Annotated in this window: 51 protein-coding genes and 1 riboswitch; of the genes, 17 read left to right on the top strand and 34 right to left on the bottom strand. The window is 43.5% G+C overall.

Annotated elements, in window-relative coordinates; genetic code table 11:
* Window positions 1-392: 392 nt before the first annotated feature.
* Window positions 393-845: an RNA recognition motif domain-containing protein gene (locus tag A1QO_RS05960; RefSeq protein ID WP_017036881.1), complete on the top strand. Its 453-nt coding sequence runs from the start codon at window positions 393-395 to the stop codon at window positions 843-845.
* Here the strand turns inward: A1QO_RS05960 and murI are convergent.
* From murI to A1QO_RS05975, 3 genes are read right to left on the bottom strand one after another with little or no spacing between them, the layout of a single operon-like run.
* Window positions 808-1,608 (bottom strand): glutamate racemase, encoded by an 801-nt coding sequence (murI, locus tag A1QO_RS05965; RefSeq protein ID WP_017036880.1) that lies wholly within the window; start codon window positions 1,606-1,608, stop codon window positions 808-810. The genes A1QO_RS05960 and murI overlap by 38 nt on opposite strands.
* Window positions 1,609-1,638: 30 nt before the next feature.
* Window positions 1,639-2,325 (bottom strand): hypothetical protein, encoded by a 687-nt coding sequence (locus A1QO_RS05970; protein WP_017041706.1) that lies wholly within the window; start codon window positions 2,323-2,325, stop codon window positions 1,639-1,641.
* 47 nt (window positions 2,326-2,372) lie between these two features.
* Window positions 2,373-4,190, bottom strand: coding sequence for a TonB-dependent receptor domain-containing protein (locus A1QO_RS05975; protein ID WP_017036878.1), 1,818 nt, complete (start codon window positions 4,188-4,190; stop codon window positions 2,373-2,375).
* Window positions 4,191-4,245: 55 nt separating this feature from the next.
* Window positions 4,246-4,446, bottom strand: a riboswitch (cobalamin riboswitch).
* Window positions 4,447-4,603: 157 nt separating this feature from the next.
* On the opposite strand from A1QO_RS05975, the gene trmA reads away from it, so the two are divergent.
* Window positions 4,604-5,713 carry a tRNA (uridine(54)-C5)-methyltransferase TrmA gene (trmA, locus tag A1QO_RS05980; RefSeq protein WP_026027091.1) on the top strand — a complete coding sequence of 370 codons (1,110 nt, stop codon included), beginning with the start codon at window positions 4,604-4,606 and terminating at the stop codon, window positions 5,711-5,713.
* 108 nt (window positions 5,714-5,821) lie between these two features.
* Here the strand turns inward: trmA and A1QO_RS05985 are convergent, their stop codons facing one another.
* A complete protein-coding gene (locus A1QO_RS05985) occupies window positions 5,822-6,211 on the bottom strand; it encodes a YijD family membrane protein (protein WP_017036876.1) in 390 nt (129 codons plus the stop codon).
* Window positions 6,211-6,852 carry an HTH-type transcriptional repressor FabR gene (gene fabR, locus A1QO_RS05990; protein WP_017036875.1) on the bottom strand — a complete coding sequence of 214 codons (642 nt, stop codon included), beginning with the start codon at window positions 6,850-6,852 and terminating at the stop codon, window positions 6,211-6,213. Before fabR ends, A1QO_RS05985 begins: the two co-directional genes overlap by 1 nt.
* A 309-nt stretch (window positions 6,853-7,161) precedes the next feature.
* Here fabR and sthA point away from each other — a divergent pair, with 309 nt between their 5' ends.
* Complete coding sequence (gene sthA, locus A1QO_RS05995; protein ID WP_017041707.1) at window positions 7,162-8,562, top strand: Si-specific NAD(P)(+) transhydrogenase; 1,401 nt, start codon at window positions 7,162-7,164, stop codon at window positions 8,560-8,562.
* Between the two features lie 99 nt (window positions 8,563-8,661).
* Here sthA and dinF read toward each other — a convergent pair whose 3' ends face one another.
* The 3 genes from dinF to lexA form a co-directional block, all read right to left on the bottom strand.
* Complete coding sequence (gene dinF, locus A1QO_RS06000; protein WP_017041708.1) at window positions 8,662-10,041, bottom strand: MATE family efflux transporter DinF; 1,380 nt, start codon at window positions 10,039-10,041, stop codon at window positions 8,662-8,664.
* 36 nt (window positions 10,042-10,077) lie between these two features.
* Window positions 10,078-10,890, bottom strand: a complete 813-nt coding sequence (locus tag A1QO_RS06005; protein WP_017036872.1) for a class I SAM-dependent methyltransferase — start codon at window positions 10,888-10,890, stop codon at window positions 10,078-10,080.
* Window positions 10,891-11,011: 121 nt separating this feature from the next.
* Window positions 11,012-11,629, bottom strand: coding sequence for a transcriptional repressor LexA (gene lexA / locus A1QO_RS06010; RefSeq protein ID WP_026026694.1), 618 nt, complete (start codon window positions 11,627-11,629; stop codon window positions 11,012-11,014).
* 337 nt (window positions 11,630-11,966) lie between these two features.
* Between lexA and plsB the strand changes: the two genes are divergently transcribed.
* On the top strand, window positions 11,967-14,393 hold the full coding sequence (plsB, locus tag A1QO_RS06015) for a glycerol-3-phosphate 1-O-acyltransferase PlsB (protein ID WP_017036871.1): 2,427 nt from the start codon (window positions 11,967-11,969) through the stop codon (window positions 14,391-14,393).
* Window positions 14,394-14,540: 147 nt separating this feature from the next.
* Here the strand turns inward: plsB and ubiA are convergent, their stop codons facing one another.
* Window positions 14,541-15,407 (bottom strand): 4-hydroxybenzoate octaprenyltransferase, encoded by an 867-nt coding sequence (gene ubiA / locus A1QO_RS06020; protein WP_017036870.1) that lies wholly within the window; start codon window positions 15,405-15,407, stop codon window positions 14,541-14,543.
* Window positions 15,404-15,946, bottom strand: a complete 543-nt coding sequence (locus tag A1QO_RS06025) for a chorismate lyase (protein ID WP_017036869.1) — start codon at window positions 15,944-15,946, stop codon at window positions 15,404-15,406. The genes ubiA and A1QO_RS06025 overlap by 4 nt, the downstream gene beginning before the upstream one ends.
* A gap of 162 nt (window positions 15,947-16,108) precedes the next feature.
* Here A1QO_RS06025 and A1QO_RS06030 point away from each other — a divergent pair, with 162 nt between their 5' ends.
* Entirely contained in the window at window positions 16,109-16,516 is a 408-nt protein-coding gene (locus A1QO_RS06030; RefSeq protein WP_017036868.1) for a flagellar basal body-associated protein FliL, read from the top strand.
* A gap of 97 nt (window positions 16,517-16,613) precedes the next feature.
* Here A1QO_RS06030 and glpG read toward each other — a convergent pair whose 3' ends face one another.
* The 6 genes from glpG to ftsY all read right to left on the bottom strand — a co-directional run bounded on the left by glpG (window position 16,614) and on the right by ftsY (window position 22,310).
* On the bottom strand, window positions 16,614-17,456 hold the full coding sequence (gene glpG / locus A1QO_RS06035; RefSeq protein ID WP_026027092.1) for a rhomboid family intramembrane serine protease GlpG: 843 nt from the start codon (window positions 17,454-17,456) through the stop codon (window positions 16,614-16,616).
* A gap of 135 nt (window positions 17,457-17,591) precedes the next feature.
* Window positions 17,592-17,909: a thiosulfate sulfurtransferase GlpE gene (glpE, locus tag A1QO_RS06040; protein ID WP_017036866.1), complete on the bottom strand. Its 318-nt coding sequence runs from the start codon at window positions 17,907-17,909 to the stop codon at window positions 17,592-17,594.
* Between the two features lie 414 nt (window positions 17,910-18,323).
* Window positions 18,324-19,181, bottom strand: a complete 858-nt coding sequence (gene rpoH, locus A1QO_RS06045) for an RNA polymerase sigma factor RpoH (RefSeq protein WP_017036865.1) — start codon at window positions 19,179-19,181, stop codon at window positions 18,324-18,326.
* 167 nt (window positions 19,182-19,348) lie between these two features.
* Window positions 19,349-20,317 (bottom strand): permease-like cell division protein FtsX, encoded by a 969-nt coding sequence (ftsX, locus tag A1QO_RS06050; protein WP_017036864.1) that lies wholly within the window; start codon window positions 20,315-20,317, stop codon window positions 19,349-19,351.
* A complete protein-coding gene (gene ftsE, locus A1QO_RS06055; RefSeq protein WP_017036863.1) occupies window positions 20,307-20,981 on the bottom strand; it encodes a cell division ATP-binding protein FtsE in 675 nt (224 codons plus the stop codon). The genes ftsX and ftsE overlap by 11 nt, the downstream gene beginning before the upstream one ends.
* A gap of 48 nt (window positions 20,982-21,029) precedes the next feature.
* The gene (gene ftsY, locus A1QO_RS06060) at window positions 21,030-22,310 is read right to left on the bottom strand and encodes a signal recognition particle-docking protein FtsY (protein WP_017041709.1); all 1,281 of its coding nucleotides are present in this window, start codon (window positions 22,308-22,310) and stop codon (window positions 21,030-21,032) included.
* Between the two features lie 200 nt (window positions 22,311-22,510).
* On the opposite strand from ftsY, the gene rsmD reads away from it, so the two are divergent.
* Window positions 22,511-23,110, top strand: coding sequence for a 16S rRNA (guanine(966)-N(2))-methyltransferase RsmD (gene rsmD, locus A1QO_RS06065; protein ID WP_017038500.1), 600 nt, complete (start codon window positions 22,511-22,513; stop codon window positions 23,108-23,110).
* Between the two features lie 59 nt (window positions 23,111-23,169).
* Window positions 23,170-23,460, top strand: a complete 291-nt coding sequence (locus A1QO_RS06070; protein ID WP_017036860.1) for a DUF1145 domain-containing protein — start codon at window positions 23,170-23,172, stop codon at window positions 23,458-23,460.
* A 163-nt stretch (window positions 23,461-23,623) separates the two neighbouring features.
* On the opposite strand, the gene A1QO_RS06075 is transcribed toward A1QO_RS06070, so the two are convergent.
* The 4 genes from A1QO_RS06075 to A1QO_RS06090 all read right to left on the bottom strand — a co-directional run bounded on the left by A1QO_RS06075 (window position 23,624) and on the right by A1QO_RS06090 (window position 26,508).
* Complete coding sequence (locus A1QO_RS06075) at window positions 23,624-24,217, bottom strand: YhgN family NAAT transporter (RefSeq protein ID WP_017036859.1); 594 nt, start codon at window positions 24,215-24,217, stop codon at window positions 23,624-23,626.
* Between the two features lie 103 nt (window positions 24,218-24,320).
* On the bottom strand, window positions 24,321-24,557 hold the full coding sequence (locus tag A1QO_RS06080) for a YecH family metal-binding protein (protein ID WP_017038501.1): 237 nt from the start codon (window positions 24,555-24,557) through the stop codon (window positions 24,321-24,323).
* Between the two features lie 36 nt (window positions 24,558-24,593).
* Window positions 24,594-25,217, bottom strand: a complete 624-nt coding sequence (locus tag A1QO_RS06085; protein WP_017036857.1) for a lysoplasmalogenase — start codon at window positions 25,215-25,217, stop codon at window positions 24,594-24,596.
* 925 nt (window positions 25,218-26,142) lie between these two features.
* Window positions 26,143-26,508 (bottom strand): hypothetical protein, encoded by a 366-nt coding sequence (locus A1QO_RS06090; protein WP_017036856.1) that lies wholly within the window; start codon window positions 26,506-26,508, stop codon window positions 26,143-26,145.
* A 238-nt stretch (window positions 26,509-26,746) separates the two neighbouring features.
* Here A1QO_RS06090 and A1QO_RS06095 point away from each other — a divergent pair, with 238 nt between their 5' ends.
* Complete coding sequence (locus A1QO_RS06095) at window positions 26,747-27,073, top strand: DUF2500 domain-containing protein (RefSeq protein ID WP_017036855.1); 327 nt, start codon at window positions 26,747-26,749, stop codon at window positions 27,071-27,073.
* Between the two features lie 27 nt (window positions 27,074-27,100).
* On the opposite strand, the gene A1QO_RS06100 is transcribed toward A1QO_RS06095, so the two are convergent.
* From A1QO_RS06100 to rhtB, 7 genes are all read right to left on the bottom strand, one after another.
* The gene (locus A1QO_RS06100) at window positions 27,101-28,114 is read right to left on the bottom strand and encodes an acyltransferase (protein ID WP_017040835.1); all 1,014 of its coding nucleotides are present in this window, start codon (window positions 28,112-28,114) and stop codon (window positions 27,101-27,103) included.
* Window positions 28,115-28,236: 122 nt separating this feature from the next.
* Complete coding sequence (gene arsJ / locus A1QO_RS06105; protein WP_017036853.1) at window positions 28,237-29,454, bottom strand: organoarsenical effux MFS transporter ArsJ; 1,218 nt, start codon at window positions 29,452-29,454, stop codon at window positions 28,237-28,239.
* 102 nt (window positions 29,455-29,556) lie between these two features.
* Window positions 29,557-30,060, bottom strand: coding sequence for a cyclin-dependent kinase inhibitor 3 family protein (locus tag A1QO_RS06110; RefSeq protein WP_017040836.1), 504 nt, complete (start codon window positions 30,058-30,060; stop codon window positions 29,557-29,559).
* A gap of 12 nt (window positions 30,061-30,072) precedes the next feature.
* The gene (locus A1QO_RS06115; RefSeq protein ID WP_017040837.1) at window positions 30,073-31,074 is read right to left on the bottom strand and encodes an ArsJ-associated glyceraldehyde-3-phosphate dehydrogenase; all 1,002 of its coding nucleotides are present in this window, start codon (window positions 31,072-31,074) and stop codon (window positions 30,073-30,075) included.
* A 21-nt stretch (window positions 31,075-31,095) separates the two neighbouring features.
* Window positions 31,096-31,431 carry a metalloregulator ArsR/SmtB family transcription factor gene (locus A1QO_RS06120; protein WP_017036850.1) on the bottom strand — a complete coding sequence of 112 codons (336 nt, stop codon included), beginning with the start codon at window positions 31,429-31,431 and terminating at the stop codon, window positions 31,096-31,098.
* 159 nt (window positions 31,432-31,590) lie between these two features.
* Complete coding sequence (locus A1QO_RS06125; protein WP_017038505.1) at window positions 31,591-32,817, bottom strand: EAL and HDOD domain-containing protein; 1,227 nt, start codon at window positions 32,815-32,817, stop codon at window positions 31,591-31,593.
* A gap of 34 nt (window positions 32,818-32,851) precedes the next feature.
* Window positions 32,852-33,469, bottom strand: a complete 618-nt coding sequence (rhtB, locus tag A1QO_RS06130; RefSeq protein ID WP_017040838.1) for a homoserine/homoserine lactone efflux protein — start codon at window positions 33,467-33,469, stop codon at window positions 32,852-32,854.
* A 78-nt stretch (window positions 33,470-33,547) separates the two neighbouring features.
* On the opposite strand from rhtB, the gene A1QO_RS06135 reads away from it, so the two are divergent.
* From A1QO_RS06135 to A1QO_RS06150, 4 genes are all read left to right on the top strand, one after another.
* Window positions 33,548-34,534, top strand: coding sequence for an alpha/beta fold hydrolase (locus A1QO_RS06135; RefSeq protein WP_017040839.1), 987 nt, complete (start codon window positions 33,548-33,550; stop codon window positions 34,532-34,534).
* A gap of 173 nt (window positions 34,535-34,707) precedes the next feature.
* Entirely contained in the window at window positions 34,708-35,535 is an 828-nt protein-coding gene (locus A1QO_RS06140; protein WP_017036846.1) for a Cof-type HAD-IIB family hydrolase, read from the top strand.
* A gap of 158 nt (window positions 35,536-35,693) precedes the next feature.
* Window positions 35,694-36,725, top strand: coding sequence for a COG3650 family protein (locus tag A1QO_RS06145; protein WP_017036845.1), 1,032 nt, complete (start codon window positions 35,694-35,696; stop codon window positions 36,723-36,725).
* Window positions 36,726-36,753: 28 nt separating this feature from the next.
* Window positions 36,754-37,371, top strand: a complete 618-nt coding sequence (locus A1QO_RS06150; RefSeq protein WP_017040840.1) for a tRNA-uridine aminocarboxypropyltransferase — start codon at window positions 36,754-36,756, stop codon at window positions 37,369-37,371.
* Window positions 37,372-37,388: 17 nt separating this feature from the next.
* Here the strand turns inward: A1QO_RS06150 and yigB are convergent, their stop codons facing one another.
* The 6 genes from yigB to lptM form a co-directional block, all read right to left on the bottom strand.
* Window positions 37,389-38,102 (bottom strand): 5-amino-6-(5-phospho-D-ribitylamino)uracil phosphatase YigB, encoded by a 714-nt coding sequence (gene yigB / locus A1QO_RS06155; RefSeq protein ID WP_017040841.1) that lies wholly within the window; start codon window positions 38,100-38,102, stop codon window positions 37,389-37,391.
* Window positions 38,103-39,035 carry a tyrosine recombinase XerC gene (xerC, locus tag A1QO_RS06160; protein ID WP_017036842.1) on the bottom strand — a complete coding sequence of 311 codons (933 nt, stop codon included), beginning with the start codon at window positions 39,033-39,035 and terminating at the stop codon, window positions 38,103-38,105.
* Window positions 39,004-39,711: a DUF484 family protein gene (locus A1QO_RS06165; protein ID WP_017040842.1), complete on the bottom strand. Its 708-nt coding sequence runs from the start codon at window positions 39,709-39,711 to the stop codon at window positions 39,004-39,006. Before A1QO_RS06165 ends, xerC begins: the two co-directional genes overlap by 32 nt.
* 78 nt (window positions 39,712-39,789) lie before the next feature.
* Window positions 39,790-40,620 (bottom strand): diaminopimelate epimerase, encoded by an 831-nt coding sequence (gene dapF, locus A1QO_RS06170; protein ID WP_017038508.1) that lies wholly within the window; start codon window positions 40,618-40,620, stop codon window positions 39,790-39,792.
* A gap of 10 nt (window positions 40,621-40,630) precedes the next feature.
* Window positions 40,631-41,884, bottom strand: coding sequence for a diaminopimelate decarboxylase (gene lysA, locus A1QO_RS06175; RefSeq protein WP_017036839.1), 1,254 nt, complete (start codon window positions 41,882-41,884; stop codon window positions 40,631-40,633).
* Window positions 41,885-41,940: 56 nt separating this feature from the next.
* A complete protein-coding gene (gene lptM / locus A1QO_RS20765) occupies window positions 41,941-42,057 on the bottom strand; it encodes an LPS translocon maturation chaperone LptM (protein ID WP_017036838.1) in 117 nt (38 codons plus the stop codon).
* Window positions 42,058-42,132: 75 nt separating this feature from the next.
* Here lptM and cyaY point away from each other — a divergent pair, with 75 nt between their 5' ends.
* Entirely contained in the window at window positions 42,133-42,447 is a 315-nt protein-coding gene (cyaY, locus tag A1QO_RS06185) for an iron donor protein CyaY (protein ID WP_017036837.1), read from the top strand.
* Between the two features lie 57 nt (window positions 42,448-42,504).
* Here the strand turns inward: cyaY and A1QO_RS06190 are convergent, their stop codons facing one another.
* A complete protein-coding gene (locus A1QO_RS06190) occupies window positions 42,505-45,033 on the bottom strand; it encodes a class I adenylate cyclase (protein ID WP_017036836.1) in 2,529 nt (842 codons plus the stop codon).
* Window positions 45,034-45,377: 344 nt separating this feature from the next.
* On the opposite strand from A1QO_RS06190, the gene hemC reads away from it, so the two are divergent.
* Genes hemC through A1QO_RS06210 form a run of 4 tightly spaced genes read left to right on the top strand, consistent with a single transcriptional unit; the run spans window position 45,378 to window position 49,504 of the window.
* On the top strand, window positions 45,378-46,316 hold the full coding sequence (gene hemC, locus A1QO_RS06195) for a hydroxymethylbilane synthase (RefSeq protein ID WP_017036835.1): 939 nt from the start codon (window positions 45,378-45,380) through the stop codon (window positions 46,314-46,316).
* A gap of 3 nt (window positions 46,317-46,319) precedes the next feature.
* Entirely contained in the window at window positions 46,320-47,063 is a 744-nt protein-coding gene (locus tag A1QO_RS06200) for a uroporphyrinogen-III synthase (protein ID WP_017040843.1), read from the top strand.
* A 3-nt stretch (window positions 47,064-47,066) separates the two neighbouring features.
* The gene (locus A1QO_RS06205; RefSeq protein ID WP_017040844.1) at window positions 47,067-48,323 is read left to right on the top strand and encodes a uroporphyrinogen-III C-methyltransferase; all 1,257 of its coding nucleotides are present in this window, start codon (window positions 47,067-47,069) and stop codon (window positions 48,321-48,323) included.
* Window positions 48,323-49,504: a heme biosynthesis protein HemY gene (locus A1QO_RS06210; protein ID WP_017040845.1), complete on the top strand. Its 1,182-nt coding sequence runs from the start codon at window positions 48,323-48,325 to the stop codon at window positions 49,502-49,504. The genes A1QO_RS06205 and A1QO_RS06210 overlap by 1 nt, the downstream gene beginning before the upstream one ends.
* The last annotated feature ends 496 nt before the right edge of the window (window positions 49,505-50,000 follow it).

Genomic DNA, 50,000 nt, shown 5'->3' on the forward strand with positions numbered 1-50,000 from the left:
GATTGATAGGTTTAAATTGTTAAAGAGCGTCTAGCTTTCGTTCGTTTCCGTCAGTAGCTAGGGGTGCGTATAATACGCTTTGAATCTTTGGAGTCAAGAGTTAATTTCAAACTCTTTTCCTCTACTGAGCACTCGATGTGATGTTTCTCTCATTCCGTGTCAGTGAGGCGGCATTATAGAGAGGATTAATTTTATGACAAGGTTTTTTTATAAAATAAAATTCGTTCGCTTAAAAAGCCACCAGCCTCACTAATATTGAATAAAATTTCAACATTTGAGTCATGTCACATCATTATATTGGTAAAATTCAACACATGTACGTAAGATTCATGTGTCTATTTTGTTAACGATAGACGTAACTCTCTCTTATTAATTGAAATGTAGTATTCAATATGAACTCTAATAAATCGATCTTAATGGTAGTCGCCGTTGCAGTTATTGGCTCTGTCATCCTTTATCTAGTAGATATTCCATCTATATTCGCCTTCCTTATCGGTGTTTGTGCTTCTGCTCTTATCTTTAAACCTTCTAACACTGACACGGAAATTTCTGAAACTTCTTCTCCTTCAACACAAACTCTTTATGTAGGCAACTTACCTTATAAAGCAAATGAAGCACATGTTAGGGAACTTTTTTCTAAGCATGGTGAGGTTTTTGCCGTACGCCTAATGAAAGACAAGCGCACGGGTAAACGCCGAGGGTTTGGTTTTGTGGTTGTGGCATCAAGCGATGTTAATTCAACTATCGACGCACTCAACGACCAAGATTACATGCAACGTACTTTGAAAGTCAGAGTAGCAAACGATCCTAAACACCCTGAAAACGAAGACATTGGACAGGACTAAACCCAAGTTCTTTTAATGCAGTATTTAGTGCGCTTTCATCTAATGGCGGCGCACTACTCCAAACCTCTTGCTGACCTTCATAGCTATTTCCAGTTTCTACATTCAACAGTGACTTCAACCTTCTAGCAATAGCTTCTCCTGAATCCACTAAGATAACGCTATTACCTAGCACTTGGGCTATTTCCTGCTTAATCAGAGGAAAATGGGTGCAGCCTAGAACAGCCACATCGATATGCCCAATGAGTGGGGCAATGATTTGCGCCAACGCCTCCAAATTGACTTCTTTTCCTCTGAGTTTTGTTTCTGCCATTTCCACCAGTAACGTGGAACCTAACATCTCAACACGAGTGTCACTTGAAAAGCTTCGAACAAGATCCTTTGTATATTCGCGAGTAATGGTTGCAGGTGTAGCAATAAGCCCTACTGCTTTTTTCGCCAATAAGGAAGCTGGTTTAATGGCCGGAACGACGCCAACGACGGGAATTACTAATTTTTTTCTTAATGCGGGTAGGACGATGGTGCTTGCTGTGTTGCAAGCGATAACAACCGCATCGACATGGTGGTTTTCTACAAAGTTCGATATCAGCGTGTCGACTCTCTCAATGAGTACCTCTTGAGTGAGCTCCCCATAGGGATAAGCCTCATTGTCAAAAAGATACGTACAATTTACTTGTGGCAAGAGAGTTTTGATTTCTTGATAGACAGATAGCCCGCCAACACCGGAATCAAAAATAAGGACTGCAGGATGGTTTTGATTCAACACACGATAGATTCCTAAATTCGAACCCGATGATCATACCTGCTCTTTCCGATTTGGCAATGCGATTGCGTTATACCTTTGATAGCTGAATCGCTCATCGTGATCAATGTGTTGCAATTCGAGCTCAATTCTTCCGCTAAAGCAGGGCGCCTCTGTGACTAATGTATGGAACTCCCCATTTTCACCACAAGGATCGATGCTTTGAGGTAAATCTTCCAAAAACGTTTCGTTATAGATTCGCCCGCAAAAATCTCTAGAAAGACGCTCGCCATCAATCGTGATTAACGACGTTACTATGTTTCTTTGAATAATTTCTTGAGCCAGTAATTGAGATGAATCCCCCATTAATGGGAAAACACATTGCCATCCTTGTGGTTCTATATAACTTCTGCGGTATTCCGCAATACCATTACAGAACATATCACCAAAGGCGACTGCCTCGATCGACAGTTTGGATTCTTTTAGGCCATTAATCACCGTACTTTGGTAAATGTCGTTGCTAGGAAATACGCAAGGCAGCTCGATAGTAATTAATGGCAAACCGATTAAATCTGCCTGCATTTGGACAACATCTAGAGGTGTTGCCTGAAACGGAACGTCGTTATTTACATGAGTTGTATATAAGGCAACAACTTGATACTTAGGATTTTCTAGAAGGCGTAATAAAGTCAGTGTTGAATCCTTTCCGCTCGACCAGCTTATGACTACGTTCTTTTTCATATGAAGTTACCCAGCAATAAAAAACCGCCCGAAGGCGGCTTAAGCATTTAGAATTGATACGTTAGGTTTGCGAAGTATCTGCGTTCTGGGGCATTGTAACCCAAACTAGTTTGGTACTTCTCATTCGTTAAGTTATCAATACGGCCACGGATCACTAGCTCAGATGAAATCCAATACCCTAGTGATACATCCCATAGACTGACGGACGGTAAAATATTTTCTGGGCTGTACGTTTCATTAGGGTTGCCCAACCTATCCCCTGTATAGGTATAAATTAAATTCACATCGAAATCTTGGTAAGAAGCATCCATTAACCACTTGTAATTTTGATCTGCGCGCTTTGCTAACTTATTACCTTTTGAATCTTTATGATCTTTAAATTCCGCGGTTACAGTATGATTAACGATCCATGTTTGAAAACGACCGGTAATCTCTAGGCCTTGTAATTCAGCATCCACATTTTGTGGGTACCACCAAGGGCTACCTTGATACCAAATAATAAGATTATCGACTTCATTATCATATGCTGTAACGTCTAGACTGAAGATATCGAAATCGCCTGTGTATCCAATTTCTCGATTATTCGCTTCTTCCGGTTTCAAATCAGGGTTCGTTGTCAAATCAGAGTAACTCGGGGCTTTGAATGATGTACCAGCCGTCGCCCTAACTGAATGAGCAGACGTTAAATGGTAACGCGCTCCGATTGACCAAGTGGTGTGATTATCATAGGTGTCATGTTTATCATTACGAACGCTACCTGCTAGGTGGAGATCACCAAAATTCATATCAGTAGAAGCATACGCGCCCGTTGTATCCCTAGATTCTCCCGCTAGTTTATCTGGTGAACCGTAGGATAAAGCATCATCATTTAACTTTTCTCTTCGCCAATCAGCACCAGCGCCTATTGAAACATTTTCAGAAATATCGTATTGATTTAAGAATTGTAGATTAGTGAGATCTATTGTCTTTTTACTACTCGCATTATCTTTCCCATCAGCTTGGGAATAATCAAGACTTTCAATGGATTGCTGATTTGCTCTTAGTATTGAATTTAAGCTGTTGCCTACATACGCTAACTCACCAGTAATGCTCAAATTTTCAGTGTAGCCATACTTTTTACCGAATGAGTCATACTCAGCTAAGCTGTCGTACCAACGCACTGATGCTGTGCCGGTCAATTGTTCATTAATATCTTGAGAATAAGCAGCGAATAAATTTTGACTTTCATAGCCATAATTCAAATCGGTTGCTGGATCCTTAATGTCATAACCATCCGTTTCTTCAAAGCCACCCGCTAACTTTAATGTACCGCCATGAGCAAACGTTCTAGTTGTAGCAAAGTTCGCTTCTTTTTGAGCATCACTGCCTGCACCAACAGAAACTGTTGTCGATTCCGAAGTGTCACCCGAAGCCGTAATAACGTTAATCACACCAGCAATAGCGTCTGACCCATAAAGCGCTCCACCAGAACCGCGAATAACTTCAACCCTTTCGATAATTCCTACAGGGATATGATTAAAACTAATGCCACCAGCAGCAGAATCGATTCGAATCCCATCGATGAGAAAAAGAACCTGGTCACTGTTGTAACCTCTCATAAAGACTGAGGCATTGTGGCCACGCCCACCATTTTGAGAAACCTCAATCCCTGGAACTCTTTTAAGAACATCGACTAAGGATTTGGCTTGAGTGACTTCAATTTCTTGTTTCGAAATCACGGTTGTCGATGCGATAACATCGCTTAGTGGCTGCTCAAAACGGTTTGCCGTCACAACCATGGTCTCATCGACTTGTTGTTCTGCATAAGAAAGAGAGGCGTGCGTGGTTAGCGATGCTACAGCGATCGCTAGAATAGATTTGTTCATTATGTTGTTTGTCCTAAATCGCGAAAATCCTTCCGAGCATTGATATCATTATCAAATGTGTTTCTCGGCTACTGGCAGGTATTCGGACTTAAGAGCATGGTTTTCACCGCCTAGTACTCGACTTCCCATACTTTCTAGTACAGTGTCTGATGAGCCTTCGTTCTCTTTTACCGCTGCGCGTCAGTTCTGGATTTACACCAGATTCCCTTTTCAGCCATCTATACATCTAAATGGCACCAGTTCGGTGAGGATATTATTCGTCTCTCTGAGTTTTGTCTAGATAAAGATAACCATAAGCTATAGTTTTATGGACTATAAACACCACAAGGCTCATTCATCACTGGACATGTGGTTTAGATTGAATAAAATCTGCGCTCTTTCTTAGAATGCACCGTACCGATAAAGGCAATACCATGGCGAGTCTTGATGTAAACCCTGAACACTATCAACAACAATTGGCCGAAAAGACAGAACGCCTTACCCAAATGTTTGCACCGTATAACGTGCCTGATCTGGAAGTCTTTGAGTCACCGGATCAACACTACCGTATGCGCGCAGAGTTTCGTGTTTGGCACCAAGGCGAAGACATGTACTACGTGATGTTCAATCAAGAAACCAAGGAAAAATATCGCGTTGATCAATTTCCCGCAGCCAGTCGCTTAATCAATGATTTAATGCCTTTGCTGATTGATGCTATGAAAGGAAATGAAGCGCTGCGTCATAAGTTATTTCAGGTGGACTTTCTTTCAACACTCAGCGGTGAAATTTTGGTTTCACTGCTCTACCACCGTCAACTCGATGATGCTTGGACAGAACAAGCCAAAGCACTCAAGCAACGTTTGAATGATGAAGGGTTTAATCTCAACCTTATCGGCCGAGCTCGTAAGATGAAAATCGTATTAGATCGCGATTATGTTATCGAGAAGCTCGATGTAAACGGCCAAAGTTATATTTACCAACAGGTTGAAAACAGTTTCACTCAGCCTAACGGAAAGGTCGCTGAGAAAATGTTGGAATGGGCGACAGACTGCACCCAAGACAGTCACGGCGATCTTCTCGAACTTTATTGTGGTAACGGTAACTTCTCACTGGCTCTTGCTAAAAACTTTGAACGTGTTCTTGCAACCGAGCTTGCTATGCCTTCGGTTGTCTCTGCTCAATACAACATTGCCGCAAATGACATCGATAATGTGCAAATCATTCGCATGTCAGCCGAAGATTTTACAGAAGCTATGCAAGGTAAACGCGAGTTTCGTCGTTTAAAACAAGCCAACGTCGATCTCAGTAGCTATAACTGCAATACCATCTTCGTTGATCCCCCTCGTTCAGGGATGGATGTTGATACGTGTAAAATGGTGCAAGGCTATGAGCGTATCCTTTATATCTCATGTAACCCAGAAACCTTAAAAGAGAATCTCGATATTCTTAGCCAAACACATAACGTGACGCGTTTTGCTCTGTTCGATCAGTTTCCTTACACCCACCACATGGAAGCGGGTGTGTTACTGGAACGCAAAGCATAGATTCCGTTCATGGATCCGGCGGGTTTTCGCCTGATATAAAAAAACGAGCCGTTTGGCTCGTTTTTTTATAACTCTCAAATATAAGTCTAAAAACTTCTGTCTAAAAATCTAAGTTGGCTTACCAATAAAGCCCAGTTTTTTACCTATCCAAAGCATGAGTAACATCACCACGACAATGGCAAACAAGTTAGAACCGGCATCTGGGTGTTGTGCTTTCACAAAGGCAGAGTGACCAAACCCACCCACAAAGAAACACGCTAAACCGACCAATGGGATATCTTCTGAGACTGGGTGGCGCAGATATTCTTGATAGAGTGCCTGTACCGATAATACGAGCGCAATGATCGGGAAAATAGAAAAGCTCACTTCGCTCATCGTCATCCAAGACAACAATGCATCACCGCACATGCCTGCAACCAGCGCTAATACTAACGTTTTTCGTTCTGAGCCGCGGTCTAAGTGAACACCCGGCTCCATTCCATTTTCTGAATTTGACATTAATCCTCCCTGCTTTTTGTTCGCTTTCTCTCTCGCTCTTTGCGATACCAGAATGCCCCTTTTGCAATCATTCTTAGCTGCATAATCAAACGTTCAGCAAGCTCATCTCGTTCACGTGCCGACAAATCCAGCACTTCAGCACCGGAGCTAAAGACCAACGTCACCGATGCTTGCGCTTGAGTCTGTGCTTCTTCTTTGCTCATTCCAGTACTGGTTAAATATTCGGTTAGCTCTGCCGCGAAATGTTCAATTTCTCTGGCAACGGCAGTACGAAAATCAAAAGATGTTCCCGAACGCTCTCTTAATAATAAACGAAAAACATTGGGGCTACTTTCAATAAATTCCATAAATGTTTCAACCGAAGTGCGAATCACGCTTCCTTCGGTTGCAATCCGCTGACGAGCTTGTCGCATCAACTGACGGAGCAACAAGCCGCCCTCATCGACCATGGTTAAGCCTAACTCATCCATATCTTTAAAATGACGATAAAAGGACGTAGGCGCGATACCGGCTTCTCGAGCAACTTCTCTTAAACTTAAATTAGAAAAACTTCTATCAGCACTCAACTGACTGAATGCCGCGTCAATCAGTGATCGGCGAGTTTTCTCTTTTTGCTGTGCGCGAATTCCTAGCGATTTCATGATTGGACTACTTTGGTCATTATCTTATCCACCTTACTATAACGCGAAGCGACGTTACTCATAAACCCAATATTCAACTAAAATCTTACGTCGCCAGGAAAGGTATCCTTACTCATAAACCTCTGAGTATCAATAACCTCGTAGGGCATCTTATAAAATAAAGTGTATAAGCGACGCCATTCTCATGCTGTTTTTAGATCTACGTCCGTGATCTCTTCGACCCTCTAGTATCGAATATATTTACCTATCTGTAATATGCGTTAAAATCTCGCTACAGCAATGTAAAAAAATATAACAAGGAAGAGATCTATGACGCAGAGCAACCACTTTGATGTAATTGTTATCGGTAGTGGCCCTGGTGGTGAAGGTGCAGCTATGGGATTAACTAAAGCGGGGCTCAATGTCGCTATCATAGAAAAAGAGAGCAGTGTCGGTGGGGGTTGTACACACTGGGGAACCATCCCATCTAAAGCCCTTCGACATGCCGTAAGTCGCATTATTGAGTTCAATAGTAATCCCCTCTTTTGCCACAACAACAGCAGCATTCATTCGACCTTCTCTAATATTTTAAACCATGCTAAGTCTGTGATCGATAAGCAAACTCGGCTTAGACAAGGCTTCTACGACAGAAATGATTGTACCTTAATTTTTGGTACGGCAGAGTTCTCAGGTGAGCATTCCGTCAATGTGACTCAAGCTGATGGTACCGTCGAAACATACACCGCCGATAAATTTGTCATCGCGACTGGCTCGCGCCCATACCAACCGAGTGATGTCGACTTTACCCATCAACGTATTTATGACAGCGATTCAATTTTAAGCCTAGAGCACGACCCTCGCCATATCATCATTTACGGTGCTGGCGTTATTGGTTGTGAATATGCTTCCATCTTTAGAGGGCTTGGCGTTAAAACCGATCTGATAAACACCCGTGACCGCCTGTTGTCTTTTCTGGACAATGAAACGTCTGATGCCCTCTCATATCACTTCTGGAATAGCGGTGTTGTGATCCGAAATGACGAGACATTCGAGAAAATTGAACCTACCGACGATGGTGTCATTGTTCATCTTGAGTCTGGAAAGAAAATGCGCGCCGATTGTTTACTGTATGCCAATGGCCGAACGGGCAATACGGATAAATTGAATTTAGACGCAGTTGGCTTAGCGGCGGATTCTCGTGGCCAAGTTTCGGTAAACAGCAATTACCAAACCAGTATTAACCATGTCTATGCGGTCGGGGATGTTATTGGTTATCCAAGCCTAGCGAGCGCGGCCTATGATCAAGGCCGATTTGTGGCCCAAGCGATTACGCAAGGACAAGCTTCTGGATATTTAATTGAAGATATTCCAACAGGCATTTATACCATTCCAGAAATCAGTTCTGTGGGTAAAACCGAGCAAGAGCTTACCGCAGCGAAAGTGCCGTATGAAGTCGGTAGAGCCTCGTTCAAGCATCTCGCTCGAGCTCAAATTGCAGGAAAAGATATCGGTAGCTTAAAAATACTCTTCCACCGAGAGACAAAAGCCATTTTGGGTATTCATTGTTTTGGTGAGCGTGCTGCTGAAATTATCCACATTGGACAGGCAATTATGGAACAGAAGGGGCCTGCCAATACCATTGAATACTTCGTCAATACGACATTCAATTACCCGACAATGGCTGAAGCATACCGTGTGGCTGCGCTTAACGGGTTGAATCGATTGTTTTAGCCTTATGTGTAAATCTCTCAAAACATGTCACGTCACTAAAGCCAATGACGGTTGCGAATAGCAGAGACTAGAAACAGAAACAAAGTAAAACCGCAGATCTTATTCTGCGGTTTTTTGATTTAAGAACACACCTTGACGCCATTGAACGATAAACACAATCCCTAAACCCAGCCCCCTCATCGCCATAAAACTCAACATGGATAACCACAGTGCATGGTTACCCAACTCTTTGGTTAAATAAAACACCGCAAAGAAAAAACACGTCGCGACGAACATGCTGTTACGCATTTCCTTCCCTTTTGTCGCACCAATAAAAATGCCATCAAACAAGAAGCACCACATAGCAATGAATGGCATCGCAATTAACCAGGGTAAGTAGATATGAGCGTTATCTTTGACGCTTGGGATATCGGTGATCAAACGGATCAGAGCCGATCCAAAGAGAGAAAAAACAAGGGTCAACGCTATGCAAATGATCAAACTCCAAAAAAAGGTCCCGATCAGTGACTGATTGAGTTCTTCTTTATTTTTGGCACCAATCGCTTTCCCCACCATGGCTTCCATGGCGTAAGCAAAGCCATCCATCCCGTAAGAGATCATCATCAAGAAGCTCATGAGCACCGCATTAGCAGCTACAACATCATCACCAAAACTTGCGCCTTGAAAAGTCATAAAACTGAATGTCGCTTGAAGACACAGCGAACGTAGAAAAATATCTCGATTTAACTTAACAAAGCGGCCAATGTTATTGCCACTCTTTGACAGGATGGATCGAGGAGACGGTAAATGACGAGCACACCAAGTTCGATAAACACACCATAGACCGAAAGCCAATCCCATGTAGTCCGCAATAACAGAAGCGAGAGCCGCGCCTTCGACTTTCCAATCAAAAACGATGACAAATAAGACATCGAGTAAGATGTTCGTCAAGTTAGCAATGATCACCATCCACATTGGCGCCTTGGCATTTTGAGTACCCAGTAGCCAACCTAAAATCACAAAGTTAGCTAAAGCGGCCGGGGCACTCCAAGCTCGAATAGAAAAGTACTTCTGGCCATAGTGTTTCACCTCGTCACTGGCACTGCTTAATGAAAAAATCAAGTCCGCCAAACTGCCGTGCACGAGTAAAAAGACGGCGGAAAGCCCAAAGGCCATCATGACGCCTTGAATAAGCACCAACGCCAGTTGTTGCTTATCATCCGCGCCATAAGATTGTGCGGTAAGCCCAGTGGTCGACATTCGTAAAAAACCGAGCAACCAAAACGTCACACTGATCATGGTGCCGCCCAATGCCACACCACCTAGATACCAAGCATGCTCTAAGTGGCCAATAACGGCGGCGTCGACTAATCCAAGAAGAGGAACGGTAATATTAGAAAGCACCATGGGAATGGCGAGTAATAACACTCTCTTGTGAAGAGACAGGTTATTTAGGCTTTTATAAAGAGTACTTAACGTTTGAATCGATTGGGAAATCACAGTCACCTCACTTATAGAGAGTGAAGTGTAACTGGATCACCAACGAAGCTGAACGACTACCGGGGTTAATCTCTGCTTAAGTGACGGGAATTTCGTGATACAGCGCTGCCAAAACTTCCAGCGACTGCAGTTTTTGTCTAATGGCGACAAGATATTTACCGACTGTGCCCACGGTAAATAATTCAGTATCGATTCACCTGGATGATCATACCCATGCGCATACGTGCCAGACCCGAGTTTTCTTCCTAAATGCGTTGACGTTTTATCCCCAGCTATCACCAAGCACGCGGTTGCACTATCAAAATGACGCCCTAACGCTTGAACAAACTTGGCAACATGGGAATGGCTAAGATCAAGTAAAGCGTGCTCACAGACAATCATCACATTAGCGTGGTTAGGAATCGGCAGTTGATCAAGCCACTGCACATCGTCGACACTGCCACAATGATGCAAATAGCGTTCGCTCTTATGAAAAAGCTTCTCACGCCACAGCAAGTTCTCGGTAATATCGAGCTCTACCCAATGACAAAGTCCATCATCAACGCGATAAAATCGAGTATCTAAGCCTGCTCCAACATTAATGATCCAAGCATCTGGGCTACGCTTAATGAATGCGTTAACTTGTAGGTCACAAAGTTGAGTGAGAGTCGCATGAAGCAGCTGCTTTTGATCGATATCACCAGATAAACACTCAGGAGATAATTGGCAGTAACGACAAGCATTAGCCGCAATTGGATCATAAACAAGGCCATCATCAACAAAGCTTTCACGGCTACGCAGCCATAATGGTTGGAGCAAATCGGTGGGGATTTGATAGCGTCGTTTTGAAGAGGGGGATGTAAGAGGCATTATCATCTTCCTTATGAACCCAGAAAGAAGATGATAATGAATATCATTTAAACTTACAAGCTATTGAGAGTATCGCCAGGCAATTTCTCAAATCGGATACAGGAACCGGCTCAGTAAGAGGTTACATCCAGTCGGTATTTCGAATGATTCCGACGGCAATACCCTCAATGGCTAAGTGCTGCACGGTCAAATCCACTTCAATCGGAGAAAATTCTTCATTTTCAGCATGAAGCAGTACCGTTGCGCCTTTGCGCTCTAAACGCTTAACCGTGACATCATCATCCACTCGCGCAACGACAACTTGGCCATCTCGTACATCTTGAGTTTTGTGCACCGCTAATAAATCGCCATCCATGATACCAATATCTTTCATACTTTCGCCGTTAACACGAAGCAGAAAATCAGCTTGTGGTTTAAACATGCTGGCATCGACTTTATAGTGCGTTTCGACATGTTCCTGAGCCAGAATCGGTTCGCCAGCCGCTACCTGGCCGATAAGTGGCAAACCTTCTTCCTCATTCGCAGCGTCTAATAAAATGCGTATACCACGCGAAGCTCCGGGGATAATTTCTATCGCTTGCTTGCGAGCGAGCGCTTTTAAATGTTCTTCTGCGGCATTAGCAGAACGGAACCCCAATTCACGCGCAATTTCAGCGCGAGTCGGTGGCATTCCATGATCGTCAATTTTACGTTTGATGAGATCAAATACTTCTTGTTGGCGTGCAGTCAACGGCTTCATAAGTCACCTGTCTTTTTATACAGTTAACTGTGAGTATATCCAGTAAGTCATAAAATGAAAAGATAATTGACTGTTTTTTAAATCTTTCATGTTTGCATCTCAATCCATAGCAGCTTTATCTTGTACTTCCGTTCACTTTTTAAAGCATTCATCCATCAAAATTTCGCAATAATATGACCAAGAGACCTACAATATAATTAAAAGGTTAGACCAGTTTCTGTTATCCTTGCCGCTCTTTTAAGTAACCTGCTTAGGCGACTTTCCACTTCGCGTTACAATAACAAATGACTGGAAATTCGCTTATGCTTATTTGAAACACAAGAGGCTATGAACCTTTATGTCTTCAGGACAATCGCTAGCACGAACATTACTTAAGTTACCTTTATCTATTTTGGTAAAAGGGACGGCAATTCCTTCAAGCCCTATTGACGATCATAATATTGATATCGACAAGCCGATTGTTTATGCGCTGCCATTTCGCTCCAGTGTTGATCTCCTGACCTTGCAAAAACATGCTCTAGAGCTTGGTCTACCCGACCCACTGAGCCCGGTCATGATTAATGGTCAATCATTCCCTCGTTATGTTTTCACCTCGTCACGGCCAACATTAGTTCAGCGTAATCAAGACGTACCCAACACGTCGATCTCATTGTTTTCGTCACTGCTTGAGCTCCACCAATTTGATAGTAATCTCGATGTTCAAATTATTCCTACAACCGTATTGTGGGGCAGAAAACCGGGGAAAGAAGAGCACACAAAACCATATCTTCAGGCGTTAAATGGCCCCGAAAAAGCAGCGGCCGTTATTCTTTCAGGTCGGGACTGTCTGGTCCGTTTCAGCCCTGTCGTGTCGCTTCGTTACATGGCAGACTCTCACGGTACGGATGCCTCCATCGCTCATAAACTCGCGCGAGTGGCGCGTATTCACTTCTCTCGCCAAAAGCTTGCTGCCTCCGGTCCAGATCTCCCTAACCGTCAGGCCCTATTTCAACGGTTGCTCAACTCTCAAGCGATTGAAAAAGCGATTGAAGAAGAAGCCAAAGCCAAGAATATTCCAATCGAAAAAGCACGCAAAGAAGCGCATGCGATTATGGAAGAAGTCGCGGCGAATTTTTCCTACTCTCTGATCAAGTTAGGTCAACGTACTCTTCGCTGGCTGTGGAATCGTATCTATCAAGGGCTCAATATTTCCAATGCCTCGACGATAAGAAAACTGGCACAAGACGGCCATGAGATTGTTTACGTCCCATGTCACCGTAGCCACATGGATTACTTGCTGCTTTCTTATGTGCTTTACAATGAAGGCATGGTGCCGCCTCATATTGCTGCGGGTATTAACCTCAATTTTTTCCCTGCTGGGCCAATTTTCAGACGCGGTGGTGCTTTCTTTATTCGCCGCAGTTTTAAAGGCAATAAACTTTATTCTACCGTTTTCCGCGAGTATCTTGCTGAGCTGTTCAGTAAAGGCTATTCCGTTGAATACTTCAGTGAAGGCGGACGTTCACGTACTGGTCGTTTGCTGCAAGCGAAAACCGGTATGCTTGCGATGACGATTCAAGCAATGCTTCGTGGCTTAAACCGTCCTGTAACGTTAGTGCCTGTTTACATCGGTTATGAACACGTTATGGAAGTCAGCACTTACGCTAAAGAGCTTCGAGGCAAAGACAAAGAGAAAGAAAACGCAGGCCAAGTGCTACGCACTATTCGTAAGTTGCGAAATTTTGGTAAAGGCTACGTTAACTTTGGTGAGCCGATTCCTCTGAATCAATACCTTAACGAACATGCCCCTGAGTGGACACAAGATATTGACCCACTCGGTGGAAGTAAGCCACAGTGGATAAACCCGGTTGTGGGTAAACTTGCCAATAAGATGATGACGAACATCAATGACGCTGCGGCAGCGAATGCGCTCACGCTTTGCGCGACTGCATTGTTGGCATCGCGTCAAAGAGCATTATCTCGAGACAGTTTAATCAATCAAATAGACAGCTACCTATCGCTTTTAAAGAACGTTCCTTATTCTTCAACGTTCACAATGCCTTCAGAAAGCGCAGAAGAATTAGTTAGCCATGCGGAATCGTTGGATAAGTTTGTCATTGATAGCGACAGCATGGGTAGTATTGTGTCACTCGATCGCCATCAGTCGGTATTAATGACTTACTACAGGAACAATATCATTCACCTATTTGCGATTCCGTCATTGATTGCACAGCTACTGGTCCGTAATCAGCAGCTATCTGTCGCAAGCATTCAAAGCAAAGTCGCGCAAATATACCCATTCTTAAAACAAGAACTCTTTTTGAGCATTGAAGATGAAAAGCTGGCGGATGTAGTGAATAACTACATTGCAGAGTTATCGCGCCAAGGCCATATTTGTATTGAAGGCGATAACGTTGCCATCAACCAAGCAAACACTCAAGTACTGGTGCTGCTTGGCCAAACAATTGCCGAAACCTTACAACGTTATGCCATTGCCTTAAACTTGCTTTCAGAAGACCCTGAACTGGGTAAAGCCGATCTAGAAAAGAAAAGCCAAGACATCGCCCAACGACTGGGTCGATTACACGGTATTAATGCCCCTGAGTTTTTTGATAAAGGCGTTTTTTCAAGCATGTTTAACACACTTAAACAGCAAGCTTACCTGGATAAGAATGGCGAGTGTGACCAAGGAAAAAGCAAAGAGTTGGCCCAACTGCTCTACACCATGCTTTATCCTGAGGTTGAACTGACCATTAAAGAGAGCGTCTATCAGGCCAACCATTAAAGGCCTAGTCCTCCCTAGGATTCAATTTGTTTAGCTCAGACTAAAAAGGCATCCGATTGGATGCCTTTTTCTATTTACTTAGAAAGATAGCCTACAGAAGCTCATGGTATGACTCGATGTGGTCTGAATGATGACTTGATTGAGTACTTACTTGATTAGAAATCCAAGTAATAGCCCAATGGTGATGACCATACCAACGTAATTATTATTCAGGAATGCTTGAAAGCAATGCGGCCTTGAGCGATGGCGAATCAAATGTTGTTGGAAGACGAACAACGCACCCACAATGAGCAAGCTCCAGTAAAAACCACTACTGAGCGCATATTTATCACCCAATAGCATCAACATAATGAGCGTACATAATTGTAAAGCACCAATGATCATTTTATCAAAACGGTCAAAGAGAATGGCTGTCGACTTAATACCAATTTTCACATCATCATCTCGATCAACCATTGCATATTGAGTGTCATAGGCAATGGTCCAAACCGCGTTAATCGCAAATAGATACCAAACCATCATCGGTAATTCATTGGTTTGCGCCGCCCACGCCATAGGTATGGCCCAGCTAAAAGCAAGCCCAAGAAACAGTTGAGGAAGATGAGTATAACGTTTCATAAATGGGTAAATGAAAGCGAGAAGAATACCAACAAAAGACAGTTTCACAGTCAGAGGATTCATGGTTAATACCAGAAGAAAAGAGACCACCGCCAAAACAACGAATAGCCCAATCGCCTCTTTGCTCGACACATCACCCGCCGGTAACGGACGATATTGAGTGCGCTCCACATGACCATCAACATGGCGATCAGCAAAGTCATTGATCACACATCCCGCAGAACGCATGAGCACCACACCTAAAGTAAACACCACAGCCACATCCCAGCGAGGGAGGCCTTCAGCCGCAACAACCAAAGACCATAGCGTTGGCCAAAGCAACAGCAATGAACCTATCGGTCGGTCCATTCGCATTAGCTGCCAGTACGATCTTACTTTAATATTTACCGAACTCATTTGTTGTTCTCTTCAAAATAAACCGGAGAAGCGGGTAAAAATAACTCCGCCACCAACATCGGTTTATTGTTCATCCATAATCGAGAGCGCCTAGCTAAAAAACGTCCCTGCTCAGTATCAGCCCACCCGACTTGTAAAGCGTCTCGTTGAACATTATGAGTACTGAATACGGTCAACCCAAGCGGTATTTCACCTTGCTCGGTTAAGTCATATTGTTGCTTAGCAATCGAGGTACTCGGTATCAAGGTTCGGCCAAGAACCCAAGGTACGCCATCCCCTTTTAGGACCACCTTACGCAATAAGCACGGATCTAAAGATAAAAGATCGATTTCTTGCTGATTTAATCGCTCAGCTTTCACTATACGGTTGTGCAATAAGTCTACACTTAAGTCGTCACAATGGCGTTCGAGCAGGCGAGACAATGACCCGAGTTCCAACAACCAATCTCGAGATTGTTGAGACGGAAAGTCAAAACCTGTGGGATCCTGCCAATTTACTTCAAGTAAAGCAGATAGATAGAGCGAAGTTGATAGATTCATACTAGTATTCAATTATTAGCTTTAACATCGTAGAATAAAGCGGCAAAGATTGGTCAAACCAACCGAGAAATGCAAAATGCATTTCATTACATATAGATACTCTATTGTAACAAGACTCTGTTGTTACGAGTATCATCATTATAAGAAAGAAAAGTCATTAATATGCTTAAACGTTACCTAGCCCAAATATTTACTATTTTTACTCTTCTCATTTCGTTACCAAGTTATGCAGAAGAAGAAAAAGCACCGCAGCTGGCTTATTTCACACTCGAGCCGGATCTCACCACTAATTTTTATACCAAAGGTAAAAACCTTGGCTATATCCAAGTGCGCATCGATATTATGGTCGCCAGTGCGGCAGACCTACCGATCGTAGAGCTGCACCAACCTTTGATCCGCGATGCGGTTATTGAGTTACTCGGACAGCAATCTGAAGATACAGTAAAATCGTTAGCCGGAAGAGAAGATTTAAGAAAAGTGCTGGTAGAGAAGCTGAATGCGATTTTACTTCCAGAAACAGGGCGAACCATCATTGCTGATCTCTTATTCACCAAATACCTGTATCAATAGAGACGGTATCAACAAGAGCCGTATCAATAAAAACCATCCCAATAAAATAAAAGGCTTACGCGTATAGCGAAAGCCTTTTTACAACTAAACTAAACTCTTACTGCATGTTGCGGAACTTCTTATTACTCGCATCAAGTAACCCCACAAGCACACCGGACAGTAAACCCACTAAGTGCGCCGTGTTGGCAATCGCCATATAAGGCTGAACAAACCCGAGAACGAGCCAAACCAGCATAAAACCGATCAACGGCTTAGGCATACTTAACCCAAGCTGAGGGACTTTTGTCCCGATCACCCATAAATACCCAACCAGAGCATAAACCACACCAGACAGACCGCCAAAGTTTGCTCCCTCGACAAAGTACTGCCCTGCGCCAGAAAGCGCGGCCGACACAGCAAAAAGCTGCAACAACTTACGTGACCCTAACCGTTTTTCAATATCCCCACCAAGTTGCCACCACCACAAGACATTAAAAACAATGTGCATGGCTGAAAAATGAAGAATGGCATGAGTGAACCAACGCCAAACCTGGATCTGTTGACTCGGTTCAGCAGGGAAATGCAACAAAGAAAAGAGACGATTTTGTAATCCAAACTGGAGTAGGACAAACACCACCATGCAGACACTCATCCCAATTAAGGTCACAGGACCCGCTTTGGCCTTAATCATGCCAATAAAACTGGGCGTATTATAAGAGAATACACTGGTGCGAGTTTCTGCCATTGTCCAAGACGCGGCCTGATATTTCTTATCGGTTGGATCACTCAAAAAGTGCTGAAGTTCAGCTTCGACTTCCACCTGATGTTGTTCATCAAGCAACCACAATGCGAATTGGCCTTCCCCTTCCGGCATCATCCGAACTTCTATTTGCCTTGAAGCCAGATAATCAATAAAAGCTTGAGCCGCTCTTGGGTTACTTATTGTCAATAATCGGACCATGGACTACCTACCACTTACTAAAAAATGAATAATCTAACCATTTCACCTATAGAATACTTTGCACTCACACAAGGTTGCCACAAATAATATGGCCATGGCTTTATACAGCCATTGATTCATAATCTGGTGCGGCTTCTATTGTGTCGTCGGTAAACCTGCTCTTCGCCACGCTTCTATTCCGCCATCAATGCTATACACATCAGTAAAGCCTTGGTTAACCAAGTACTGAGCAACACCCTGGCTGCTAATGCCGTGGTAGCACATGACCATGATCGGTTGCTCGAACTCAACCTCATTCATAAACTCAACAATCGTATCGTTACTTAAAGAGAATGCTCCAGCCACATGCCCTTGAGCAAATGACTGGCTGTCGCGAGTATCAACAAGAATGGCACTTGATTGCTCTAAATACGCTTGCGCTTGTTCGATATTAATCGTTTGAAATACGTCCAATTTGATACCCTTTTTATCTTAGTTTCATGACGGGTAATTGTAACCTATCCATAGCCTGATAAGTACCAACAAGCTGTATGGTTATCCACTCGGTACAAATAGGTTCAAGATTGTGCATAAGTCTGTGGATTGCGTTGATAACGTGGTTTTGGATCTTTCGATCCACTATATATAGTATTGATCTTTATTTATATGTGAATAAATAGAAAAGTATCCCCATCAGGTTTTTACTCATGAAGCCTTTGTTTACCCCACTTTCTGACAGGTGTTAAATAATCTTTGCACAGAGTTACCCACAGGCAATGCTTTGCGTGAAGCTCATTTAGGGATCATAGATACAAAAAAGCCGAGATCGTTTGATCTCGGCTTTTTTTAATTCAATAGTCTGACTGGCTGTTCGTTTTATCTAGATAATTAAAACTCACCCACTGCGGCTTTCAGCTTTTTCATCGCATTCTTTTCTAGCTGACGAATTCGCTCGGCAGAAACACTGTACACTTCCGCTAATTCTTGCAATGTGGTTTTGTTGTCGTCTAACCAACGGGAACGCACAATATGCTGACTACGTTCATCTAAAGTCGCCAATGCTAAACCTAGTCGATTATTAGTATGAGCCTCCCAATTGTCGGCTTCAACATTATCCGCCAGGTCTGAGGACTGGTCTTCTAAATAGAGAACAGGCGCAGTATAAGAGTGGCCACTTTCATCATCATCATTTGGCATTTCAAACGTTGAATCTTGTGCAGCCAGGCGGGATTCCATCTCTCGTACTTCTGAAGGCTCAACACCTAGCTCACGAGCAACCGTTTCGACTTCGCCGTTATTAAACCAACCTAAACGCTTTTTCGATTTACGCAAATTGAAAAACAATTTACGTTGTGCTTTGGTCGTTGCAATCTTAACAATACGCCAGTTACGCAGTACGTACTCATGAATCTCAGCTTTAATCCAATGCACGGCAAAAGAGACGAGACGAACACCCACTTCAGGATTAAAACGTTTTACGGCTTTCATCAAGCCAATATTGCCTTCTTGAACAAGATCGGCCATTGGCAAGCCATAACCGGAGTACCCACGAGCAACGTGAACAACAAATCTCAGGTGCGACAATATAAGACCTTTTGCGGCCTCAAGTTCACCTTTGTAGTGTAATCTTTCAGCGAGTTCGCGCTCTTCTTCCGCAGTCAGCATTGGATAGCTGTGTGCTGAACGAATATAACTGTCTAAGCTATCTTGCGATACGACTGCCATCGAATACGTTTTAGTTGTCATTCAATTCCTCATCAATCTCTGATCTGGATTATGGTTTTACCCCAACTGACTTGAACCGAAGATGAACAGCTTTCAAGCAGGGGATAATTATTATGCACAAACGAATAAGTGTTACAAGTCAAAATAGCACACACTTTCATTTCTACCTAGGTTACGACACTTGCCGCCTAAACTGGTTCAATTTCTTTTAAATGACGCTGTGCCGATACTTTTGCTGCAGCGCAACCCAGAATGAGACCGAGTATAATGAGCAATAGAGATTCGTCCCAGCTAAGTCCAATTAATCTAAAGTGGCTATCATACAGCATGGCCAAGTCTTCAACGGTACCATTAAGTAAAATGGTAATGAGCGCAGTCAAAATCCACGCGCATAACGCCCCTAATAAGCCAAACCACATCCCCGAATACACATACGGACGTAAAATAAAACTGTTGGTTGCACCAATTAACTTCATCGTTTGAATTTCATCTTTATTAGCCAACACATTGAAACGCAATGTATTGCCAACGATCAGAAAAACCGAAGAAAGCATAAGTAATGACAACGCTATCACAATAACACTGATGAGCGCCTGAATCGCATCCAAACGAACCAGCCAGTCTTCATCAAGTCGAATATCCGTTATTTCTTGTTGGGCTTTAAGGCTACCAACAAGAGCTTTAATGAGATCGTTATCATCCTCACTCGGGGTAATAATCAACACACTTGGCAGCGAATAGTCATCCAATAGGCTTATCGCTTGTTCAAACCCAGCGTACTGGCTAAGATCATCAAGCCCCTGCTGGGAAGAGATGTAATCGACCTTCGCCACATTATCACGACTTTCTATTTCATCTTTTAGCACCATAATCCGAGCTTCGGGTGTCTGCTCAGCAAGGTATGCGCTTATCTGGGAAGGGCTTACCGCCGTATCCGCTACCGCTGCTATGTTTTTGCCTAACAGATACAAACACGAAGGCATCGCCAGTGCCATTGAAATGACCGCCAAGGTGAGCAGGTTACCAAGAGGGCGTACCCACAACTCAGCAAACGAGCGCTTGGCTTGATTTAAATGAGACTGGAAAAAGCCGATGGTTTTAAAGGGGCTTTGGACTCGTTTTTTTGCCGATTTTTTATTGCGAACATTACCGCCCATAGTCTGAGACCTCACTTAAAAAGCCTTGATTCAGCTCTAAATGCCGATATTGAGGTCGAGTATTCACTAAACCGATATCATGAGTCGCCAGCAATATCGTCACACCCGCTCGGTTAAACTCTTCCAATAATCTCAATACACGATTCGATAATTCAGGATCGAGGTTACCGGTGGGCTCATCGGCCAATAATAAAGTAGGACGATTCACAACAGCACGCGCAATGCCAACACGCTGCTGCTCACCACCAGACAGTTGACTAGGTAAGCAACGGGCTTTATCTAGAAGGTCTGTTTTATCTAATGCTGCACTCACTCGACGTTTAATGTCGTGCTCTGAGATCGATTCAATGCGCATAGGAAGTGCTACGTTATCAAACACACTTCTGTCCATTAGTAGCCGGTGATCTTGGAAAACAATGCCAATATTACGGCGTAAAAAAGGAATATCTTTATTTGGGATACGAGTGATATCGTGACCATTAAAACTGACTTTTCCATCTGTTGGTCGTTCAATCGCACAAATGAGTTTCAGCAAGGTACTTTTTCCCGCACCTGAATGCCCACCCAAAAAGGCCATTTCACCTCTTTTTAGGTGAAAGTCTACTTTCTGTAGCGCTTGACGGCCGCCTCGATACGCTTTGCTAACTTGCTGAAAACTGATCACCTACTCTTCCTCTTACTTTCTGAAGTCCATGACGATAATAAACAACGACTACTCTTCTCGACTAAACAGTGCTTCAACAAATTCTTCGGTTTTAAATGGACGAAGATCATCGATACCTTCGCCAACGCCAATGTAACGAATTGGAATTTGGAACTGATCGGCAATCGCAAAGATAACCCCGCCTTTTGCCGTACCATCTAATTTAGTTAACGTGATGCCTGTGACTGGCGCGACATCGCTAAATAGTTTCGCTTGGCTAATGGCATTTTGACCCGTACCAGCGTCAAGAGTCAGCATAATTTCGTGAGGTGCGGAATCATCGATCTTTTTCATCACACGAACAATTTTACGCAGCTCTTCCATCAAGTTCGCTTTGTTTTGCAAACGGCCAGCCGTGTCAGCGATAACCACATCAACACCACGCGCTTTTGCCGCTTCAATCGCATCATAAATAACAGAAGCACTATCAGCACCCGTATGCTGAGCAATGACAGGGACGTTGTTACGCTCACCCCAAACTTGCAACTGTTCAACCGCGGCGGCACGGAACGTATCCCCAGCAGCCAGCATGACTTTCTTGCCTTCATTTTGGAACTGTTTAGCCAGCTTACCTATCGTCGTTGTTTTACCGACACCATTCACACCGACCATTAATATGACGTAAGGGGTTTTGGTCGTATCGACTTCTAATGGTTTATCCACCGTTGATAAGATCTCTGACATCTCTTCTTTAAGCAGCCCGTAAAGTGCTTCACCGTCTTTTAAATCCTGACGAGAGGCCTTTTCCGTTAAGCTATCAATGATTTTAACCGTCGTTGTCATACCCACATCGGCGATCAAAAGCTGTTCTTCTAACTCTTCGAACAACTCATCATCAATTTGTTTGCCTTTGAATAAACCGAAGAAACCTGCGCCAATATTGGCTTTGGTTCGGCTTAAGCTGCGCTTCAAACGAGCGAAGAAGCTTTCTGTCGGTTTTTCTTGTTCTTCTATTCTTACTTCTTCTGCTTCTGCTTCTGCTTCTGCTTCTGCTTCTGCTAGGACAGGAGGGTCAACCTCGACTGCCAATTCAATATCTTGCACTTCATTTAATGACGTGTCTTGTATCGATGTCTCTTCAGTCTTTTGCTCTACAAGTTCTGTATTTTCTGGTCCTGCTCTATCAGATTCAACAGCAATCTCGGTTTCAGCTGTTATGTCTGCTTCAGCTGTGGACTCTTGTACCGATCTAGTCTCATCTTGCTGTTCTGATTTTGGTGTATCTTTTGTTTGCTCTTCATCACCGAAGCCAAGCCAAGAGAGTAAGCCGCGTTTCTTTTTTTCCGTCATCTGAGGACATCCTAGATCTACTAAACTAACAACAACACTTTTCTGTAGAATTATCCTTACTACAGAAAAGAAAATGACAAAGCAGTGAAAAATCTTTCATTAGATTGATACACTCTGTCATTATAAAATTCAGATTACACCCTAACGATATATTTAGAGTAGCGGTGTATAGTAACACTTAATTAGCGGTCAAAAAATCTATGGTAAGACGTCGTCAGCAAAACACATCACAAAAAAAGCCTTCCGGGGGCTTTGTTCGTATTATCACAGGCCTATGGAGAGGAAGAAAATTACCCGTTCATGACCTGGAAGGGCTAAGACCAACAACAGACAGAGTAAAAGAAACTGTTTTTAATTGGCTTGCTCAAGATGTGCCACAAGCTAAGTGTCTCGATCTCTTCGCAGGATCGGGGGGGCTAGGCTTTGAAGCCGCCTCTCGTCAAGCGGGCTCAGTAACGCTGATTGAACTGAACAATCAGGCATACAAACAGCTGAAAACCAATGCAGAGCTGCTCAAAGCGGATAACATTGAAGTCGTTAACAGCGATAGTTTGGTCTACTTGAAACAAGCGGGAACACCGTTTGACATCGTTTTCATTGATCCGCCGTTCAGAAAAGGGCTATTAGCAGAAGCGATTGTGTTACTTGAACAGAATAACTGGCTCAGTGATGACGCACTCATTTATGTTGAAACAGAAAAAGAGCTGACTTTGGAAGGGATACCCGAGCATTGGCATACCCACAGAGAAAAGACAACAGGACAAGTCAGCTACAGGCTGTTTACTAGACTAGAGCGGTAACCAGTGGTCATGCCAATCAATCGTGAATAAGTCGAAAGAATAATGAAAAGGAGTAGGTTATGAATGGGGGAATCATCATCGCCAAGGCGGTTATTGCAATGGTATGGGGAGTGTTGGCATACAATGTCTTTGTGCCCTTTCATTACCCATTAAATTTAGTGCTCCATATCATCATGGGTTTTCTATTTTTTACTCATATTCTACAAACGGTGATTTTCTCTGCGGCGTTTTCAAAACAACTCAGTTTAAGCTGGGGAGATAGGTTATCAATCCTGGTTTTTGGGGTATGCGCGTTAATCGACATCCGCAATAAACGTATGTTACCTGACAGCCAAAACCCACAGCCTTGATATTGATTAACTTGAATTTTAATGGATTTAGTCCGTTTTTATTGGAAAGACATAAGCCTTCCATGCGCCAACCTAATTCAAGATGAAACACATGCCCAACAAAAAAGCCGCTTCAACTGATGAGCGGCTTTTATTGTCATAAATTCAATTGATCCAATGAGCGTTATCCGGCGACAGCCATGTAACCTTTGATTCCATTCAAGAACATTTGAGTTGAAATCATAACCAGCAGTAACCCCATCAATCGCTCAATCGCTTTTAGCCCTCGTTCACCAAGGATTCGGTGGAAGAAGCCATAGAACATTAAGATAATGAACGTCGCCCCCCACGCTAGCATAACCGCGGCAGAAAGCTCTAATAGATTATCTGGGTACTGACTGGAAAGTAAAAGTAGTGCAGCAATGACTGAGGGCCCTGCAATCATTGGAATAGCCATAGGAACAATAAACGGCTCTTCTCCAGCGGCTAGGCCTGTAATACTTCCTGCACTTGGGAATATCATCTTAATGGCGATAATAAACAATATGATTCCGCCTGAAATGCTGAGCGTTTCCGGTTCAACCTGCAAGAAGTTCATAATGCTTTGACCTGCAAATAAGAAGGTCATCAAAATCACGAGAGCAAACATCAACTCTCTGAATAACACTTTACGACGTCGTTTAGGATCTAAGTGTTTGAGTATAGAGAGAACGATAGGAAGATTGCCTAATGGATCCATGATCAAAAACAACATGGTCGCGGCAGATAAAATTTCCATAACAAGCAATCCGGTTAAAAAGAGTTGGCGCAGTATAACGACTTCAACGCCCTTAAGAAACCGGATTTAGATAACAATAATAGGTAGATGCAATGTCGAAAAATTAGTGGCTACAAACACGCTCGGCATTCAGCGACCATACGCCATCTTTTACCCATACTTTTTCTCTTCGCTGAAAGAATTCCAGCAGCGCATCAAGTTCAAAACCAGTCTGACTACAAGTACGAAACGTAACATCATTTCCGTATTCCTTAGCAACCGCTTCTCGTAACGCCTCTTCCGTCATTGCATTTTCACGGAGCATATTAAGCACAGCATGCGCGTGGATTTCGTTAGACATTGGAACTACCTACATAACCGTTAAGTGAATGACGCATTATACAATAGCAGAAGCGGTAATCAGAGAGTACGCAAGTAAATAAGCACCAGAAACCACATATCTCCCACCTAAAATAGGACGTCGATAATCATGAATAGCTAAAAGACCTGCCGATAGAATAAGGACTAAAGAACCAATAAAGCCGAATAAACTCAACATTGATGACTGCAATAGCCAAACAGCCCCTGCAGCCCAAGCTAATTGAACAAGTACCAACCCCATCAGTGTCACAGGGAAAATCAAGCGATCAATCTGAGGAAGTAACAGGAAAAAAGCCAACAAGCCACTGGCCAACAAAAAGGCCGGCAACCACCACTCAATGCCACCCGATAATTGAACCCAAAACGACTTACTTAAACATATTTGTGCAACCAAAAAGCAGGTAAAGCAGACTCGGTGATAACGCTTAAGCAGATACAAGGAATCCCCTAGCATTGAAATGCCAAGCCCAAGAGAGATCCAAAGCTGAACTGGAGTCAATTCCGCGTTCTTTTGAAACAAAATGATCAATAAAAAGAGAAAACTCACCGCTCGAAAAGCTATCGCTTGCGTATTTTTACTATTTTCATTTGCTGAAATACTCACAAAGCCCGCCAGAGCGACAGACATCCAACTCCACATACCACCACCTCTTTTTATTACGCCGCCAGTTTAGGCGTGTAACAGGTGATGTCTAGGAGTGTATGACAAAAATTGGATCTCGATTGTGATTCCTTTGTAACGCGTTTTTACGGCGGTCACTACCTACCATTATCCTGATTCAGTGGTTCTTTCAGTATGGTCGATTATCGACACTTTGAGCACAAAGAGACTAAAACCAATCCTTAAAAATAGAAAACATGCCGCGTTAGATAAAAAATAAAGCCAAGAAATATTTATAAAACCCAATAAATACAATGATATAAATTAAATAAAAGGGAAAACAACAACTTGAAAACCCAGGAGATCGCTAAGCCATTTATACGAGGAAAATAAATGACTTTATAGTCAATTAAACAGAGGTTATAGCATTAACCTTTAATTCCCCCACAGATAAAACAAATTTACCCCAACTTTACAAAGATAGAAACCACACAGGCAACCAACCACCCAAAACAACAAAAAAACAAACAACGAACACTAAGTGAACCATTAAATTTAAATTAAAAACAATGAGTTAAAATAATAAAGACAAAAATAGATACGATTAGCTCAAAATAAAAACAGAACAAAAACAGACAACTAAAGCTATGTTTCACGTCAATTAACCAAGAGTAAAGTTAGTATTTTGAAGGTTAGCCAAACAAATACTTGATCAAACCACCAAATCAGTGCTATTGTTATTAGCACAGTATCAAACATCTAAACAGAGGAGCAGAGTTATGATTACTTCTTCACAAAAACAAGGACTTGTAATGATCGCCGTGGTAGTTGGCTTAATGACCCTGCCCGTGATGTATTACTAAAATCACAAAAAACAAAAGGGACGCATTTGCGTCCCTTTTGTTTTTTTAGCTCATAGATAAATCACTTCAACTTACCCATCGACATTACTGATTCATTTCAATTATAAATGTCTCGATAATTCATCCCAATGTACGTAGTAAAACCCTAGCGCTATTAAAGTGATAAACATCATTAAAGCAATCGCGACTCGCCAAATAAAACGTCCGCTTCTCGGTGTTAGCTCCTGCTCACATTCATCACAGGTAGAAAGAAAAGACCGCCTATCTTCTAGCTCATAGTCATCTTCATGAACGATTTTATTGCGAATTGTCGCGATATATCTCAGTTTTCCAATCACATCATGAGGAAGTCGCTCTTCACAGCTACTGATTAACTGATGCAATCCTTTTCCATCCGCGTGATAGTGCCCGCGGAGCAATGCTTCGAGTTTACGGGTGCGTAAAACGACTTTTTCAATATCAGACATTGCAATCCTCCATGGCTATTATTGTAGACAGGCATACTTCCATTCTTCTATATGCACATCACTTTTTCGAGTATTTTCCAAAAATAATTGATAAACCTCGATCTGTAACCCATTGAAAGTAAGCTAATCTAAACTAATTGATGAATAGATTAATACATCGGTCACGATTCATGATCACAAACAGAAAACTCAGTGACAGTCGAGGCTACAATAACTTGTCAATATTACGGAGAGCGTCATGCCTGTTTCACTTTTTATTGCGGTAGCCCTGTTAGCGCTAGGCGCAGCTTGGGTCTTCCTTGGTTTTTATCGAAAGCACATCCAAGGAGAAAATGCGCCTGAGCAGTCGGTTAACGTCACCATTTTAGATAAACAAACCATTCAGGTTCCTGATGCCCAACCCGGTGAAGAAGAAGAGTTTTGGATCTATGTACAGCGCGGAGCTGTCGGTCCTAAGCGAGAATTTCAAATAGGTGTCCATTATTACCATGCACTAAACCCTGGTGATAAGGGAACACTCACCTACCAAGGGGACAAGTTTCTTCACTTCGCGATGAAACGCTAGCTTTATAAGGTATCGCTTATTTGGGGACTATGGCAGCAACCAACGTGTCTTTGCTGAATGAGAAAACAAAACACTCAATAACAACGCCCCTGCACCACTGACCACAATCCATACTGGGATAACCCATGCAGGGTGTCCCTGATACCAACCAAACTCTTTCATCGGCCACAGAAAAATCGGGTGTAGGATATAGATCCCCAAACTATTTTGACTAATCACACCAACAACCTTGCGCGTTTTCTCTGATAAACTCTCTCCAAAATAACGGCACAGCATAAATACCATACTCGCGGCCAATATAACGTTAAGTGTTTTATAGGATAGCCAACGGCCCACAGTATAGGCGTCTGCCGTCACACTTAAATTCACGACCGATACCACTGTAGCAACGAGTGCGATTACACCAAGACCGGTAAAGATCCCAACACTGGTTTTATTAAGCGGTACTTTCTTAAATAGCACATACCCTAATGGTAAGTAACCAGAGTACAACCAAAACTGATTACTCCATGGCCCATCTACCTTGAACAAGTAAAGTACCGTCGTGAACAACCAAACCGCCACCAACGCATAGACCGCTTCATCCGTTGTTCGACGCACAAATATTTGCAGCAACGGAATCACAAAATAGAGCGGAATGAAGTAGTAGAAAAAGCCTAAATGATAGTACGTGGAGTGCGTTAGGCTGTCAGACAGTACCTGTTTAGTTACCCCGATATCGTATCCCGCGAGAGTCCAGCCTGATAAATACGCATAGAACAAAGACCAAATAATAAAAGGCAATAACACCTTACCGAGTCGACGTTTGACATAGTATTTGGCGTCGAACGGTCGCTGATCACTAAGCATCAGGGCGCCTGATATCAAGATAAAGACAGGGACGGCCCAGCGCGATACCCCATTGATACTCACCGCCGTTAGCCATTGGTCAAAAGGAATGGAGCCTAACTCATGGCGATAAGGCGCAAGTACATGAATCGCGATAACAGCAACCGCAGCAACGCAGCGTAATAAATCAAAAAATTGAACACGCTCTCTCACCAAACACTCCTAGCTCCCATCATGAACAGATCGAATATAGCAGCAAAAAATCCGATGATGTAACATCCTGGTCAGATTTTGGTTAAAACATGTTGTTCCATTGAGTCCAGATTCTGGCTAATTTATGCTGCCACTTGGTTTAGCCTTGGCAGTTTTATCGAGATGAATGTCGTCAATAACAAAAACGCAAAAGAAACCCATAAGCAGGCTGCAAGGCCCCCCATTTGAAATACCCAACCAGATAGAATCGTACCGATCAAACGCCCCATCGCATTGGCCATATAATAAAAACCCACATCCAGTGACACGCCATCGCCTTTGGCATAACTCACAATCAGGTATGAGTGAAGTGATGAGTTAACAGCAAAAATAGCGCCGAACACCATCAATCCGCCAATAATAACAAGCTCTGGCTGCCACCCCACTTGTACAGCATAGGCAATACCTGCGGTAACCGCGGTCAATGCCAAGGCCCAGAGAAACGCTGCGTGACCGTCGGGAACTTGACCTTGAGCCTTACCGGTTATTCTCGGTGCGATACTTTGAACAACCCCATAAGCAATGGTCCAAGTCGCGAGAAAACCGCCCACCCATGCGTGATCCCAACCAAACACGCTGCCAAGATAAATGGGTAAAGCAATCACAAACCATACATCACGAGCCCCAAACAAGAACATGCGCGCTGCTGAGAGGATATTAATGGACTCAGACTTAGAAAAAATCTGATTAAACTTAGGCTTAGTTTTCGCTTTGCCCATATCCGCGTCTAAACTCACCACGCTGCCAATGAACACTAACGTAAGCACAGCTGCCATCACCAGCACCGCATATTGAAAACCTATGGTTGAAAGCAAGAGACCGCCGATAAAGAAGCCGGCTCCCTTGAGCGCATTCTTAGAGCCCGTCAGAACCGCAATCCATTGATACAATGCCCCTTGCTGCTTGTCTGGCACCAGCGTTTTGATTGAGCTTTTCGCACTCATTTTGTTGAGATCTTTGGCTATACCAGACAGTGCCTGTGCGGCCATCACCCAAGGAATCGTTAACATGGCACTAGGTACCGCCAGCATCCCCAGTGCTATCACCTGCATCCCCAACCCAATATTCATGGTCTTATTCAAACCAAGGCGAGCCCCAAGCCATCCGCCAATTAAGTTGGTCACCACACCAAAGAATTCATAAAAAAGAAACAGTGAAGCGATCTCTAACGAGCTATACCCAAGGTCATAAAAATACAGAACCACCAGCATACGCAGCGCACCATCGGTAATGGTGAAGTTCCAGTAATTAAACGTCACCAACATGTACTGGCGAACACTTTTGCTTAAATTTGAAAACATACGAGCTTCTCATAAGGTAAACCATCACGTGATAAAAAGGGCTTTTGGATCATCATGTCTCAAAAGCCCTTAAACCTGTGCACTCAGTACATATAAACGAGCTTACTGAGCCGCTACAGCATGAATGTATTCAATTTGAATGGGTTTAGTGAATGCACCAGGACGAAGCGCCTGTACTTCTTGAACAATCTTACTCAGAACCCAATTTTTCTCGAGCAGTAAATGTCCAGCTAGCAAACCTGTACGACCAGAGCCGCCCATACAATGCATTGCTACCTTACCACCGCCATCAACCACTTTATGTAACGCAGGACTGGCCGCTTGCCATTTCGCCGCAAAATCAGCCCCCGGAGCACAATCATCTTCAATCTCGATCTGAAACCAGTGCATACCTAATGCTTGCGCTTTCTCGCCTAGCTCAGACACGTTTTTACTGGCTAGTTCTGCGCTGTCTAGAGCCGTCACAATTGCTTCTACGCCTTGTGCTTTCAGTTGCGCCAAAGAGGTATCTAGATCGGCTTCTTTTGTGCCTGGACACGGAGTAAGCACTAACGCACCTGTTTCTAGATCAAGTTGCCATGTTGGGTGTACTTGAGAAGTTGTCATTATATTTATTCCTTATGCTAGACCAACAGTACGAACAAGCTCAGCGGTGCGCGTTGCGTAGCCCATCTCATTGTCATACCAAGCGTAGATTTTCACCATACGGTTACCCACAACCATGGTTGATTGAGCATCAACAATCGTTGAACGTTGATCGCCTCGATAATCAATCGATACTAATGGACGATCTTCAAAACCAAGAATGCCCTGAAGCTCTCCTTGTGACGCTTCTTTGAGTAACGCGTTCACTTCTTCCGCCGTAGTATCACGCTTCACATCAAACACAATATCCGTCAGTGATGCATTCGCCAGTGGAACACGCACGGCATGGCCGTTAATTTTGCCCTTAAGCTCAGGGAAGATTTCAACGATAGCCGTAGCTGAACCGGTAGAAGTGGGGATCAAGCTCATGCCACAAGCGCGCGCGCGACGGAGATCTTTATGTGGTGCATCCAAAATCGTTTGGGTGTTAGTTAAATCATGAATCGTAGTAAATGAAGATTGTTCAATACCCAGTTTCTCATGGATCACTTTCACCACTGGCGCAATACAGTTCGTGGTACAAGACGCTGCGGTCACAATGCGGTGCTTATCGGCATCAAAAATGGCATCATTCACGCCCACCACAATGTTGGCAATGCCTTCTTCTTTTACCGGCGCGCTCACAACCACACGCTTCACACCCTGTTCTAAGTATTGATTCAAAATAGAGGTTTTACGGTGTACACCCGTTGCTTCAATCACCACATCACAACCAGACCAATCAACAGCGCCTATCTCTCGCTCTTGTGTAGTACGAATGCGGTGCTGATTAACGATAATGTCATTCTGTTCGTGGGTCACGCCGTGATGCCAACGCCCTTGAACCGAATCAAACTCCAGCAGGTGGGCTAATGTGTTTGTATCACCTGCTACATCATTGATAAGCACGAATTCGAGTTCAGGCCAATCAAAAGCAGCGCGCAGTGCCAAACGGCCAATACGGCCAAATCCATTGATTCCAACTTTAATCGTCATTGTATTGATCTCTTCTTCATATTAAGTGCAAGGACGTGCAGCCATTGCTTGCAAACGCTGAACATCCAATTGATATTGTTCCTGTAGACAATTGGACTCTTTTAAGCCCGCGATGACCTTACGTAACCAACCAGGTAATGTGTGTGATACATGGTAGTAAACCCACTGTCCTTCGCGTTCATCCACCAACACGCCTGATTGACGAAGTTGAGCGAGATGCCGTGATATTTTAGGCTGACTTTCATCTAAAGCACTGGTGAGCTCACACACACATAATCGCCCTTCCCTGGCAATTAAAAGCAAACATCGCATACGGGTTTCATCAGAAAGCATTTTAAAAAACTGGTGCGGTAACATTTTAAATCTCACATATACGCATATCCATATATATTAAATTTGCGCTATCGAATGTCAATAGCCCACTCGGGATTGCAATAAAAAGTTCATAGAGATAAGAGATAACGACTAAAAACAGGAAAAAGATAAAGTAGAGATTAACAATAAAAACGGCAACGACTAAGCGATCTGATTGACTTGCTGGCTCCATTTTTGTGCAGACGAGAGCGCAGACACAACCTCTTGAAGATTAAGATCCAATGCATTGCAGAAGCTTTGTAGGCCTTGCCAATCCGCCCGTTCAAAGCACTCTTCTAATTGAAGTAAAGATCCAAATGGTCCACTTCTTTCAAGTAAGATCGATTTAATAGAGTCACTCAGCGGGAGTTGCTCCATCAAGTCTCCTAACGATAAATCCAGTAATGCATCCAACAATGAAAATAGCCCGATGAGAAAAGCTTGATCACGGTGGGTTGAAAAAATGGGGTTGGGTGACATAAGCAGACAGAACTGGGCCCGTTGCAGAGAGAGCTTTGATAATTCTTGAGGCTTATTACGCGAAATAAACGAGGCCACAGTTAACGAAACAAACGACTTCAACTTATCTTGGCCAAGATACAAAAGCGCCTGACGAAAAGAAGAAATTGGCACGCTTAATCGATCCGACATTGAGTTAACAAACTTAAGTAACTTATACGACAATTGAGCATCTTGGGCAATGATACGCTCAACCTTGTCGAAATCGACATCTTGCTTACACACCTCTTGAAATAGCTGCATGGCAACCACTTGATCAGGGCTAATGTAACGCTGTTTGACTAGCTCAGGTTTACTAAAGAAATAACCTTGGAACAGAGTAAACCCTGCCGACCGCGTTGTCATAAACTCTTCTCGAGTTTCCACTCTCTCGGCCAAAAATCGTAGGCGACTGTTTCTCGCCTTGAGGTTTTTGAGCATGATGCAGGCATTTGCCATCCCGACCGCCATGATGTCAATTTTCACGATCTGAACGTAGGGCAGAAATGAACGCCATTCGTTGTGATAGACAAAGTCATCCAACGCAATCAAATACCCTTGTTGGTGGAGTTCTTTGATCGCAGTGAGCAACTCTTCTGTTGGTTGACAGGTTTCAAGGACCTCAATCACCACCTTATCTTTTGGTAGCATAAGCGGTAATCGACGAATTAAGCTTTGGTAAGGAAAGTTAATAAAGCAACGAGAGGATTCAATCGAAGGGTTCGTGCCGATCGCCAAAAAATTTTCAACAATAAGACGGTACGTTGCTCGATTAGATTCTATATGAGCAGGAAATGCATTATTTTCTCCGTCTCGAAATAGGAGTTCATAGCCTAATGTCTGGCGTTTAGCGTTTAGAATTGGCTGACGAGCAACGTAAATATCTTTCATGGCACAACTATCCATATGATTTGAATGCATTTAATCATATTTTTGAGCTCGCGAGTAGCGCGCCACATCCCATAAACATCGAACCAAAAACTCTATTCACCTTCCCCATCACGCTTTCGGAACGAATGAAACGACCTAATTTAGAGGATAATGAGGTATAACCCAACATCACAACGCTATCAATGGCCACCGTAGTCACACCTAAGATAAGCAACTGAGTAAGCTGATCTTGATGCGGATTAATAAATTGAGGAAATAACGCCACCAAAAACACAATAGACTTGGGGTTGGTTAAATTGATGAGTAACGCGTTGCGCATCAGCACCCAGCTCGACAAGGCAGAGTGATCCACACTCGCTTCTAAGCTGGATTGATCTCGCCACTTTTGCACACCTAGCCAAACAAGGTAAACCACGCCTACCCACTTGATAACACTAAAGGCCAACGCCGATTGAGCGACTAGGGCACCAATGCCAGCGCCCACCAACACAATATGAAACGCCAACCCCAACTGTAATCCAACGATCGCTGATAGGGATTTTTTAGTTCCATAATTGAGGCCATTACTGATCGAATTGACGGTACCAGACCCAGGGGCGAGGCTAAATACAATCGCGGTCACAACGTAGGCTAACCAAACATGCATATCCATAGAATTTCCCTCGACTAAATGGGTTTAGCCCAACATAATTTACTCTTAAGTATCACTCGAATATTGACCAAGGATATTATGAATCAATCGAGCTCCATTCACTCATCTTATACTCAAGAGTCATGTTTTGAGCAAGCCATCAGTTCAAATATTTCCCAACTTTGGCAATTGAGAACCGAAGGTTATTTAACGACCAAAGACAGAAAGAAACTGTATTGGTGTAAAGTCACCGACCCAAAACACACGAAAGCGATTGTTATTGTTAACGGACGCGTTGAATCGGCCTGGAAGTATCAGGAACTTTTCCATGATCTCTTTCACCAAGGCTATGACATCTACTCGTTCGATCATCGTGGGCAAGGAATGTCAGATCGCCTGATCGATGACACCGAGATGGGTTACATTGAAGAATTTGATGATTACATCAACGATATGGTTCAATTGGTGACTTCATTTTCTCTTGAGCATTATGAGAAACGCTACTTACTTGCGCACTCTATGGGTGGAGCAGTAGCCACTCGATATTTACAGACCAATCCAAACCACCCTTTCGATGCCGTTTCGCTCAGCGCACCGATGTTTGGCATTGCTATGTCTCGGTTAAACCGGTCTATCGCACTGCCAATGACCCAACTAATGAGCATGATGACGACGTCACCTCGCTACGCACCGGACCAAAAAGGGTATTACGCGAAACCTTTTGAGGTAAACCCTCTGACCCAAAGCTCTATTCGCTATGACTGGTTTCGACAGCTCTATGAAGACAAACCACAACTTAAATTAGGCGGGCCAACTCACCGTTGGGTGTGGCAAGGTCTAATGGCGACGAAGCAATGCGTTCAGCAAACGAGGCGTATTGAGGTGCCGCTTCTTCTCATGCAAGCCAGTGAAGATGTCATCGTCGACAACAGGGACCAGATTCGCTTTATTAAAAAACTGGCGAAAACCAACAATCAATGTGCCTTAAAAATCGTGTACGGATCAAGACACGAGTTACTGTTTGAAAAAGATGACTATCGAAACAATGCTCTGGATTGCACGCTCCAGTTTTTTGCTCAACACTGAATATCACTTAGCGCAGACCAAAGCGTCTTAGGCACGGCATACTTTAGCCCTTAACCTCACACTAAATGAGGAAAAAGAGAAAGCTTAACTTACCCTCTTTTTTTCCTCATTATTAGCGTAAACTAGGCGCATAAAAAGACCCATTGACCCACTTTCATCCTCATGAGGATATTATGACTACTGCCGATAAACATTCTAACTTTCATATTGTTGCCTCCGACCTTGACGGTACGTTACTCGCTCCAAATCATAAACTTAGCGACTTCACAAAACGTACTCTAAAAGAGCTGCACGAGAAAGGACTGACGTTTGTTTTCGCTACTGGCCGCCATCATGTTGATGTGGCAGGCATTCGTGAACAGGTGGGCATTCCTGCTTATATGATTACGTCCAATGGAGCACGCGTTCACGATCAGAACGACCAGCTGATGTACAGCCAAAACGTGCCAAAAGATTTAATTCAACCGGTGATCGATGTCATCAAACAAGATCCTGACATCATGATTCATATTTATCAAAACGATGAATGGCTGCTAAACAAAGAAGACAGTGTACTGAAAAACTTCCATGACGAATCTGGCTTTACGTACAAAGTGTTTGATGTCGATAATGCCCCGGTCGATGGTGTCGCTAAAATATTCTTTACTCACCCTAATCACGATCATGATTATCTCGTCCAGTATGAAGATAAACTTAACGAGCTGTTCGGTGAACGAACGAATATCGCCTTCTCTACCCCTTGGTGTTTAGAAGTGATGGCAGCCGATGTATCAAAAGGCGAAGCGATTAAAGCGGTTGCCCACTCTATTGGCCAACAACTCGAAAACTGCATCGCATTTGGTGATGGAATGAACGATGTGGAAATGTTGAGCATGGCAGGACTTGGCTTGGTCATGGGCACGTCTCACCATAAAGTCATGGCAGCGCTTCCAAACAACCCTGTGATTGGTAGTAATGCCGACGATGCCGTTGCTCACTATCTGAAGGAACACCTCATTTAATCATTGATACACCCTGCAATCCCCCCTATATCATGACCCCTAGACATCAACACTCTAGACCAAAGAAAGGGCAGTCACTTGCCCTTTTATCTTGTTTCTAATTTTCGTCATCACTATGCCATAATGCATTCATTGAATTCGTTATAAGTGACTCTCATATGAAGGTATTAAAACGTTCTGCTTTGCTGGTAACGCTGGCTGCACTGCAAGCTTGTTCCACCAACACCGCCTCAACCACCGCTGTTGAACCAATCAAAGCAACCCTCGATAAACCTGAAACCGTTCAACCCCAAACGTTTGTGCTTCGAGGAGAAGTCGTCATCGGCCATGAGGTAAGCAGTATTACCCCATGTGGAAGTAATAAGCAGTTCTGGTTGGCGCTCGATTCTTTGCCACTCTCACCTGCACAACATTTAGTTAAAACGCCCTACCAGCCTCTCTATGGAGAAGTGATAGGCCATCTTGTGACGCCAAGCCATCATGGCTTTGATTCAGATTTTGAAGCGCGCTTTGTTGTTGACCAAATCAACCTGTTAACCGCTGAAAATCCCAATCGATGTAACCTGCCAACAAAAGCAACGGGTATGTATGGCACTGAACCCAATTGGTCGGCCAGATTTCAAGGCAACGAGCTTATCTTCCAACGTATGGGTTTTGACGCTCAGGCGCTGACGATCACAAACCATCAAATCTCAAGTGACCAGCGTCACTACATCTTAGAAAGCGGTGAACTTTTATTAAATGCCAAGAACTGCAGCGATGGTATGAGTGATAGCTTATTTGGTTGGCAAGCTCAGGTAACCTTAGCGAATGAAACATACAAAGGTTGCGCCACACTTTCTAACCAAGACGCAACAGCAGGTTGGAGCGGTATTTATAACGCTAAATCGACGGATAATAGTAATTTCAATGTTCAAGTAGAGTTATTCCCTGATCATACGGCAGTCACTCAATACGATTATAATAACGGCGAGCCAGCGATCGTTGAGAAAGGCTATTGGCAGCAACTTAATGCCGATCAAGTCCAGGTCGTCATGACTCATCATCAACGTCAATTTCTCCGCTCAGAGCGTATATTTACCCGAGAAGGCGATCAGTTGACTGCGACCCAAGAAAAAGTCGGCGATGTCCTCTACCCTATTGCTAATGACGGATTAACGCTGTTTTCTGTCGATAGCATAGACCAATAGATAGATCGCCTAACAAACGATGATACCGATGAATAACAAAGCATCTGCATGTAAACATTGTCACTTGTCGCTGCACTGTGTCTGCGATTTGATTCCGACGATCGAATCGCCCATCCATATTGCATTGTTGATGCACGAGAATGAACTTAAGCGAGAGACCAACAGCGGTCAGTGGTTATTGGCAAGCTTAACCAAGTGTACTCAGCATACTTGGCGGCGGAACACGCCCAGCGAATCGTTGATTGAATTAATGAACCAACCGGATATCGTGCCGATGCTGGTATTTCCCAATGACTCAAGCCGCTGCGTTTCACAGACTAGGCATCATTGGAGTCTAGAGAATAACAACAAAACACCACTGTTTATTATTTTGGATGGCACTTGGCAAGAAGCGAAAAAGATGGCGAACAAGTCGCCTTGGCTTGCACAATGCCAAACCGTACACTTGTCACCCAGTACACGTTCGAATTATCAATTAAGGCGTAATCAAGCCGACGGGCATTTATGCACCTTAGAAGTCGGTGCAGAGCTGCTTCGACTGGCAGGCGCTGATCAAGCCTCGACTCAACTCACTGATTTTTTTCATCACTATATGAAGGTTTATCACGCGGATAAATGCGGTCATCGATATAAGAGTCAAGACTAACCCGTTTCAGTCACCGGTTATAAGTCGAGTAAGGAATCCAGTCGGTTTATTTCGACATCGGGCAGGACTCGGCTTCGCTGGTGGCGCATTAAGTCGGTATCTTGATCATTAAACCAACACGCCTGAAAACCATTATTTTTGGCACCCACCACATCCGTAATAAGATGATCACCCACATGCAAAATGTGTTTTGGGGCAACCTTCAAAAATTCTGAGGCTTTAACAAACAGATCTTCTGCCGGTTTCGCCCTTCCATCTGGACCCGCTTTTAATACCAAAGAAAAATACGGATCGAGTGCAATCTTGTGAACATCAACGTTCCCATTGGTGATCGCCACCAGCGGGTAACGCTGACTTAACAAAGTCAAAACTCGATGGGTTTCATCCGGAACTTGAAACTGACTGCGCAGCTCCAATACTTTGTCAATGGCCGCTGTCGCCGCCAGATCCGCTTGTTCATCGTTATAACCGAGTAACTTGAGCCCTTGATAAACTTGAGTAAAACGCCAGCGTGTCACGTCATGTTTCAACATCGGCTCGTTGATCATCACATCTCTTTTTACTTGTTGCCACCACTCTAATGGTCGTTGAGCACTGATAGGATGATTCTGATGCAGCCATTGCGTGATTTTGCTCTCAACACGCAAAATCACCGGACGGTTATCATACAAGGTATCGTCAAGGTCAAAAGTCATGGCTTGAATAGGCAATACACGGCGATAAAAGCGCATCTATTTTTTGTCCTTTTTCTTGGCTCTTGGATGGGCTTGATCGTAAGCCTGTGCAAGATGTTGAAAATCTAGGTGCGTATAAATCTGGGTCGTCGAAATATTTTCATGGCCCAATAATTCCTGCACTGCACGCAAGTTGTTACTGGATTCAAGCACATGAGTCGCAAACGAGTGGCGTAATTTATGCGGGCTGATATGACTCGCTATGCCTTGTTTTTGCCCCCACTCTGCCATGCGCTTTTGCACATTACGATGGGAAATTCGCACGCCAGTCTTGGAAACAAACAGCGCTTTTTCATCGTTATTTGCCATGCTTGAACGGTATTTAAGCCATTGACCAACCCATATCTTAGCTTCACCAGAAAAGGGCACTTTACGCTCTTTGTCTCCCTTACCGATAACTCGAATTTCACCCGCACTGGCACGAATATCTTTGATGTTAATGCTGACCAACTCCGCTAAGCGAAGCCCTGCCCCGTACATCAATTCCATCATGGCACGATCGCGAATTGAAAGCGGGTCATCGCCACTGTCGACGTCAAGCAACTGCCCGACTTCATCGACATCAAGATTTTTAGGTAAAGGTCGTTGCTTACGAGGGGCGGATACCCCTTTCGCAGGGTTGGCACTGAGCTCACCGCGAAGAATGAGAAAATCGAAAAAGCTTCTTAAACACGAAAGACGAGTCGCTAAGCTGCTCGCTTTCATTCCATCTCTCATTCCTTTACTAGCAAGCTGCCTTACCCAAGCGGCATCGATATCGTGCCATTCAGTAAGATTCATTGAGCTCAGCTGCATCGCCATGGTTTCTAACTGCTGTTTATAGTTTCGTTGAGTATGCAGACTTAGCCCTTTCTCGCTTCTAAGATATTCATAAAAGCGTTCTAAGGGCCGTTGTAAACTATGAGGAAGTGTTGCTGTAGGCTCGTTCATTATCGATCACTTGCCAAGGAAGAGTGCTGATTAAATGTGAGACAACCAAGCCTAGGTGGCGCAAAAACAAGGTATCCATATGAGGCTGAAAATGCCCACCATCTTCGCTAGAGAAAACCAGAACGCCAAGGGTTTTGTCTTTTCCTAACGGAAGCACGACATAAGAACCCAGCTCAGGCGCGCGCGAATGCTCCCCTAATAACTCTAGCCGATCAATCTTGCGTAAGCGTCCTAAATAAGCGGGCTTACCGTTGAGATGATTCAAAGAAAAACGTTGGATTTGTTCTTGGTTCGTCATGTACTTGGCCGCTTGGGCATCAATCAATCGAACATACGCCTTTAAAGACAGTGCGTTAGCTTTCGTTTCAATAGCAGCAAAGACGCTATTCAGATCTTGGCATTTCAGTACTTGCTCTTGAAGATCCATAAACTCATGGAACGTATGGTCATTTTTAGCCGCGAGTGACATTAGCGTGGTGATCTCTTCTTCAAGCTCTTCAATGCGTTGGCGCTGCCTATTTAGCTGCACATGAACCAGAGACACCGCCCCTTGTTCTTGATGAGGCAATGAAAGGCGATCAACCAATGCTTTACGTTGTAAAAAGAAATCAGGGTGGTCTTTGAGATACTCGGCAACCACTTCAGCGGTTAACGTATCCGCTTCTATATGTGACAAAATCATTCCTTAATTAGCTGTTATGAGCTTAGTTAATTAGCAAGTAGGCGTGACCAAAAATGAGCTAACAAAACTGAATTAACAAGAAAGCTGACCATCAAAAACATGGGTCGCTGGGCCTGTCATATACAGTGGATGGCCAGGGCCTTGCCACTCAATATACAAAGAGCCACCAGGTAAATGCACCGTGACTGAGCTATCGAGCAACCCCTGAACAATCCCTACCGCGACCGCTCCGCAAGCACCACTTCCACATGCTTGGGTTTCACCGGCTCCGCGCTCATAGACACGCAATCGAACTTCATCACGGCTAATGACTTGCATAAAGCCTGCATTAACTCGTTCAGGAAAACGCTCATGGGACTCCAACAATGGCCCTAACCTGTCAACATCGGTAGTATCGAGGTCATCGACAACAGTAACCACATGAGGATTACCCATGCTAACAGCACCACAAAAGAGGGTATCGTCATCCGTACGTAAGATGTATGTCTTCTCGGTTTGCTTGGCTTTAAAAGGGATTTTGCTCGGTTCAAATACGGGTTCGCCCATATTTGCCGTGACCTGATCATCCTCTTCAATCGCCAGTGTCATCTTGCCTTTCTTGGTACTCACATTCACCGTAAATTTATTCGTAAGACCTTTCATCCGCACAAATCTAGCGAAGCAACGAGCACCGTTTCCACACTGCTCAACTTCACTGCCATCCGCGTTAAAAATGCGGTAATGGAAATCAGTTTCCGGATCATAAGGGGCTTCAACCACCAACAACTGGTCAAAACCAACACCAGTATGTCGATTCGCCAAACGACGAATCAAATCTGGCGAGAAGAAAATATTTTGGGTAATGCAATCAACAACCATAAAGTCATTACCCAATCCGTGCATTTTAGAAAAATGGAAATGCATAGTACTACTGTTACTCCGGTAAGATGTTCTCTAAAGCCCAAAGACTAGATAGCTCTTCACGCTGACGAACTAAGTGCGTTTTATCACCGTCAACCATGACTTCTGCAACACGAGCACGTGTGTTGTAGTTTGATGACATAACAAATCCATAGGCACCCGCAGAACGAATCGCCAGTAAATCACCTTCAGCAAGAACCAAGCTACGATCTTTACCTAAAAAGTCGCCCGTTTCACAAATCGGGCCGACAATATCATACGTTTTGGCTTCACCTTGTCTTGGAACCACTGGCACAATATCTTGCCATGCCTGGTAAAGCGCAGGGCGCATTAAATCGTTCATCGCCGCATCAATAATGGCGAAGTTTTTATGCTCGGTATGTTTCACGAACTCAACTTTGGTCAACAACACACCTGCGTTCGCAGCGATGGCTCGGCCTGGTTCAAAAATCAGCTCGAGATCAGGATGATTGCCTAAACGAGACAGAAGCGCTTTCGCGTAATCCGTTGGCTGTGGCGGTTGTTCATCTCGGTACACAACACCTAAACCGCCACCCACATCAAGGTGCACAATATCAATGCCATCGGCTTTCAATTGATCAATCAGAGTGAGTAATCGATCCGTTGCATCGATGAAAGGTTCAAGATCCGTCAATTGCGATCCAATGTGGCAATCAATGCCTTGGATATTCAGGTTCTCAAGACTTTGGGCAAATTTGTATACCGCTGGCGCTCTATCAAACGCGATGCCAAATTTGTTGTCGCGCAAACCTGTAGAAATATAAGGGTGAGTATTGGCATCCACATCGGGATTAATACGTAACGAAATCGGAGCAATCACTCCAAGCGACTGAGCCACTTTATTTAAACGCTCTAACTCTGACTCCGATTCAACATTAAAACACTTAATCTTTAGCTCTAATGCACGCTTCATTTCCGCTTCAGTTTTACCAACACCAGAAAAAACCACTTTCTTTGGATCGCCACCAGCAGCGATAACGCGTTCAAGTTCACCAGCCGAAACAATATCAAACCCTGAACCAATACGAGCCAATGCGTTCAACACGCCTAGGTTGGAGTTTGCTTTTACGGCATAACAGACAAGATGCGGGTGATCACCAACAGATTTATCAAATGCGTTCCAATGACGTTCAAGCGTCGCTCGTGAATAGACATATAAAGGCGAGCCATATTGCTCAACTAAGCTCGTTAGCGCTGTATCTTCAGCCCATAACTGGCCATCATCCTGGTAGTTGAAATAATCCAAAGTGTTTTCCTTTCTAAATTAGACTGATCTTTCTTATTTATTGTGTTTGTTTTATTTTATTGAGCTTGTTCATTTTGTGGCGCTTCTTCTGGCATGTACAATCCGCCAGTTTGCCCACAGCCTGCAATTGTAAAAATAGAGAGCATAAAAAGTGCTACAATCGATTTTTTCATTTTGCATCTCGTGATTATTGATTCAATGCCCCCTATAATCGCACCACAGTCTAGAAAAGCAATAGGATAACAACGATGAACGATATGGAATTTCATCAACAGGTCGATTTACAAATACAGAGTATTGAAGATGCGATTGATGAATCAGGTGCAGATATTGATTTTGAAGCGTCTGGAAATGTGCTGACCTTAGAGTTTGATGATAGAAGTCAAATCATCATCAACCGCCAAGAACCGATGCATGAAATATGGTTAGCATCGAAATCAGGGGGTTTTCACTTCAAGTTTATCGATCAACAATGGATTTGCTCAAAGACCGGAATGGCGCTTTTCACTATGGTCAAACAGGAATGTGAAAAGCACGCCAATGAAAGCATCGACTGGCCTTAGAGGCGATTCTCAATCTTTAAAGCAATAAAAAAGAGTACGTAATGTACTCTTTTTTATTTATGCATTGACTACTCTCGATGGCTTGGAATAAGCCGCATTATCATTTCTATAAGGGACAACATAACAATCCCCTTCCTCAGGATGAACGATTTGATAGTACTGAGGCAGGTTGAAGTTAATGGCGTCACAAGACGCTAAGGTTTCATCTTTGGCGGAAGTATAAAAAGTATTGACGCTTGTAATCATGTCATCTTTTTCACCACTAAACTGGTGGTAAACTTCGCTCAAGTTATTTTCGTCCAACACATAAATATTGAAGCCCTGATCGGTATCTTCAAAGAAAAATTGCACTAAGCCTTCACTCGCAAAGCCATCAATGACAACGGGCAGCTCACAATCTTGCTCTTTGTCGATCATCAATAGTGGAGAGCCATTGAGCTTATTGGTGGAAATACTCCGATAGAAATCGATAGAGTTCTCTAATTTCTGAACGGAAACACCCCGTCTTTCAAAAAACAATCCATACATCTGCTGTCCAATACGCATCGCTTTGAATCGGCGGCGTTTTTCTTTTTCAATTGGCTTCAAACGTAAATCGATACACTCAGCAAGCAATTGGTATACGGTATTTCGAATCACACCACGAAAATTTTTGGCGTAACAGAAAACATCGACAGATTCCGGGGGTATCGCATCTTGATGCATTTTGCCTAACACGGTTTTCAGTGCATCTAAAATCGCTGTTTCACCCTGAAAATGCAGAGTTCGAACTTCATGCCATGAATTACGATAAACCAAATCGACACTGCCGATTAAGCTCTTCTGCTCTTTATCAAAGCTGAAAATATCAATATCTTTCATATCAACACGCATAGTCTTGGTGTTGATGTCAGCCGTGGGATCACTTTCAAAATTAATAAACATAGCCAACTGGCTAATTTCACATGGACTTGCCAGCGCTTGCATCGTTGGGCGACGTTTACGTAAAGAGAAGGTATTACGCAGATCACTCACCATCTGATAAAACTTATCAATGTCTAACTGAGCTTTGCGAACAACCGAATGCAAACGGGTCGATTCGGTAATCATGCCATTAAAGAATGCCCATGCCACTAACTTACTGAGGTATTCATGATGCTCGAGGCTTGGCTGACCAATAATACGATGCGGTATTAGTGGCTGCTTATACAAATACCAACCGGGTAAATTGGAATGACTGTTTTGAACTTCGATGAAGGTTAAATCAGGCTCATGTAAATCAGGAGAAATCTGTGGATTAAGTAATGTCACCTTGCCTGGAAGCACTTCGAATGCGGCGTAGAGCTTACGAGCCAAGATACTAATATCTTGAGGGCTAATGGCTGAGGTAATGTCATTTTTTCGAGCGAACTGAATCAGGTTTCGATAGCTGAGCATTAGAGCATCAAGCAGGGCATGATGCACAATCTTAACTTGCTCTACTTTCCAATGGCGACGATCATCGAGTTCAGTAATCACGTCCGAACCCCAATTCCAATGCTTCGTCATGTCAGCGAGAGCTTCACGACGCCACGCTACAGAGCCGACACCAGGCTCTCTAGAGAGCTTTTCATGTGTTTTTAAATAAAAGCAACGTCTTACCAGGTCCAACCGAGATTCATCACCGATTCGCTCTAGGTAACGCGTCACTTTCTCAAGCATCAAATAATAAGCATCCATCCCATACAAATCGGGCTCATCAGCAAAGAAACGTCGCTTGGTATCGAGGCTTAATAATTGCGTATTTGGGTATTCCCATGAATATGCTTCAAGCAATATCGCTTTAAGTACCGACTTATAGGGAGAATCAATACTTTTATACAACTGCCACAAGTTTGAGCCAAAATACTCTTCTGCCGGAATGCGATTAAGTTTGCCAAAGTTGATCCACTCACTGCAGTCAATACCACCGCGAGCACAAAGCTGTTTTACATAATCGTCGTAGCACTCTTCCATTTCAGGAGGAACGATTTGCCACAACAGTCTCTGCCCCGCGAGACGAACGGCTGAACGATAAAATTCATCAAGAAGCAGTAAGTGTTGAGAGGACCCACAGTTGTCACCGGTCATCTCTTCAGAGTGGTTATGCTTAAACCGTGTTTCATCCATCAAAAAGAAGTTAGCTTCAATACCCTGAGTTTTTGCCCAATCGGTAATATTTAAACACTTACTCGTTAGGATTGCTCTATGCTCGAGTGTCATATTGGGTGAAATACACACCCAAATATCTAAATCACTCGACGTGCTCTGACCAATAGAAGACGTGCTGCCCATGGTGTACAACCCCAAAATAGCAGGCGTATCAGAGGATTTTAATGAGTGATTAACTGTCTTTTCTGTGTCTTCAATGTATTGACGTTGAATATCCGAGGCTTCAAAAGAGAGAATTCCGTGTGGCGCTTCACCGCCTGAATAACCAGGAATAATAGGGTGGTCAAAATGAAAAAGAAGCGGGATAAGGTTAAATACACGCTGACCTTGCAGATCCATTAGCGCCAGCGCACGCTCAATGCGTTGCTGGTTCAAGCGGTCTAATCGTTGGATTAAAGTCTGTGTATAAGCCTGCAAGGGTGTTTCCTTGATTGAATTATAGTGTTGTGTTTCGTTCATCTTTCGAGCAAACCACAATAACAAAACGTGATCAATCTAACACTTTTTATTGATTTGGTAAAGAATTGAACCGAGTTCAAACAAAAAAGCCATTTCTGCATCTTCGATTTCTAATTTTTACCTAGTGTCGTAGTTAACTCGCATTCCTAACAATAGGTCACACCACAAATGCGAGATATCTCACATAATTTTCAGCTAATTGTACCATCTCATCCTCAATTTTATAACCAAGTGATCTAGTAGTAATACTTTCAGAATGGGAGTGGTAGGATTAAGAAAAATATCAATCGACGAAGACACCTATGACCCATACCACCCCGATTCGTATCGCCACTCGAAAAAGCCCTCTTGCGCTTTGGCAAGCCTATTTTGTTAAAGATGCTCTTCAGTGTGCTCATCCCGGCCTTGAAGTCGAGCTCGTTACCATGGTGACCAAAGGCGATATTATCCTTGATACACCATTGGCAAAAGTGGGGGGGAAAGGCTTATTTGTGAAAGAACTAGAAGTCGCGATGCTAGAAGGGCGTGCTGACCTCGCGGTACACTCAATGAAAGATGTGCCTGTTGATTTTCCGGACGGCCTAGGTCTTGTCACTATTTGCGAACGTGAAGATCCAAGAGATGCTTTTGTCTCCCATCACTACGCGAGTATTGAAGAACTCCCACAAGGTGCGGTTGTCGGCACCTGCAGTCTACGCCGCCAATGCCAACTACTTGAAGCTCGACCTGATCTTGTGATCAAAGAACTGCGCGGAAATGTTGGAACGCGATTGGGGAAATTAGATGCCGGTGATTACGATGCCATCGTTCTTGCCGCAGCAGGATTAAAACGCTTAAACCTGGAAGAGCGTATTCGCAGTTTCATTGAACCAGAGCAATCGTTACCTGCGGTAGGGCAAGGTGCGGTTGGAATCGAATGTCGCTTGGATGATGAGCGACTGATTAAACTATTGGAGCCTCTTAATCACGCAGACACAGCAGACCGAGTTCTATGTGAGCGCGCGATGAATCTAACGCTTGAAGGTGGCTGTCAGGTTCCGATTGGTAGCTATTCACTACTTGAAGGTGACGATATTTGGTTACGTGCCCTTGTTGGCGAACCTGATGGTTCAAAAATGGTACGTGGAGAGATCCGTGGCCCTAGAACACAAGCTGAGCAGTTAGGTGTTCAATTAGCCCATCAATTGCTCGATGATGGCGCAAAAGAAATCCTTTCAAAATTGTACGCTGAGCACGAATAATTTATGGCGGTGTTGGTCACTCGTCCTGAACCCCAAGGGTTTCAGCTATGCCAGCAGCTATCGGAGGTGGGGATTTCAGCGCTCCACCATCCACTGATTACGATCACCCCTGTTCCACAGATTATTGAACAAATAAAGCATCTAGATAGCTTTGATATTGTCATCGCGGTCAGTCAGCACGCGGTCGACATAACTCATCAAGCTTTACTCAGCAGCTCAAAATCTTGGCCCACTCATCCGACCTATATTGCTGTCGGTCAAAAAACCGCACAGATTTTAAGCAAACTCGCCCAACAAAAAGTACACTACCCGAAGGTTGGTGATAGTGAACATTTATTGGCACTACCGTCTCTTCAATCGATTCAGAGCAAACGTATTGTTATTCTGCGGGGTGATGGTGGACGAGAGCTCATTTACGACACATTAAAAACACGTTTAGCCCAAGTTGAGTACCGAGAGGTCTATCAACGGGATTACATAGATTTTCAATCCGATACTTGTGTGTCTAATTGGCAGAAGCAATCTATTGATACCTTAGTGATTACAAGCACTGGGCAATTGAATTTCTTCGCTTCTCAAATAGATCCAGCCTATCGCGGTTGGTTGTACCAGCTTCAGTTGCTGGTACCAAGTGAACGAATAGCAAACGACGCACAACGATTAGGGTTTAACTCAGTCACGAATACCGGTAGTGCTTCAAACCGCGATTTAGTGGCTGCTCTACAGCTTAAAAAAACAGGACTATAAGCAATGACAAGCAAAAAAAATAATGAGCATATTGAACCTGAAAAACAAACCAAGTCAGACGCTAATGATACTGGCCTGAAAAATACGAAACAGGCTATTGAAGCTTCAGAAAAACCGCCAGAGCCTCAAGCACATCAAGGGGCGTCAAATTCCGAGAAGAGTGTTGAAATAAGTGATGGTAAGTCAGACGCATTCGAGCGCAGTCAAAAAGCAAAACCAACGGATAAGCCACCAGTGAAAAACTCGCGTAAGCTAAGCATTGCTGCAATCATTTTATCCCTGTTAATTGGTGGGGTGCTTTCCTTTAAAATTCAGCAGCAGAACGAATCCAATCTCGCTCAAATTGACGCATTAAAGATCCAATTAACAGAATCGAAATCAGAGTTCTCACAACAAGTTGCAGAAGCCCAAAAAGAGACCATCAATCAAGCTTCTCAAATAACGAATAAAGCCGAAGTCTTATTGAATCAGCAGCAAAAAAGCATTGAGAGTTTGCAAATGGCTCTCGCCGACATGAAAGGTCGTCGACCAAATGATTGGTTGCTAGCGGAAGCCGATTACTTGGTCAAACTGGCAGGACGTAAATTATTTCTAGAGAAAGACGCCGTCAGTGCAACTCACTTGATGGAAAGTGCCGATCAAAGTATCGCCTCTCTTAATGATCCAAGTTTAGTTCCGCTACGAAAGGCGATAGCCACTGACATTACCCAATTGAAATCAATACCGATAGTGGATCGTGATGGTCTTGTTCTTCGCCTAACCTCATTACAAAAACAAGCAGACACATTACCTCTTGCCAATGCCATTCTTCCTGAAGCGCAGGTTCAAGAAGCACCTGTCGTCTCAAAAGACATCTACGAGTGGCAAGACAATTTAATAACGTCACTTAAAGATTTTTCAAAGAATTTCATAACGTTCAGAACCAGAGATGGCAACATCGTTCCTTTGCTGTCTCCACAGCAAGACTTTTATTTAAGAGAGAACATAAAGGCTAAGTTGGAAACTGCGATTAAGGCCACCTACGCTGAACAAGAAGAGGTCTATAACACCGCATTAATCACCGCTCATCAATGGTCGAGTGCTTTTTTCAACGCCAACGATAACGCGGTTAAAGAGTTCAACGCAGCCCTCGAGCATTTATCAAAGCAAAACATCCAGGTAGCTTATCCAGGGAAGCTAACCACACAAAATATTCTGTCCGATGTCATTACAGAGCGTTTACGACGTGAAGTTGCCCCTCTCGTTACGGAGGATAAATAATGTTTCGTTCGATTTTTCTATTCGTAACCTTAGGCATAGGCCTGTTTATTGGCACTCAGTATTCAGGACAACAAGGTTACGTACTGATATCCATTGCGGATAAGACCATTGAGATGAGCGTTACCACACTGGTTATTTTCGTCATCGCAACTCTAGCGGCGCTGTTCTTTTTAGAATTTTTGATTAAGAAAGCACTAAGAGCAAGCTCAACAACCTGGAACTGGTTCAGTGTGAGAAAGCTCAAACGCTCAAGGCGCTTAACCAACGAAGGCATCATTAAATTACTAGAAGGCGATTGGAAAGGTGCTGAGAAAAAAGTGACTCGATGGGCCAATCATCATGATATGCCATTACTGTGCTATTTGGTTGCGTCTGAAGCCGCACAAGGGCTAGGAGATAAAACAAAGCGCGATCATTACTTAGCTCTAGCCAGTGAGCAAGAGAACGCCCATTTGGCGGTTGAACTGACGAAAGCCAAGCAGCAAGTAAGAGAATCAGAATACGAACTAGCCTTTGATACACTCTCAAATCTTAAAGCAGATTACCCAAACAATACCATCATCCTCAACCTGCTTAAGACCGTCTACTTAGAACTTAATCTATGGCAACTTCTGCTTGAACTGATCCCAAAACTGTCTAAAAACAAACTACTTGATGCTGAGGAACAAAAGCAGATTGAACAAAAAGCACAATGTGGATTGCTCAGTGAGATCGCCGCACAAAAAGGCAGTGAAGGGTTAATTTATCATTGGGATAAGTTACCTAAAAAAGTTAAAGCAGATACCCATCTTATCGGTTGCCTTATTAAGCAACTTATTGTCCGAAAAGCCGATAATCAAGCTTATACCATATTGAAAGAAGCGTTAAAAAAACAACCTACGCCCGATCTTTATGCGTTGCTACCCGACATCAACTTGTCAGACTCGCATCCTCCGATTCAATTACTATTGGGGACCATTAAAAAAGATTCCAGCAATGCGAGCGCACATAGTGCCTTGGCTCAGTTCTATCTCAGAGAAGGGAACTGGCGAGAAGCTCAAACGCATTTAGAAGCTGCATTATCTATACGCTCTAATATTTCAGACTACGCTTATCTTGCTGATGCATTGGAGAAACAAAATATGTCGAAAGCAGCCCATGAGGTATCGAAGAAGGCATTGATGCTAGTGAATAATTCGTAGCGACAACGATTTTATTCGTAACCGTATGCCGACAGATATGTCGGCATTTTTTTGCACAAATACCTGGTTGTAGGTTCTGAAAAACTATCTGTAAACACCCCCACTATCTGTACTATAAATTTCCTTGAACACATATCTAGAGCTAGCGAGTAATGCCGTCATAGTGGGGTTATAATTGATGTTTCTAGCTAGAATGGCGACGATAATGCAAGGGGGATTGAGTCATGCCAGTGCCATCAATGGTCCACAATACTCACTTGAGCTCACCCCTATAGAACAAGTTTGGTTATGGTTATGGTTATGGTTATGGTTATGGTAACACTATCCAGAGAGACAAAACCTTATGACTATAACGACATTGTTTCCACGCTCAGTCACACTTGAGATGCGTTTCCTGACGGACTTGGAACATGTTGTAAAAGAGATGAGATATAGCTGATGAGTTGATTTTCTGATTGGCATTATTCAAACGTAAAAAAGCCCAAGTCTTTCGACT

Source organism: Vibrio genomosp. F10 str. ZF-129, assembly GCF_000287055.2.
In the GTDB taxonomy this organism is placed as follows: domain Bacteria; phylum Pseudomonadota; class Gammaproteobacteria; order Enterobacterales; family Vibrionaceae; genus Vibrio.

Excerpts from the sequence above, each read along its gene's own strand:
- ftsY (WP_017041709.1), bottom strand. The coding sequence starts at position 22,310 with ATGACGGAAAAAAAGAAACGCGGCTTACTCTCTTGGCTTGGCTTCGGT.
- glpG (WP_026027092.1), bottom strand. The coding sequence starts at position 17,456 with ATGGTCCGATTATTGACAATAAGTAACCCAAGAGCGGCTCAAGCTTTT.
- A1QO_RS06115 (WP_017040837.1), bottom strand. The coding sequence starts at position 31,074 with ATGACGATTAAAGTTGGAATCAATGGATTTGGCCGTATTGGCCGTTTG.
- xerC (WP_017036842.1), bottom strand. The coding sequence starts at position 39,035 with ATGAACGAGCCTACAGCAACACTTCCTCATAGTTTACAACGGCCCTTA.
- plsB (WP_017036871.1), top strand. The coding sequence starts at position 11,967 with ATGTCTTCAGGACAATCGCTAGCACGAACATTACTTAAGTTACCTTTA.
- A1QO_RS06125 (WP_017038505.1), bottom strand. The coding sequence starts at position 32,817 with ATGAAAGATATTTACGTTGCTCGTCAGCCAATTCTAAACGCTAAACGC.
- rpoH (WP_017036865.1), bottom strand. The coding sequence starts at position 19,181 with ATGACAACTAAAACGTATTCGATGGCAGTCGTATCGCAAGATAGCTTA.
- lptM (WP_017036838.1), bottom strand. The coding sequence starts at position 42,057 with ATGAAAAAATCGATTGTAGCACTTTTTATGCTCTCTATTTTTACAATT.
- A1QO_RS06205 (WP_017040844.1), top strand. The coding sequence starts at position 47,067 with ATGACAAGCAAAAAAAATAATGAGCATATTGAACCTGAAAAACAAACC.
- A1QO_RS05985 (WP_017036876.1), bottom strand. The coding sequence starts at position 6,211 with ATGTCAAATTCAGAAAATGGAATGGAGCCGGGTGTTCACTTAGACCGC.
- A1QO_RS05960 (WP_017036881.1), top strand. The coding sequence starts at position 393 with ATGAACTCTAATAAATCGATCTTAATGGTAGTCGCCGTTGCAGTTATT.
- A1QO_RS06090 (WP_017036856.1), bottom strand. The coding sequence starts at position 26,508 with ATGTCTGATATTGAAAAAGTCGTTTTACGCACCCGTAAACTCGAAGCA.
- A1QO_RS06135 (WP_017040839.1), top strand. The coding sequence starts at position 33,548 with ATGAATCAATCGAGCTCCATTCACTCATCTTATACTCAAGAGTCATGT.
- yigB (WP_017040841.1), bottom strand. The coding sequence starts at position 38,102 with ATGCGCTTTTATCGCCGTGTATTGCCTATTCAAGCCATGACTTTTGAC.
- A1QO_RS05975 (WP_017036878.1), bottom strand. The coding sequence starts at position 4,190 with ATGAACAAATCTATTCTAGCGATCGCTGTAGCATCGCTAACCACGCAC.
- cyaY (WP_017036837.1), top strand. The coding sequence starts at position 42,133 with ATGAACGATATGGAATTTCATCAACAGGTCGATTTACAAATACAGAGT.
- ftsX (WP_017036864.1), bottom strand. The coding sequence starts at position 20,317 with ATGGGCGGTAATGTTCGCAATAAAAAATCGGCAAAAAAACGAGTCCAA.
- sthA (WP_017041707.1), top strand. The coding sequence starts at position 7,162 with ATGACGCAGAGCAACCACTTTGATGTAATTGTTATCGGTAGTGGCCCT.
- A1QO_RS06030 (WP_017036868.1), top strand. The coding sequence starts at position 16,109 with ATGCTTAAACGTTACCTAGCCCAAATATTTACTATTTTTACTCTTCTC.
- rhtB (WP_017040838.1), bottom strand. The coding sequence starts at position 33,469 with ATGGATATGCATGTTTGGTTAGCCTACGTTGTGACCGCGATTGTATTT.
- fabR (WP_017036875.1), bottom strand. The coding sequence starts at position 6,852 with ATGAAATCGCTAGGAATTCGCGCACAGCAAAAAGAGAAAACTCGCCGA.
- A1QO_RS06085 (WP_017036857.1), bottom strand. The coding sequence starts at position 25,217 with ATGTGGAGTTGGATGTCTGTCGCTCTGGCGGGCTTTGTGAGTATTTCA.
- A1QO_RS06200 (WP_017040843.1), top strand. The coding sequence starts at position 46,320 with ATGGCGGTGTTGGTCACTCGTCCTGAACCCCAAGGGTTTCAGCTATGC.
- A1QO_RS06145 (WP_017036845.1), top strand. The coding sequence starts at position 35,694 with ATGAAGGTATTAAAACGTTCTGCTTTGCTGGTAACGCTGGCTGCACTG.
- A1QO_RS06025 (WP_017036869.1), bottom strand. The coding sequence starts at position 15,946 with ATGAATCTATCAACTTCGCTCTATCTATCTGCTTTACTTGAAGTAAAT.
- A1QO_RS06095 (WP_017036855.1), top strand. The coding sequence starts at position 26,747 with ATGCCTGTTTCACTTTTTATTGCGGTAGCCCTGTTAGCGCTAGGCGCA.
- A1QO_RS06150 (WP_017040840.1), top strand. The coding sequence starts at position 36,754 with ATGAATAACAAAGCATCTGCATGTAAACATTGTCACTTGTCGCTGCAC.
- lexA (WP_026026694.1), bottom strand. The coding sequence starts at position 11,629 with ATGAAGCCGTTGACTGCACGCCAACAAGAAGTATTTGATCTCATCAAA.
- A1QO_RS06005 (WP_017036872.1), bottom strand. The coding sequence starts at position 10,890 with ATGCCTCTTACATCCCCCTCTTCAAAACGACGCTATCAAATCCCCACC.
- ubiA (WP_017036870.1), bottom strand. The coding sequence starts at position 15,407 with ATGAGTTCGGTAAATATTAAAGTAAGATCGTACTGGCAGCTAATGCGA.
- A1QO_RS06140 (WP_017036846.1), top strand. The coding sequence starts at position 34,708 with ATGACTACTGCCGATAAACATTCTAACTTTCATATTGTTGCCTCCGAC.
- A1QO_RS06210 (WP_017040845.1), top strand. The coding sequence starts at position 48,323 with ATGTTTCGTTCGATTTTTCTATTCGTAACCTTAGGCATAGGCCTGTTT.
- A1QO_RS05970 (WP_017041706.1), bottom strand. The coding sequence starts at position 2,325 with ATGAAAAAGAACGTAGTCATAAGCTGGTCGAGCGGAAAGGATTCAACA.
- A1QO_RS06110 (WP_017040836.1), bottom strand. The coding sequence starts at position 30,060 with ATGACAACTTCTCAAGTACACCCAACATGGCAACTTGATCTAGAAACA.
- A1QO_RS06075 (WP_017036859.1), bottom strand. The coding sequence starts at position 24,217 with ATGGAAATTTTATCTGCCGCGACCATGTTGTTTTTGATCATGGATCCA.
- arsJ (WP_017036853.1), bottom strand. The coding sequence starts at position 29,454 with ATGTTTTCAAATTTAAGCAAAAGTGTTCGCCAGTACATGTTGGTGACG.
- A1QO_RS06080 (WP_017038501.1), bottom strand. The coding sequence starts at position 24,557 with ATGTCTAACGAAATCCACGCGCATGCTGTGCTTAATATGCTCCGTGAA.
- rsmD (WP_017038500.1), top strand. The coding sequence starts at position 22,511 with ATGGTAAGACGTCGTCAGCAAAACACATCACAAAAAAAGCCTTCCGGG.
- A1QO_RS06120 (WP_017036850.1), bottom strand. The coding sequence starts at position 31,431 with ATGTTACCGCACCAGTTTTTTAAAATGCTTTCTGATGAAACCCGTATG.
- hemC (WP_017036835.1), top strand. The coding sequence starts at position 45,378 with ATGACCCATACCACCCCGATTCGTATCGCCACTCGAAAAAGCCCTCTT.
- trmA (WP_026027091.1), top strand. The coding sequence starts at position 4,604 with ATGGCGAGTCTTGATGTAAACCCTGAACACTATCAACAACAATTGGCC.
- dapF (WP_017038508.1), bottom strand. The coding sequence starts at position 40,620 with ATGCATTTCCATTTTTCTAAAATGCACGGATTGGGTAATGACTTTATG.
- A1QO_RS06070 (WP_017036860.1), top strand. The coding sequence starts at position 23,170 with ATGAATGGGGGAATCATCATCGCCAAGGCGGTTATTGCAATGGTATGG.